This is a genomic window from Pseudomonas sp. 32A, assembly GCF_052682255.1.
This window is the reverse complement of sequence record NZ_JBQYLY010000001.1, coordinates 6,792,955-6,850,625: the sequence shown is the minus strand read 5'-3', so window position 1 is coordinate 6,850,625 and position 57,671 is coordinate 6,792,955. Positions and strand designations below refer to the sequence as shown.

The 57,671-nt window shown below is 62.0% G+C and carries 37 protein-coding genes, 3 pseudogenes and 2 riboswitches (2 of these 42 only partly in view); of the genes and pseudogenes, 17 read left to right on the top strand and 23 right to left on the bottom strand.

The genetic code is table 11. The annotated features are described in order from the left end of the window. From ACUN0G_RS31305 to ACUN0G_RS31295, 3 genes are all read right to left on the bottom strand, one after another. Window positions 1-974: the 5' portion of an ATP-binding cassette domain-containing protein gene (locus ACUN0G_RS31305; protein WP_445575619.1), read on the bottom strand. The gene continues 670 nt to the left of window position 1, outside the view; only the first 974 of its 1,644 coding nucleotides appear in the window; its start codon is at window positions 972-974; its stop codon lies off the left edge, out of view. Window positions 975-1,493: 519 nt separating this feature from the next. Further along, window positions 1,494-2,177: a GntR family transcriptional regulator gene (locus ACUN0G_RS31300; RefSeq protein ID WP_445575287.1), complete on the bottom strand. Its 684-nt coding sequence runs from the start codon at window positions 2,175-2,177 to the stop codon at window positions 1,494-1,496. 17 nt (window positions 2,178-2,194) lie between these two features. Continuing rightward, a complete protein-coding gene (locus ACUN0G_RS31295; RefSeq protein WP_003212959.1) occupies window positions 2,195-2,899 on the bottom strand; it encodes a FadR/GntR family transcriptional regulator in 705 nt (234 codons plus the stop codon). A 33-nt stretch (window positions 2,900-2,932) separates the two neighbouring features. On the opposite strand from ACUN0G_RS31295, the pseudogene ACUN0G_RS31290 reads away from it, so the two are divergent. Next, window positions 2,933-3,028, top strand: a pseudogene (locus ACUN0G_RS31290) (N-acetyltransferase); the annotation flags it as partial. A 16-nt stretch (window positions 3,029-3,044) separates the two neighbouring features. On the opposite strand, the pseudogene ACUN0G_RS31285 reads toward ACUN0G_RS31290, so the two are convergent. Next, window positions 3,045-4,353: pseudogene (locus tag ACUN0G_RS31285) on the bottom strand (C4-dicarboxylate transporter DctA). A gap of 232 nt (window positions 4,354-4,585) precedes the next feature. Here ACUN0G_RS31285 and ACUN0G_RS31280 point away from each other — a divergent pair. After that, window positions 4,586-5,215, top strand: a complete 630-nt coding sequence (locus ACUN0G_RS31280; protein ID WP_445575286.1) for a DNA-3-methyladenine glycosylase I — start codon at window positions 4,586-4,588, stop codon at window positions 5,213-5,215. A gap of 73 nt (window positions 5,216-5,288) precedes the next feature. Here ACUN0G_RS31280 and ACUN0G_RS31275 read toward each other — a convergent pair whose 3' ends face one another. From ACUN0G_RS31275 to ACUN0G_RS31235, 9 genes are all read right to left on the bottom strand, one after another. Then, window positions 5,289-5,690, bottom strand: a complete 402-nt coding sequence (locus ACUN0G_RS31275; protein WP_318301867.1) for a cupin domain-containing protein — start codon at window positions 5,688-5,690, stop codon at window positions 5,289-5,291. Between the two features lie 83 nt (window positions 5,691-5,773). Beyond that, complete coding sequence (pdxR, locus tag ACUN0G_RS31270; protein WP_102604666.1) at window positions 5,774-7,207, bottom strand: MocR-like pyridoxine biosynthesis transcription factor PdxR; 1,434 nt, start codon at window positions 7,205-7,207, stop codon at window positions 5,774-5,776. A gap of 59 nt (window positions 7,208-7,266) precedes the next feature. Beyond that, window positions 7,267-8,034: an SDR family oxidoreductase gene (locus tag ACUN0G_RS31265; protein ID WP_093209187.1), complete on the bottom strand. Its 768-nt coding sequence runs from the start codon at window positions 8,032-8,034 to the stop codon at window positions 7,267-7,269. A 19-nt stretch (window positions 8,035-8,053) separates the two neighbouring features. Continuing rightward, the gene (locus ACUN0G_RS31260) at window positions 8,054-9,121 is read right to left on the bottom strand and encodes a phosphotransferase family protein (RefSeq protein WP_258345233.1); all 1,068 of its coding nucleotides are present in this window, start codon (window positions 9,119-9,121) and stop codon (window positions 8,054-8,056) included. Between the two features lie 130 nt (window positions 9,122-9,251). Continuing rightward, on the bottom strand, window positions 9,252-11,108 hold the full coding sequence (locus ACUN0G_RS31255; RefSeq protein WP_445575285.1) for a pilus assembly protein TadG-related protein: 1,857 nt from the start codon (window positions 11,106-11,108) through the stop codon (window positions 9,252-9,254). Between the two features lie 89 nt (window positions 11,109-11,197). Then, complete coding sequence (locus ACUN0G_RS31250; protein WP_445575284.1) at window positions 11,198-12,148, bottom strand: 2-hydroxyacid dehydrogenase; 951 nt, start codon at window positions 12,146-12,148, stop codon at window positions 11,198-11,200. A gap of 131 nt (window positions 12,149-12,279) precedes the next feature. Next, entirely contained in the window at window positions 12,280-12,816 is a 537-nt protein-coding gene (locus ACUN0G_RS31245; protein ID WP_445575283.1) for a cysteine hydrolase family protein, read from the bottom strand. A gap of 216 nt (window positions 12,817-13,032) precedes the next feature. Further along, the gene (locus tag ACUN0G_RS31240) at window positions 13,033-13,629 is read right to left on the bottom strand and encodes a TetR/AcrR family transcriptional regulator (protein WP_445575282.1); all 597 of its coding nucleotides are present in this window, start codon (window positions 13,627-13,629) and stop codon (window positions 13,033-13,035) included. A gap of 52 nt (window positions 13,630-13,681) precedes the next feature. Next, the gene (locus ACUN0G_RS31235) at window positions 13,682-14,065 is read right to left on the bottom strand and encodes a tautomerase family protein (protein WP_063029436.1); all 384 of its coding nucleotides are present in this window, start codon (window positions 14,063-14,065) and stop codon (window positions 13,682-13,684) included. A 252-nt stretch (window positions 14,066-14,317) separates the two neighbouring features. On the opposite strand from ACUN0G_RS31235, the gene ACUN0G_RS31230 reads away from it, so the two are divergent. Next, window positions 14,318-15,595 (top strand): serine/threonine transporter, encoded by a 1,278-nt coding sequence (locus ACUN0G_RS31230; RefSeq protein ID WP_258345241.1) that lies wholly within the window; start codon window positions 14,318-14,320, stop codon window positions 15,593-15,595. Window positions 15,596-15,674: 79 nt separating this feature from the next. After that, window positions 15,675-17,321, top strand: a complete 1,647-nt coding sequence (locus ACUN0G_RS31225) for a SulP family inorganic anion transporter (RefSeq protein ID WP_445575281.1) — start codon at window positions 15,675-15,677, stop codon at window positions 17,319-17,321. Between the two features lie 46 nt (window positions 17,322-17,367). Here ACUN0G_RS31225 and ACUN0G_RS31220 read toward each other — a convergent pair whose 3' ends face one another. Then, entirely contained in the window at window positions 17,368-17,862 is a 495-nt protein-coding gene (locus ACUN0G_RS31220; protein ID WP_017479943.1) for a DUF934 domain-containing protein, read from the bottom strand. Further along, window positions 17,846-19,504, bottom strand: a complete 1,659-nt coding sequence (locus ACUN0G_RS31215; RefSeq protein WP_445575280.1) for a nitrite/sulfite reductase — start codon at window positions 19,502-19,504, stop codon at window positions 17,846-17,848. Before ACUN0G_RS31215 ends, ACUN0G_RS31220 begins: the two co-directional genes overlap by 17 nt. Window positions 19,505-19,954: 450 nt before the next feature. Between ACUN0G_RS31215 and ACUN0G_RS31210 the strand changes: the two genes are divergently transcribed. Next, a complete protein-coding gene (locus ACUN0G_RS31210) occupies window positions 19,955-21,034 on the top strand; it encodes an ABC transporter substrate-binding protein (RefSeq protein ID WP_445575279.1) in 1,080 nt (359 codons plus the stop codon). A 6-nt stretch (window positions 21,035-21,040) separates the two neighbouring features. Here ACUN0G_RS31210 and ACUN0G_RS31205 read toward each other — a convergent pair whose 3' ends face one another. Further along, complete coding sequence (locus tag ACUN0G_RS31205; protein WP_008432997.1) at window positions 21,041-21,256, bottom strand: DUF2970 domain-containing protein; 216 nt, start codon at window positions 21,254-21,256, stop codon at window positions 21,041-21,043. Between the two features lie 141 nt (window positions 21,257-21,397). Here ACUN0G_RS31205 and ACUN0G_RS31200 point away from each other — a divergent pair, with 141 nt between their 5' ends. Together ACUN0G_RS31200 and ACUN0G_RS31195 are read left to right on the top strand one after the other, a co-directional pair. Then, window positions 21,398-28,030, top strand: coding sequence for an NEL-type E3 ubiquitin ligase domain-containing protein (locus ACUN0G_RS31200; RefSeq protein ID WP_445575278.1), 6,633 nt, complete (start codon window positions 21,398-21,400; stop codon window positions 28,028-28,030). Window positions 28,031-28,195: 165 nt separating this feature from the next. Further along, entirely contained in the window at window positions 28,196-34,780 is a 6,585-nt protein-coding gene (locus ACUN0G_RS31195) for an NEL-type E3 ubiquitin ligase domain-containing protein (RefSeq protein WP_445575277.1), read from the top strand. Window positions 34,781-34,831: 51 nt separating this feature from the next. Here the strand turns inward: ACUN0G_RS31195 and metH are convergent, their stop codons facing one another. Continuing rightward, window positions 34,832-38,542 (bottom strand): methionine synthase, encoded by a 3,711-nt coding sequence (gene metH, locus ACUN0G_RS31190; protein ID WP_421553254.1) that lies wholly within the window; start codon window positions 38,540-38,542, stop codon window positions 34,832-34,834. Window positions 38,543-38,706: 164 nt separating this feature from the next. Between metH and ACUN0G_RS31185 the strand changes: the two genes are divergently transcribed. The 3 genes from ACUN0G_RS31185 to nfuA all read left to right on the top strand — a co-directional run bounded on the left by ACUN0G_RS31185 (window position 38,707) and on the right by nfuA (window position 42,746). After that, window positions 38,707-40,998 (top strand): fatty acid cis/trans isomerase, encoded by a 2,292-nt coding sequence (locus ACUN0G_RS31185; protein ID WP_445575276.1) that lies wholly within the window; start codon window positions 38,707-38,709, stop codon window positions 40,996-40,998. 81 nt (window positions 40,999-41,079) lie between these two features. Next, window positions 41,080-42,102, top strand: coding sequence for an acyltransferase family protein (locus ACUN0G_RS31180; RefSeq protein WP_445575275.1), 1,023 nt, complete (start codon window positions 41,080-41,082; stop codon window positions 42,100-42,102). A gap of 59 nt (window positions 42,103-42,161) precedes the next feature. Next, a complete protein-coding gene (gene nfuA / locus ACUN0G_RS31175; protein ID WP_003210817.1) occupies window positions 42,162-42,746 on the top strand; it encodes a Fe-S biogenesis protein NfuA in 585 nt (194 codons plus the stop codon). A gap of 948 nt (window positions 42,747-43,694) precedes the next feature. Here nfuA and cobM read toward each other — a convergent pair. From cobM to fabF, 5 genes are all read right to left on the bottom strand, one after another. Then, entirely contained in the window at window positions 43,695-44,441 is a 747-nt protein-coding gene (cobM, locus tag ACUN0G_RS31170; protein ID WP_445575274.1) for a precorrin-4 C(11)-methyltransferase, read from the bottom strand. A gap of 83 nt (window positions 44,442-44,524) precedes the next feature. Next, window positions 44,525-44,917, bottom strand: coding sequence for a cobalamin biosynthesis protein (locus ACUN0G_RS31165; RefSeq protein ID WP_445575273.1), 393 nt, complete (start codon window positions 44,915-44,917; stop codon window positions 44,525-44,527). Further along, the gene (locus ACUN0G_RS31160; RefSeq protein ID WP_258345261.1) at window positions 44,914-45,612 is read right to left on the bottom strand and encodes a CbtA family protein; all 699 of its coding nucleotides are present in this window, start codon (window positions 45,610-45,612) and stop codon (window positions 44,914-44,916) included. The genes ACUN0G_RS31165 and ACUN0G_RS31160 overlap by 4 nt, the downstream gene beginning before the upstream one ends. A gap of 11 nt (window positions 45,613-45,623) precedes the next feature. Then, on the bottom strand, window positions 45,624-45,812 hold the full coding sequence (locus ACUN0G_RS31155) for a CbtB domain-containing protein (RefSeq protein WP_003217883.1): 189 nt from the start codon (window positions 45,810-45,812) through the stop codon (window positions 45,624-45,626). 96 nt (window positions 45,813-45,908) lie between these two features. Beyond that, window positions 45,909-46,124: riboswitch (cobalamin riboswitch) on the bottom strand. A gap of 36 nt (window positions 46,125-46,160) precedes the next feature. Then, window positions 46,161-47,429 carry a beta-ketoacyl-ACP synthase II gene (gene fabF, locus ACUN0G_RS31150; protein WP_445575272.1) on the bottom strand — a complete coding sequence of 423 codons (1,269 nt, stop codon included), beginning with the start codon at window positions 47,427-47,429 and terminating at the stop codon, window positions 46,161-46,163. Window positions 47,430-47,542: 113 nt separating this feature from the next. Here fabF and ACUN0G_RS31145 point away from each other — a divergent pair, with 113 nt between their 5' ends. The 5 genes from ACUN0G_RS31145 (at window position 47,543) to ACUN0G_RS31125 (ending at window position 54,845) form a co-directional block, all read left to right on the top strand. After that, entirely contained in the window at window positions 47,543-48,061 is a 519-nt protein-coding gene (locus tag ACUN0G_RS31145; protein ID WP_167664784.1) for a winged helix-turn-helix transcriptional regulator, read from the top strand. Next, window positions 48,058-48,259: riboswitch (cobalamin riboswitch) on the top strand. (Overlaps the previous gene by 4 nt.) A 93-nt stretch (window positions 48,260-48,352) precedes the next feature. After that, window positions 48,353-49,414: a cobalamin biosynthesis protein CobW gene (cobW, locus tag ACUN0G_RS31140; protein WP_003217887.1), complete on the top strand. Its 1,062-nt coding sequence runs from the start codon at window positions 48,353-48,355 to the stop codon at window positions 49,412-49,414. Between the two features lie 3 nt (window positions 49,415-49,417). Continuing rightward, window positions 49,418-53,191, top strand: a complete 3,774-nt coding sequence (gene cobN, locus ACUN0G_RS31135; RefSeq protein ID WP_445575271.1) for a cobaltochelatase subunit CobN — start codon at window positions 49,418-49,420, stop codon at window positions 53,189-53,191. Continuing rightward, on the top strand, window positions 53,191-54,189 hold the full coding sequence (locus ACUN0G_RS31130) for an ATP-binding protein (protein WP_445575270.1): 999 nt from the start codon (window positions 53,191-53,193) through the stop codon (window positions 54,187-54,189). Before cobN ends, ACUN0G_RS31130 begins: the two co-directional genes overlap by 1 nt. Window positions 54,190-54,242: 53 nt before the next feature. After that, the gene (locus ACUN0G_RS31125) at window positions 54,243-54,845 is read left to right on the top strand and encodes a vWA domain-containing protein (protein WP_445575618.1); all 603 of its coding nucleotides are present in this window, start codon (window positions 54,243-54,245) and stop codon (window positions 54,843-54,845) included. A 40-nt stretch (window positions 54,846-54,885) separates the two neighbouring features. On the opposite strand, the gene ACUN0G_RS31120 is transcribed toward ACUN0G_RS31125, so the two are convergent. Further along, complete coding sequence (locus ACUN0G_RS31120) at window positions 54,886-55,929, bottom strand: DUF1853 family protein (protein ID WP_445575269.1); 1,044 nt, start codon at window positions 55,927-55,929, stop codon at window positions 54,886-54,888. A gap of 144 nt (window positions 55,930-56,073) precedes the next feature. Here ACUN0G_RS31120 and ACUN0G_RS31115 point away from each other — a divergent pair. Both ACUN0G_RS31115 and ACUN0G_RS31110 read left to right on the top strand, forming a co-directional pair. Then, window positions 56,074-56,966 (top strand): annotated as a pseudogene (locus ACUN0G_RS31115) (NAD(+) kinase). Then, a protein-coding gene (locus ACUN0G_RS31110) for a metallophosphoesterase (protein ID WP_318303149.1) crosses the window boundary here: on the top strand, window positions 56,963-57,671 show its 5' portion. It continues 266 nt past the right edge of the window; only the first 709 of its 975 coding nucleotides appear in the window; it begins with the start codon at window positions 56,963-56,965; its stop codon lies beyond the right edge, outside the window. The pseudogene ACUN0G_RS31115 and the gene ACUN0G_RS31110 overlap by 4 nt, the downstream one beginning before the upstream one ends.

Sequence of the window (57,671 nt, the reverse complement as noted above, 5' to 3'; positions counted from 1 at the left end):
AATCCTTTTACGTAAATATTGTCCACTTCTATTGATGGCGCGGATAACGCTGTACAGTCTATTTTATGTTGCTTGTAATCGAGTGAGCGGGTGAGCAAAAAAGCCGAATTTTCTGCAATGGTAACGGACGCTCTCTTAATGCTGCTGATGACTAGGCCAAAATAGCTGACGGGTAAAACAAACTGTAGCAAATAGGCATTGATCTGTACAAAGTCACCCACCGAAATCACATCCTTCGACAGATCTACGGCGGATAAAACGGTGATTATTGTAAGGCCCGCACCCATTACCGCTATCTGCGCCCCTCCGATGAATTGGTTTGTTATGGTATTTTTTACTTCGCTGGTATTGATTTCATTTAAGTTTCTTTCTATGTTAAGTTTTTCGGTGTTTTCATTTGAATGGGCGATTACTATTTCGCGGTTTTTTAGAAGGTCTAAAATTACTTCGTAAGCGGTTTGTGAAATTTTGTTTGCAGTAGTCTGTCTTTCTCCAATTAGTTTGAATGTAAAGTAAGAAATGGTGCCAAAGGCAAATACGACTAATGCTAGTGTGAGGGAGTAAATGACTGGTAAAAATTGTATGAGGATGCCTATTGACAGGAAAAATCTAACAATTAGTGGTAATACTTGCGAAAGTACACCGTCTAAAAAAATAGGTAAGGCAGAATTTATTCGAGAAAATTTGTTGGCAAAAACTCCGCTCGACATCGCTGGCTGGCTGGAATCCCATATGAAAATCGTATTTAAGCAGAAACGAATACTGGCCTCTTTTTTGACTTGCTCAATTAAAATGCTGCTAAAGACGGCTCTGAGCCTGAGCATAAGTTCAGAGGCTAACCAGACCAAACCATACGCTGCGCCTACCCATGCAAGATTATAACTGGGCAGGTTGTCGCTGTAAGAGTCAATCAATGTTTTTAGCAGTGCGGGCGCTGCCACCGAAAAGACCACGGTTAAAGTATCCATTACTATTGAAAGCGCAAAAAAAGCTTTAACTTGTGTCCGGCGACTGCCATTATGCTGAAACAGATTCTAATGCAAGTAAAAAAATCTTTTCCTATCATCCAGTTGCACCTATGGAAACGATAAAGGCGAGATCTTGAGGTAGTTCGGCTTTGTCGAGAAGTATCTGAGTAAATGCTATGAAGAATAATGTGGGAGCTAGATCTCCCAAACGCCAAGAGTCGTCTCCGTTATGCAAAATTAGAATCTTGAGTCCAAAAGTACAGACTCAGAATTCCTCAAATATCGTAGGAAAGTTCCCGAGCGAGAGGTGTCGTAGGGAAGCCAAACGCTGGCATGCGCAATCGGGGCTGTAACCAGCTTGATTGAGCGTTAAAACAAAAAGCCCGGTATCGAAAGATACCGGGCGTTTTTGTGTGCGCCATTTTCAGGGTTGGGTCTGCGTAGCAGCTGTCTAGCCTTGGCGAAGCTGCGTTTGCGGTGTATCAGACACACCGCCGACGCAGCCTCGCCAAGGCTCGACAGCTGCTACGTGATAAGGAGCTTGGCTTCCAGATGGTCCAGATGTTGAGTCATTAAGGCTACGGCTTTGCCGGTATCGCCTTGCGCCACCGCATCCACAATCGCCACGTGTTCCTGCCATGCGCAATACGTGCAAGCCTTGGCCTCAAACTGCGCAATCGCCAATGAGGTCAGCGGCACCAGGCTGTTGAGAAATTGTGCCAGCGGCGCGTTGCCCGCAATTGCCGCCAATTGCAGGTGAAATTCTCCGGAAAGGCGAATCGCCGGGCCACGTTCGTCACGCTCGATGCAGTCGCGCTCCCGTGCGATCAACTCCCGCAGTTGGCGGATATGCCCCGGTTTGGCCTGGGCGCAGGCCAACTGCACCACGGTGATTTCCGTCAGGCGCCGCGCCTCAAGAATCTGCTGGGTCTGTTGTGTGTCCGGCGCCGCCACCTGGGCGCGGTGGTTGGGCCGCAGGATGATCACTTGCTGGTGCGACAGCCGCGCCAGCACTCGGCGAATGACGCTGCGGCTGACGCCAAAACTTTGCCCGAGGCTCTCCTCGGTAAAACGGCTGGCGGGGGCGATGCGTTGCTCGAGAATGGCGTCGAACAACGCCGGGTAGATGTCGTCCACCGAGAGTTTCGGCTTGCCTACCAGGCGCAACGTCGTTAAGGGGAAAGGGGTGTGCAGGGCGTGAGCGGTCATGCGCGGTCTCCTGGAAGTCAGCTACCCAGATGGTCATCCGGGATGTTCAAGCGAATGCCCATGCGCAAGCCTTCCTGCAGGATATGCCGGCGCATTTCGGCGCTGGCCAGGGCGCTGTTTTTGTTGCGGATCGCGCGCACCACGGCGTCGTTTTCCTGCAAGCGTTCCGCCAGGTGTTCGGGGGAGTTGCGCAGCACCTGGGCGCTTTGCTTGAGGGCGTTGCTGGTCTGTTGCACCACGTTCTGGAAGATCGGGTTGGAGGTCAGGGCGAACAGTTCTTCGTGGAACGCGATGTAGGCGTTCATCCCGGCTTCGCTGTCGCCGGCGTCGAGGGCTTCGCGCATGTCCATCAGGGTCAGGCGTAGTTGCCCGACTTCCTTGCTGCTGATGGATTGCGCCACTAAACCTACGATAAACGGCTCGAGGGTGTAGCGCAGTTGCAGGATGTCTTCGAGGCTGGCGTCGGCCACGCCGCTGTCCTGGGCCTGGGATTCGCTGAGGGTGGTTTCCAGCACCACCACGCCCTTGCCGGGCATGGAACGTACCAGGCCGAGGGTTTCCAGTACGATCACCGCTTCGCGCAGACTTGGGCGGCTGATGCCCATTTGCTCGGCCAGTTCACGCTGGCCGGGCAGCATCTCGCCGCGCCGCCACTGACCCCTCGCCAGGGCGGCGCGCAGTTTTTCTACCACTGAATTGACGACGGTTGACGAGGTGATCACGTGTGGCTCCCTTTAAATTGGACTGTCTGCTTTGTGTGGCGAGGGAGCTTGCTCCCGCTGGGGCGCGAAGCGGCCCCAAAAAATGGGCCTGCTGCGCAGTCCAGCGGGAGCAAGCTCCCTCGCCACAGGGGATGAGTCAGTCTCATCAGAACTCTTGGTGGGCAGGCACTACCGGCTTCTTGGCCTGGAAGGCATACCCTTGTTGCCCGTCCAGCACCTTGTTGGCGCGCTGGATATCGATGTCTTTTTCCCAGCGGGCGATGGCCACGGTGGCGACGCAGTTGCCGATCAGGTTGGTCAGCGCCCGGCCAATGCCCATGAACCAGTCCACCGCCAACACCAGCACCAGGCCCACCACGGGAATGGCCGGGATTGCGGTCAGTGTCGCCGCCAGAATCCAGTGCCGAGCCCGGAATCCCGTGGGCGCCCTTGGAGGTGATCAGCGACACCAGCAGGATGGTCAGCAGGTCGGTCATCGACAGCGGCGTGCCGGTGGCGTTGGCGATAAACACGATGGCCAGGGTCAGGTAGATCGAGAAACCGTCGAGGTTGAACGAGTACCCCGTCGGAATCACCAGGCCCACGGTGGAGCTGCCAATACCGAGGTGCTCCAGTTTACGCATGATCTGGGGCAACACTGCATCGGAGGAGGCGGTGCCCATCACGATCAGCAGTTCTTCCCGCAGGTACTTGAGCAGCGGCAGCATCCGCAGGCCCGACAGGCGCATCACCAGGCCGAGAATCAGCGCGACGAACAGGAAGCAGGTGAGGTAGAACAGGCCCACCAGGCTGCCCAGGTGTTGCAGGGAGTCCAGGCCGTAAGTACTGGTGGTGAAGGCGATGGCGCCGAACACGCCGATGGGGGCGAGGCGCACGATCATGCCCATGATGCGGAAGATCACGTGGCTCAACTCGTTGATCAATCGCGAGATGCCGGAGGCGGCTTCGCCCACCAGGTTCAGCGCGCTGCCGAATAACACCGAGAACAGCAGCACTTGCAACACGTTGTTGTCCGCGAAGGCGCCGATCACCGAGTTGGGGATCAGGTCCATCAGGAACTGGCTGGTGCCCTTGATGTGCTGGCCTTTGTCGGCCAGCTCATTCAAGCCGGCAGACGACAGTTGTTCCAGGTGAATATTGGCGCCGGTGCCGATCCCGGTGCTGAAGGCCATGATCAGGCCGATCACCAGGGCCACGGTGGTCAGTGCTTCGAAGTAGATCACCGACTTGAGGCCGATGCGGCCTACTTTCTTCAAGTCGCCGGCGCCGGAAATACCGCTGACCACCACGCAGAATACGATCAGGCCAATCAGCATTTTGATCAGCTTGATAAAGCCGTCACCCAGAGGTTTGAGTTGCGAGGAGAATTCGGGGAGGGCGAGGCCGCAGATTATGCCGATCACCAGGCCAATCACGACTTGCAGGAAAATCGAACGCGAGCACCATCTGAGCATGGGGAGGATCTCTATTCGGTGCCCTGGTGGGTCCAGGGCTTAATTGTTGTGGTCTGACCGGTATGTCCAGTGCGGGGCCAGTCTACGCTCGGATTTTTTCAAGTCGCAAGTAAATATTACGTGGTTGGCCGGTCCCGGTCTGACCAGTGGGTATGTAAGGTCTGTGCTTGAGCGGTTGGCGGCGGGAATTTTTTTTCGCTTATCATCCGCAGCTTGGCCAAACAGGTGAGCTATGGATATTCCGGGACTGACGACAGATGAGAATGGCCTGACGCGCTGTACATGGCGCACGGCAGCAGCGGAATACCCCGATTACCACGACCATGAATGGGGCGTGCCGGTGGCCGATGACATTGCGCTGTACGAGAAGATTTGCCTGGAGGGATTTCAGGCGGGCATGGCGTGGATCACCATCCTGCGTAAGCGTGAGGCGTTTCGGCGGGCGTTCGAGGGCTTTGATTTTCGCCGGGTGGCGCAGTACACCGAGCAGGATATCGAGCGGCTGATGGCCGACCCGGGCATCGTGCGCAATCGCGCCAAGATCGTGTCCACCATCAATAACGCCCGGCGCGCGTGTGAGCTGGTGGATGAAACCGGTTCGCTGGCGGCGTGGCTGTGGTCGTTTGAACCGTCCGCCGATGAGCGCCCGGCGCAGGTCGACCTGGCGTACTGGACGGCCAACCCGACCTCGGCCGCTTCAACACGCTTGTCCAAAGCCCTGAAAAAACGCGGCTGGAGCTACGTGGGGCCGACCACCCTGTATGCGTTCATGCAGGCGATGGGCATGGTCAACGACCACCTTGAAGGCTGTGCCTGCCGACCTCGAATCGAACAGCTGCGCCACCACTTCAAACGACCCTGAGCCACTGACTGTGCGCGGTTAAAACGGTGGGAGCAGGCAAGCCAGCTCCCACAGGACAGGGCGGTGGCGCGGGTTAGCGTGGCAGCGGCGTGAGTACGTCGGCCTTGTCATCCATCACCATCACCACCAGCAGTTTCGCCGGTTGGGTCTGGCTGGCATTGCTCGATTCAAAGTGCCGCGAACCAGCGGGTTCGTAGAACGATTGGCCGACCTTGTAGGTGATCGCCTTCTCATCGTTGACCCGCGAGGTGATTGCACCTTCCAGCACGTAGGCCACGGCAGTGCCGGTGTGGCTGTGGGGCACGGTGGCCTGGCCCGGCGCATAGTCTACGGTGAGCATCACGGTTTTCTTGCCGGGGACGTTGGTCAGGGCGTGTTCCTGCAACACGTTGATCTTTTCCTGGTTGTACACCGGGTCGTGGGCAAAGGCGCTTAACGAGGCCAGCAGCAGGGTGGTGCCGAGCAGTACTTTCATGGTGAGGCTCCGAGTGAGTCGAGACCCGTTCACCCTAGGCCCCGATCCGGATTTGACCAATAGCCAATCCGGCGGAAATTCCATCAGCCAATCTGTCGCAGGATATCCCGTACCACGTCCAGCGCCGGGTCAATGTCCAGGGTTTCGATCGCGCCAAACCCGATCTTCAGCCCCTCGCGTACCGGTGTGTCGTGGAAAAATACGCTCAGCGGATAGAGCCCCACGTCAGCCTCCCGTGCCAATTGGGTGAGCTGCGGAATATTCACCGGCACCTTGCACAGTGCGGCCAGATGGAACCCGGCCACGGTGGGCACCACGTCGAACCACGGCGAGAGGTCCCCCGCCAGGCGCTGCAGAATCCGTTCCCTTCGCCCGGCATACACGCCATGGCAGCGCCTAATGTGCTTGAGCAGGTAGCCTTCGCTGATGAACTTGGCCAGGGCCCATTGCGGCAGGGTGGAGCTGTGCTGGTCGGTGAGTTGCTTGGCCTTGAGCACCGCGCCGAAAATCGCCGGCGGCAACACCGTGTAGCCCAGGCGCAACTCCGGCAGCAGGGTTTTCGAGAAGGTCCCGACGTAGGCGACCACACCGCGGGTGTCCATGCTTTGCAGGGAGTCGGTGGGGCGGCCCTCGTAGCGGAATTCGCTGTCGTAGTCATCCTCGATCACGATGGCGCCCAACGCCAGCGCACGTGCCAGCAATGCCTCACGGCGTGGCACGCTCATGGGCATGCCCAGGGGGAACTGATGGGACGGTGTCACGTAGATCAGCCGCGTGCCGTCGGGAATCAAGTCGACCCGCAGGCCGTGCTCGTCCACCGGCACGCCCACCACGGTCGCCCCCATGGCGTCGAACATCAGTCGCACCGGGGTGTAGCCGGGGTCTTCCATGGCGACGACGGTGCCCGGTTCCAGCACCACGCGGGCGATCAGGTCGAGCGCCTGCTGGGCGCCGTTGGTGACTACGATGTCGTCTTCACTGCACCTGACCCCACGGGAAAATGCGATATGCCCGGCGATTGCACTGCGCAGGGCCGGCAAGCCTTCCGGCCGGCTGTAGAAGCCGCTGTCCTGTGAGATACGGCGCAAGGCATCGAGGGTGCAGCGCCGCCATTCATCCTGGGGGAACTGGCTGCGGGCGGTGGCACCGCCGATAAAGTCCCGGCTCGGGCGGGTTTCACGGTTGGGGTGACCCATGGGCGCCGGAAGGGCCTGCCACTTGGCCAGGTTGGCGGCGCAGGCAAGGTCGGCGGCACTTTGCAGGTGTTCGCGGCGCGTGGCCCAGGCGTTGACGAACGTGCCACGGCCGATCCTGCCGACCAACAACCCTTCGTAGGTCAGCGCCGCGTAGGTGTCTGAGACTGTCTTGCGCGACACGCCCAGTTGCAGGGCCAGCAAGCGGCTGGGAGGCAATTGCGACCCGGCCACCAGTTGTCCCGACTCAATGGCCGTGCGCAGTTGCTGGTAAAGCTGTTCGGCCAGGTCCTTGCGGCCCTTGATAACGACGTGCAGTTCCATGTTTCATCCAGAGGCAAGCAATCACCCGCAAGATTACCGCAAGTCACCCGCCAGCCGAATCAGGACAGGAAACCGCCGTCCACATTCAACGAAACGCCGGTGGTGTAGCTCGACGCATCGCTGGCCAGGTACAGTACCGCGCCGGCCATTTCGCTCGGGTCGGCCACGCGCTTGAGGGGAATCTGCGCCAGGGCCATTTTCAGGATCGAATCGTTTTTCACCAGCGCCGAGGCGAACTTGGTGTCGGTCAGGCCCGGCAGCAGCGCGTTGCAACGAATGCCGAACGGCGCGCATTCCTTGGCGAAGACTTTGGTCATGTTGATCACGGCGGCCTTGGTCACCGAGTAGATGCCCTGGAACACACCCGGCGAAATCCCGTTGATCGAGGCCACGTTGATGATGCTGCCACCGCCGTTTTCGCGCATCAGCTTGCCGGCTTCCACGGACATGAAGAAGTAGCCGCGAATGTTCACGTCGACGGTTTTCTGGAACGCGCCCAGGTCGGTGTCCAGTACGTTGCAGAACTGCGGGTTGGTGGCGGCGTTGTTGACCAGGATATCCAGGCGGCCGAACTGTTCGCGGATCGCGGCAAACACGTTCGTGATCTGCTCCATTTCGCCGATATGGCAAGCAATGGCGGTGGCCTTGCCGCCGTCGGCGATGATCGCGTCGGCCACGTGCTGGCAGCCGTCGAGCTTGCGGCTCGACACGATCACGTGGGCGCCTTGCTGGGCCAGCAATTTGGCGATGGCCTCGCCGATACCGCGGCTGGCGCCGGAAACGAAAGCGATCTTGCCGTCGAGGTCGAACAGTTGGGTCTTGGACATGGTTTTTCCTTGAAGAGGGTCAGAGGGAAGACTGTTTGATGACGTTCAGGCTCATCTGCTCCAGCAGCTTGTTCATGTGAATGAACTGCGCAAAGCGTTTGTCCTGGGTCTGGCCATGGAAGAAGCGGTAGTAGATCTGTTGCACGATGCCGGCCAGGCGGAACAGGCCGTAGGTGTAGTAGAAGTCGAAATTGTCGATCTGGATCCCGGAGCGTTCGGCGTAGTAGTCGACGAACTGGCGGCGGGTGAGCATGCCGGGGGCGTTGCTTGGCTGGCGGCGCATCAGTTGCACTGGCGCCGGGTCGGCCGCTTCGATCCAGTAGGCGAGGGTGTTGCCCAGGTCCATCAGCGGGTCGCCGAGGGTGGTCAGCTCCCAGTCCAGCACGCCGATGATCTGCATCGGGTTATGCGGGTCGAGGATCACGTTGTCGAAGCGGTAGTCGTTGTGGACGATGCTCGAAGTGGGGTGGTCGGCGGGCATCTTGTCGTTGAGCCAGGCGCGCACGGCTTCCCAGCTTGGGGCGTCGGGGGTCAGGGCCTTTTCGTAGCGGTCGCTCCAGCCGCGAATCTGCCGCGCCACGTAACCTTCAGGCTTGCCCAGGTCGGCCAGGCCGCAGGCGCTGTAGTCGACCTGGTGCAGCTCGACGAACTTGTCGATAAAGCTTTTGCACAAGGCTTCGGTTTTCGCCGCGTCCAGGCCCAGTTCCGGCGGCAGGTCCGAGCGCAGGATGATCCCCTTGACCCGCTCCATCACGTAGAACTCGGCGCCGATCACCGACTCGTCGGTGCAGTGCACGTAGGCCTTGGGGCAGTACGGGAAACCGTCCTTGAGCTGGTTGAGAATCCGGTATTCGCGGCCCATGTCGTGGGCGGACTTGGCCTTGTGGCCAAAGGGCGGGCGGCGCAGCACGAATTCCTGGCCGGGGTATTCCAGCAGGTACGTCAGGTTCGAGGCACCACCGGGGAACTGGCTGATTTTGACGCTGCCGCTCAAGCCCGGGATATGGGCCTTGAGGTAGGGATCGATGAGGCTGGCATCAAGTTCTTCGCCGGGGCGAATCTGGGTCGATTGGTCGTTAAGCGCCATGCTTATCCCTTCTGCTTATTCTTAAGGCCTTGGACTATTGGCTAATCTAATGCGCGCGGCCGCTCAGCCACAAGGTTGGGGCGGCTTAATAGGTTAGCGTGTTGGCCGATGATCAGCGGGCTTGATGTGTTCAGATCACCAGAATTGCGCGCCCGCCGGGGCTGCAGGACAGGTTGGCGCCGATTTCGACTTTTGCCAGGTCTACGCCCAAACCGGCGAGAAGGTTGTTGACCAATGGGTCGAGGAGCGGGCTGAGCACGCCGGAAATGATGCTGGTGAGGAGATTGAGCACGCCCGTCACCAGGCCGACCACCACATTCAGCACCAACCCCAAAAGCCCGCCTTGTGTGGGTGGATGGTTGATCAACTGGATGCCACTGAGGGTGTTGCTCAAGCTGCCTACCACGTTACTTGAACTGAAACTGAAGTAGGCGGGGGGCTGCTTCACCTCCGGCGGCGACGCATAGGTGTGATTGCGGGTGGTCTTGGCCACGCTGCTGTCGACTCGCAGGCTGATGCCGCCGACGGCATAGGGTTGCCGAGGGTCGCAGGCGCCCTTGCTGCAGGTTTGTATGCCCAGGTCGAGCAATGGAAACTCGTCGACGCTCAGCGGGGCGGTGGAAGAAAACAGGTTTTTCGGGTCGATCTGGCCAACCATCAACCGCACGGCCGAAGTGGTGCCCACCACCGACAACGATTTGTCCGCCGGCCCATTGCAGCGAAAGCCGGTCACCTCGCTACTGCCGCTGGCGGCTTCCAGGGCCACGTCGAGTTGGGTGCCGATTTTCGCGTCCAGGGAACTGCCGAGCAACAACCCCAGCAGGCCTGTCACCCCGCCCACCACATCGTTCAGCACGCCGACCACGGGCAAGTTCACGGAGATCAGGGTCCTGACTTGCGCGGTCCTGACGTAGATCGGCTGGGTGGCGATCAGCTTCGGGTTGCCGATGGCGGATATCTGCGCCGGTTCAATCACCTTGGTCTTGACCGTGATGTTCAGCAATCCCAGCACATCCACCGGCAGCTCCACCGCCACGGCGTTGTACTTGTTCGACAGTTGCACAAACCCCTGGATCAGGTTGAACAGTTGCAGGTTGACGTCCAGAGCGCTCTTGTCGGTGCCATTCTGGATGGTCAGCAGGTCGCCCAGATGCAGAATCTTCGTGCCGGGAGCAATCAGCTTGATCGCTTCCAGGTTATTGATCACCACCTTGACCGCATCGCCCCCTATCTTGATGACATCAATTGCGGCCTGGATCAAATCGCCAACACTGGCGTCGGTCTTGAGCAGTTCGTCGTAGTTGCCGGCGCTGACATTCAGCCGGATGGCCAGGGCGTCCAGATAACTGAGCAGGCTGATGTTGGTGTTGATCAAGCCCTCCCAGCCCACCGCGTTGAGTTGCAACTTGCCCCCCAGCAGGCCGCCGATGAGCGCGTTGAGCGCTGCGGACTTGGTGCTGTCCACGGTCAACAGCGTGCTGCGGATGGTCAGCGTCGCCACCGGTGGTGCGGGGACGGCGGCCACGGCCACGGCCTGCAACCGGATGCTCGGCTCGAAAGGGCCAGGGGAGAACAGCATGAGCAGGCCATTGGCGATACTGGTGACAACGCGATGGGTGGCGATGACCTGGATCGCATCGGCCTTGGAGGGGTTGGGGCTGAAGGTGCGTATGAAGTCAGCCCCGGAGACCAGGGTGCCGCAGGCGGTGGCCAGGGTGCGGTTGTCGTCGATCGGGAAGTCATTGCGGGTCGCGCTTTGGATCGCGAATTGCGCGGCGTTGGTGTTCGGCGAGACGCAGGCGCCGCCGCGGGTCACCACTTCCAGTGCCGCAGTGTCGGCAACCCGTTGCAGCTTGCGCTTCTCCAGGTACAGCCGGCCGCTATCGACTACCAACAACATAAACAGCAGGGCGATGCCGAGGGTCATCGCGCCCATCAGTCCTATTGCGCCGCGTTGCCGGGCCGGGCCGAGTCCGTGGCAAACCATCCTGCGTTCCTTTGCCGGTCCAGTGCCGACGTCCTGAGCATCCCCGCAAGAGTGTAGTCAGGATTTGGATGGTTGCTGGCTATTGGCTACTATTTTTTAGGTGGCAATGTCACGGGTGTCAGTACAGGGCGGCCGGCGAAATATTCCAGCAGGTTGTCTGCTACGCGCTGTACGGTGTCATGGGCGGCCTCCGGCGACAGGCCGGCGACGTGGGACGTGAGTACGGTGTTGCTGAGGCGCTTGAGCGCATCGGGCACGTTGGGTTCATCGTCGAACACATCCAGTGCCGCGCCGCCGATGCGCCGTTGTTCCAGGGCGGCAATCAGGTCGGCGGTGACCACCACGCTGCCACGGCCGATGTTCACCAGGAAACCGTTGGGCCCCAGCGCGTCGAGGGCCTGGCGGTCGATCAAATGCCGCGTGCTGGCGCCGCCCGGCGTGGCCAGGATCAGGAAGTCCGAGGCGCGCGCCAGTTCCACGGCGGTGGCGCAGTAGGTGTAGTCCACGTCTTCGCGGGGCTGGCGGTTGTGATAACTCACCTCCATGCCGAAACCCAGGGCCGCGCGCTTGGCGATCTCCAGGCCTACGGCGCCCAAGCCAAGAATGCCCAGCTGTTTGCCGGCCAGGGAAGGGCGCATCACCTTGGGCCATTCGCTGCGCCGTACTGCCGCGTCCGCCCGGGGAATGTCCCGCACCAGCGACAGCAACAAGGCCATGGCATGGTCGGCAACCGACGGTGCATTCACCCCGGCGCCATTGGTGACCACGATTCCACGGTTGCTGGCGGCTTGCAGGTCCACGTGTTCATAGCCGGCGCCGACCACGCAGATGATCTCCAGCAGCGGCAGCGCGGCGATTTCCTCGGCGTACAGGCCCAGCGGGCCACGGGTCAGCACCGCCTGTATCTGCCCGCCATGGGTCTTGATGGCCTTGGCGCGTTCGGCCGGGGTCGGCGCGAGGATCACGTGAAAGCCATTGCCTTCGATGATCGGCAGGTAGTCGTTGATGGTTTCAACCAGGACCAGAACGGTGACGGGCATGCGAGGGCTCTTCCTGAAGGGTTTGATGGCTTCAGTATGCGACATTTTTTCCGAATGAATCCCGCGTTACGCGAAGAAAAATCCGACGCCCGCCGGGTATTGGTACTCCGGCGGGCGTTTTAAAGGGGAGGCTAAAAGCCGATATCTTCCGCCTTCACGCGCCGCACAAATGCCCCGGCCAAGGTCCCGTTGTGATGCTCGATAATTGCCTCGGCCGATAGCGCCGGAGTGTCCATACAAGTATGGGCATCCTCCGGCAGCAGCACCGAGAACCCCAGCTCCACGGCCACTCGGCACGTCGTGTCGATGCAGTACTGGGTTTTCATCCCGACGATCACCAGTTCATTCACCTGTGCCGCCGCCAGTTGCTGCGCCAGCTCGGTGCCGAGAAAACAGCTGGGCCGGGTTTTATTGAAAACCGTGTCGCGAGCTTCATCAACCTCCAGCGCTGGCCATAGTTGCCAAAACGGGCTGCCCACCTCGATGGGCGAACCCGCAGGGCCGGTGTGACGTGCAGCGAAAACCGGCACGCCAGCGTGTCGGGCGCGCTGAATCAGCTGGTTGATGTTGTCGAGTACGCGCTGGCGTTCGTAGGGTTTTTCCGGACCATCGTACAGACCGGTCTGCATGTCGATGATCAGCAGGGCGAGGCGCTTGTTGTCAGGCATGGTACTGCTCCTTGTGTTTGCCAGATGGCGGAGCAATAAAAAGGCCCCGTCCATTGCTGGCGGGGCCTTGGGTAAATCCGGGTGGCTTAGTTTGCGCGCCACTCACAGCTACCACACGACCCGCCGGAAGCGGTCGTGGTGGTGGTGCGGGTGAGGGCCAGCTGAATAAGGTTCATGGGCCGATCATGCTGGCGCTGGCGTTTGGCTGTCAACGCGTCAGCCGATGTTTTTTTCCGGGATCAGCAGATTCCTGGCCGCAGCGAGGAATTCATCAGACAGGCCGTTGCCTTTGGTCGCACGGGCCAGGGTGAGGGCGCCGACCATCATCGCGTACTGGGCAATAGCGGCCTGCCGATCACCTTCGGGTGTTCCGCTGGCCTGGGTAGCGGCCAGGATGCCCATGGACGCTTCAAAGCCCTGGATAAAGCTGCGTTGCAACGCGCTGTCGGCGGCTTCATGGCACATCTCCCCGGCAAACGCTGCAACCGGGCAACTGTCCCCGGGGTTGTCACGATTGGCGACCGACAGATACGGATCAATCAACGCCAGGCGCGCAGCCTCGGGATCAGGGCTTTGCTCGACCCTGGCCTGCCAGCGCTCGCTCGACTGTTCGAACGCCCGGTTGCAGGCTTCGGTGGCCAGTGCCTCGCGGGACTCGAAGTGCCCGTAAAAACCGCCATGGGTCAGCCCGGCAGCCGCCATCACATCCGACACGCTGATGCCATGGATGCCCCGCTCACGAAACAGCCGCGTGGCAGCCTCCACGATGATTTCGCGATTGAGTTCGGCTTGTTTGCGGGACACGCGTGGCATCGGGGGCTCTCTGGATCAGGTGGTGGCGGGAATAGGCGGCATCATAAAACGTTTAGCTGGCGTACTGCGCAATCCCGTTGCCGAACGACCAGTTTTCCTTCTTGACCTCCACCAGGCTGATAAACACGTCTTCCAGGCGCACCGCCAGTTCACGGTTCAAACTCTCGGCGATGGTCTTGTACAACAGCTTTTTCTGCTCGGTGCTGCGGCCTTCGTTCAGGGTGATCTGGATGATCACCAGGTTGTCGCTGCGCTGGATACCCAGGTACTCGGGGTCATAGATGAAGTGGTGTTCATCGTGCTCGGTGAGGATCTGGAAGTTGTCGTGTTCAGGCACGCCAATAGCCGTGTGCATGGCGTTGTAGATCAGCACGCCGACGCGTTTGGCGTAGGTGACGTCGGGGTTTTTCCGAAGGTCGATGCGCACGATAGGCATGGCGGGCAGTCCAGTGAGGGGCGTGCTTTGAAAATACATGACGTGATGAATTTATAAAATAGATTTCTTATGAAATGTAAAATTGATCCTGTCAGAAACGCCTTCAATCCTCTGCACTGCACAACCATTCCTCAGCTAAGTCTTTGCTTCTTCAAGCGAATCCCGGACAATCGCGCCCCTGTTTCGGTCGTGGCGCTGCCTGTCAGGTTTTTCTGACTCGTCTCGACTGAGTGAATGCGGAGATCCGAACGGATGAATGATCAGGCCAATAGCGTCGACGAACGCTACGCAACGACACCTGCAACCCTCACAAGCTGGAGCCGCCAGGACACCACCTGGATGCTCGGGCTGTTCGGTACGGCCATCGGCGCCGGCACCTTGTTCCTGCCGATCAACGCGGGCCTTGGCGGCTTCTGGCCGTTGGTGATCCTCGCGCTGTTGGCGTTCCCGATGACGTTTTTCGCGCACCGTGGCCTGACCCGCTTTGTACTCTCGGGCCGTGAAGGCTCGGACATTACCGACGTGGTCGAGGAGCACTTCGGCCTCAAGGCCGGTGCCGCGATCACCTTGCTGTACTTCTTCGCGATCTTCCCGATCCTGCTGATCTACAGCGTGGCGCTGACCAACACCGTCGGCAGCTTCATGGAACATCAACTGCACATCGCGCCGCCGCCGCGGGCGATCCTGTCGCTGGTGCTGATCCTCGGCCTGCTGGCCGTGGTGCGTTGCGGCGAGCAGGTGATCGTCAAGGCCATGAGCCTGATGGTGTATCCGTTTATCGTTGCCTTGCTGTTCCTGGCGGTGTACCTGGTGCCACACTGGAACGGTGGCATCCTCAGCACCGCGACTACCGTGCCGGCCCCGTCGGCGCTGCTGCACACCCTGTGGCTGGCGATTCCGGTGATGGTGTTCTCGTTCAACCACTCGCCGATCATCTCGGCCTTTGCGGTGGACCAGAAGCGCCAGTACGGCGAGCACGCGGAAGAACGCAGCTCGCAGATCCTGTCCCGGGCGCACATCCTGATGGTGGTGATGGTGCTGTTCTTTGTGTTCAGCTGCGTCCTGACCCTGTCGCCGGCCCAACTGGCCGAAGCCAAGGCGCAGAACCTGTCGATCCTGTCGTACCTGGCCAACCACTTCAGCAACCCGACCATCGAATTCGCCGCGCCGCTGATTGCGTTTGTGGCGATTGCCAAGTCGTTCCTGGGCCACTACATCGGCGCCAGTGAAGGCCTCAAGGGCCTGGTGCTCAAAAGCGGCCGTCGCCCGGCTGCCAAGACCCTGGACCGCATGACAGCCGCGTTCATGCTGGTGGTGTGCTGGATCGTCGCCACCCTCAACCCGAGCATCCTCGGCATGATCGAGACCCTGGGCGGGCCGATCATTGCGTCGATCCTGTTCCTGATGCCGATGTACGCGATCCGCAAGGTGCCGGCGATGGCCAAGTACCGTGGCCAGGCGTCCAACGTGTTTGTGACGGCGGTGGGCCTGGTGGCGATTACCGCGCTGATTTATTCGCTGGTGTCCTGACAGCACCGGGTTTCAGTGCAATGATCACGGCCAATTCGCAGACAGCGGATTGGCCGTTTTTTTGCCAGGGAATTAGGGATTGAACACCACGCCTGAGAGCGACACCACGCCGAACCGTGCACAAGACTTGCTGGCCGGCCTGTCCATCGCCGGCCTGTTGCTGCCCGAGGCCGTGGCCTATTCCAGTATCGCCGCGTTGCCGCCCCAGGCGGGGGTGATCGCCTTTTTCGCCGGGTTGTTGTGCTACGGCCTGTTCGGCACCAGCCGCTTTGCGATTGTCTCTGCCACGTCGTCCTCGGCGGCTGTGCTGGCGGCGGCTACCGCGACGCTGGCGGGGGGCGACCCGACTCTCAGGTTGAGCCTGGCCATGGGCCTGGTCATGGTGACCGGAGCGTTTTTCCTGTTGGCCGGGTTGCTCAAGTTGGGTGGGCTGACCTCGTTTATCGCCAAGCCGGTGTTGCGCGGCTTTGCCTTTGGCCTGGCGCTGACGATCATCCTCAAGCAGTTGGCCAGTGTGGTGGGCGTGCACCTGACTGATAACAACCTGATTCGCTTCCTGCCCCAACTCCTGGAGCAACTGCCGCGCTGGAACTGGGCCGCCGCTGCCGTAGCGGGTGTCGCGTTGCTGCTGCTCTGGCTATGCGCGCGAGTCCGGCGCCTGCCGGGCGGGTTGCTGGTGGTGATCCTCGGGATTGCCGCCGGCCAGTGGCTGGACTTGCAAGCCCATGGCGTGGCATTGATCGGCGTGATAGACCTGCGCCTGGAACTGGCGCACCTGCCCGTGTTGCCGTTTGCCGACTGGCTGCGCCTGGGAGAGCTGGCGTTTGCCATGGTGATGATTCTTTACGCCGAGTCCTACGGCTCCATCAGCTCATTCGCGCTTAAACATGGCGATCGCGTGTCATCCAACCGCGATTTGCTGGCGCTGGGTGCGGCCAACCTGTTGTCCGGGTTGTTTCAGGGCATGCCCACTGGCGCTGGTTATTCCGCGACGTCGGCCAATGAGGCGGCGGGCGCCAACTCTCGCCTGGCGGGAGTCGTGGCGGCGCTGGTGGTGTTGCTGATCGTCTTGACTGTGCTGCCGTGGGTAGCGCTGACGCCGGAGCCGGTGCTGGCGGCCATCGTCATTTATGCCTTGGGTCGTGGCTTGAGCCTGCAGCCCTTGGGCCGCTATTTCTCCTGGCGGCGCGACCGGTTGCTGGTGATTTGCGCGGTGGCGGCGGTGTTGGTGCTCGGCGTGCTGGACGGCCTGCTGGTGGCGGTCGGCATCAGCGTGGTGTTGATGCTGCGGCAGATGTCGTCGGCAGACGTAAAGGAGTTGGGGCGCATTGACGGCGGGCATGATTTTGTCGACTTGCTGCGTCACCCGAGCGCCGAACGGATCCCCGGTGTGCTGATCGTGCGGCCCAGTGAAGCACTGTTCTTCGCGAATGCCGAGCGAGTGTTGGGGGCGGTGTTGAGCCTGATGCGGCACGCTACGTTACCGGTGCACACGGTAGTGCTCAGCCTGGAAGAATCCCCCGACCTGGACGGCACCAGCATTGAGGCATTGCAGGCGTTTTTCGTACAAGTGCAAGGGGAGGGCAACTGCCTGGTGCTGGCCCGGGTGCGGCATGAGGCACAGGAGGTGTTACAGACGTTGCCTGAGGCGTGTGCGCCGCAGGTGCTGATCAGCGGGTTGAGTGTCGATGGCGCGGTGCAGCTCGCGTTGCAACCCACCGCTTGAATGCAAAAAGCCCCGACGGGTCGGGGCTTTTTTATTGAAGCAAGGCTTAACGGCGGCGGAACAACGGTAACGGTTCATCCGTCGCGGCCTGGTACGTCACCGAGAAATCCTTGAGGCTTTCCAGTGCTTCGTACGGGTCTTTGTCTGCGCGCAAGGCGAAGGCATCGAACCCGCAGCGGCGCAGGTAGAACAGCTGGTCGCGCAGCACATCGCCAATCGCCCGCAGCTCGCCTTTGTAGCCGTAACGGTCACGCAGCAAACGTGCGTTGGAGTAGTTGCGACCGTCGGTGAAGGCCGGGAAGTTCAGGGCGATGACCTGGAAGTGCTCCACGTCATCACCGATCTCTTCGGCTTCTTCATCGGCGTCCAGCCACACACCCAGGCCGCCGTCGCGGGCCTTGAGGGCGTGAGCGTGTTCGCGCCACAGGGCCAGCGGCACGATCAGGTCGTCGCAGTTGGAGATGCCATCGAAGCTAGCGTCCTTGGGCAGCAGGTGCCAGGTTTCGTCGACGACTTCGTTGTTCTTAATGATTCGCTGCATAGACGCGCTCCTTGAACAGGTCAATGCCGATGCGCTGGTAGGTGTCGATGAAACGCTCATCTTCGGTGCGCTGTTCAACGTACACGTCGATCAGCTTGCCGATCACGTCAGGCATGGCTTCCTGGGCGAAGGACGGGCCGAGGATCTTGCCCAGGCTCGCATCGCGGCTGGCGCTGCCACCCAGGGACACTTGGTAGAATTCTTCGCCTTTCTTGTCCACGCCCAGAATGCCGATGTGGCCGACGTGGTGGTGACCACAGGCGTTCATGCAACCCGAGATGTTCAAGTCCAGCTCGCCGATGTCGAACAGGTAATCCAGGTCGTCGAAACGGCGCTGGATCGATTCGGCAATCGGGATCGACTTGGCGTTGGCCAGGGAGCAGAAGTCGCCGCCCGGGCAGCAGATGATGTCGGTCAGCAAGCCGATGTTCGGCGTGGCAAAACCCTGCTCGCGCAACTCGCCCCACAGGGTGAACAGTTGGGACTGCTCGACGTCGGCGAGGATGATGTTCTGCTCGTGGGAGGTGCGCAGTTGGCCGAAGCTGTAGCGCTCGGCGAGGTCGGCGACGCCGTCCAGTTGCTTGTCGGTGATATCACCCGGTGCAACACCGGTAGGTTTCAGCGACAGGGTCACGGCCACATAGCCCGGCTTTTTGTGGGCCAGGGTGTTGCGGGCGCGCCAGCGGGCGAACCCCGGGTGCTGCTGGTCAAGCTCGGCCAACTCGGCGTCCTGATTGCTCAGGACCTTGTAGTCCGGGTCGACGAAGTGTTTGGCGACGCGGTGCACTTCGGCTTCGGTCAGGGTAGTCTGGCCGCCGCGCAAGTGTTCCATCTCGGCGTCGACCTTCTGGGCAAACACCTCAGGGGTCAGCGCTTTTACCAGGATCTTGATCCGGGCCTTGTACTTGTTGTCACGACGGCCGTAGCGGTTGTAGACCCGCAGGATCGCGTCGAGGTAGCTCAACAGGTCCTGCCACGGCAGGAATTCATTGATGAACGCACCCACCACCGGCGTACGGCCAAGGCCACCACCGACGAGCACACGGAAGCCCAACTCGCCAGCGGCGTTATGCACCGGCTCCAGGCCGATATCGTGCACTTCGATGGCGGCGCGGTCCGAGGTCGAGCCATTGATGGCGATCTTGAACTTGCGCGGCAGGTAGGCGAATTCCGGGTGGAAGGTGGTCCATTGACGGACGATCTCACACCATGGGCGCGGGTCGATCAGCTCGTCAGCGGCAACGCCGGCGAACTGGTCGGTGGTGACGTTGCGCAGGCAGTTACCGCTGGTCTGAATGGCGTGCATCTGCACGGTGGCCAATTCAGCCAGGATGTCCGGCACGTCTTCCAGGGCCGGCCAGTTGAACTGAACGTTCTGGCGAGTACTGATGTGGGCGTAGCCCTTGTCGAAGTCGCGGGCAATCTTGGCCATCATGCGCGTCTGACGGGAAGTCAGTTGGCCATAAGGCACGGCAACCCGCAGCATCGGCGCAAAGCGCTGAACATAAAGGCCATTTTGCAGGCGCAGAGGGCGGAACTCTTCTTCGCTCAGTTCGCCTGCCAGATAGCGTCGGGTCTGATCACGGAACTGCTTGACGCGGTCCTCGATGATGCGCTGATCGTATTCGTCGTATACGTACATATAGGTCCTGTTCTCGGCAAATCTGCGCGCACGGCCGCGCACTCCCAACGGAGCCGGCGCACGATACCAGTTTGCGTTTATGCGCAAAAGTGATGTTTGAGTATATGCAAATAACCAAATCGCCTAATGAGAACGGTTATCGTGATACCCACATTTGTCATGCGGGCAATCATGATCTTTACTGTGCTCGTGTCTTTGTGCAATCACCTATAAAACCGACAAGAGGCGATGCAATGAGCAATCCGACCAAAGCCCGCAAAAGTGACAGCAGTGTCGATGCCTGGGCCATTCTGTTCTTGATTATCCTGGTGGTTTCCACTGCCGTGTTCTGGGTCAGCCATCAATAAAGGGGGTTACCCGAGCTGAATTGTCCGACAATCGGCAATTAACCGAGATTGACCGGCCCGATGTCATTATCATGGGCGGTCATTCCGAAGGGCTCAGGCAACGATGTTGAAGGTTCTCTGCAAGTGCTTGCTGGTGCTGAGCATGCCGTTCTGGGCTGTTGCCCAAGCGACGTCGGTGGTGTTTCTCAACCCTGGCAATTCGACCGAGACCTTCTGGGTCAGCTACGCGCAATTCATGCAGGCCGCCGCCAGGGACCTCGGCCTGGATTTGCGTGTGCGCTATTCCGAGCGCAATCCCGAGACCACGCTGTTGCAGGCCCGTGAAGCCCTGCAGGGCAGCGAGCGTCCGGACTACCTGGTGCTGGTCAACGAACAGTACATCGCCCCGCAGATTTTGCGCCTGTCCCAAGGCAGCGGGGTCAAGCTGCTGATCGTCAACAACGCGCTGACCGCAGACCAGACTCAACTGCTGGATGCCGGCAAATACCCCAACTGGATCGGCAGCATGGTCGCCGACGATGAACAGGCGGGCTACTTGATGCTCACCCAGTTATTGCGCCTGCACGGGCCTGTAGCCCCAGGCCAAACCCTCGACCTGATCGCGTTCTCCGGGGTCAAGACCACACCCGCTGCCCAACTGCGCGAGCAAGGCTTGCAGCGCGCCCTGGCGGATCATCCAGAGGTGCACCTGCGCCAGTTGGTGTATGGCGAATGGAGCCGCGAGCGTGCTTTCGAGCAGGCCACGCAGCTGTTCAAACGCTACCCGCAGACCGCACTGGTGTGGTCGGCCAACGATGAAATGGCGCTGGGGGCAATGGATGCACTCAAAGGCAGTGGCCGCACGCCGGGCACGGACGTGTTGTTCAGCGCGGTCAACAGTTCGCCCGAAGCGTTGCAGGCACGCCTTGAGGGGCGCCTGAGTGCGCTGGTGGCCGGGCATTTCACCCTGGGCGGCTGGGCGATGGTGGTGCTGCATGACGATGCCCGGGGGCTGGGCATGGCGCAGTACGGCGGGCGTGAGCGCACGCTCGGGCTCTTTCGATTGATTGATCCGCCACAAGCCACGCGCCTTTTAGCGCTGCACGGGCGTGAGGACTACGGCGTCGATTTTCGCGCGCTGTCAGCCCAGGGCAAGCCCGCCACCTATCGCTACCCGTTCAGCCTGCAACTGCTGATGCCTTGACTGGGTTCAAACACCGGCCAGGTGCAACACCAGCTTGACGATGCCAAACAGGGTCAAGGCAAACACGGCGGTAAACACAATACCCAGGATGACAAAGTGGCTGGGCTTGCCATGGGTAAAGTCGCGGGCGCGATTCTTCCCGCTCTGCACTCCGAAAGCGGCTGCCATCACGCTGTGCAGCATCTGCCAGAAAGTCGGTGGCTTGTTGTTGGAGTCGTCCATAAGGGCCTCGCGGTAGGGATCAAACCCATGGATGAGGATAGTCAAGTTCCCGCAAAACACCGGCTGTAGCTATCTACCGCCCTGGCGGTTGGCCCGTTCGCTGTACTGGAACTCCTTAACAGAGTCATCAGGAACGAGCGCATGCCAACCTTACCCGCCCCGACAGAGCAGGGGCTACACACCGCATTGATCAAAAACAGCTTGCCCGGCTGGATTGCCCGCAGCGCGGCTGCGGACATCCGACGCTTGAAGCCGGGCCTGCTGCCCGGGCGCGTCGCCGAGGATGCACCACCTGCCTGGCTCAGCAACGCGCCTCAGGGGTTGCGTCAGGCATTTGCCGACAGCCAGTTGGCCAGTCGCCGGGCCCATGAACGGCTTGCCAAGACTCTCGACGGCCTCAAGGGCATCACCGAATTCGCCCAGCCGCTGCTGGAAGACGCCTGGCGCAAACAGTTCGGTGAGGTACCGGACGTCCACAAGCACCAGTTGCACTACTTGCGCTACCGCCAGGTGCCACAACAGCATTCGTTGTTGCAGGCGGCATTGCTCAACTTTGAAGGCAATGAAGATTTTGCCGATATCGCCCTTGAGCAAACCAGCGCGCTGGCCCCCGAAGGGGCGTTGTTCACCGAGTACTACGGCGAAATTCTGAACGACCATTCACGCCGGGCCCGCTATCGCTACCGCGAAAAGCTCGCCGTTACCCCGGACCAGTTTGCCGCACTCTGCCGCACGCTGGACCTGGGCCAGCAATACCAGGCGCATTTGCAACAAGTGTTCGAGGACGCGGGCACCAAGGCTGTGGTGCGCGAGCAGATGATCGACGCGAACAAGAAACTGCTGGCCGTCAGGCTGCACACGGCGCGGATGAAGAACGAAATCAGCGACAGTGCCTATGCCATGCTCAACGCCTTACTGGCCGGTACCGAACGGCCGCAGTTGGATGGCAAGCCCGTCGCCTGCAGCCAATTGGCGATTCTCGGCTGCAAGGTGGGTGAAGTCGTACTGATCGGGCCGGGCGTCGGCGCGATGGCAGATGCCCGGCAGCAGTTGGGCTGGGGCACTGTGCTGGTGCCCGGTGCCTCGCTCGGGGAGTTGCTGGTGCCGGCCGCGGCCGAGCAAAGGCTGGTGGCGTGGATCCCCGGGGCGCCGTTGTGCCCGCTCAAGGAATACCCGTCGATGAAGGCGTTCGAGGCGGACCTGGCGATCAACCTGCGCTCCCCGGGCTATCAACGGCTGTTTGCCAGCCTGGTGCCGCAAGACGAAGCCCCGGCTTTCCTGCAACGACTGAAGACCAGGCTCTTTACCTTCGAGTGGAATTCCCGAGGCTACATGGAGCAGATCTACGACCCGAACATCAACCTGGCGCGCCGCGAAAGCCTGATCAGTGGCGAGCTGTTCGGAGCGCTCTATGACAACCACCTGCAACGCCTGAAAGATAACGCCAGAACGCTCGCCGTACCCACCGCCGAGGCGGATCGCAAGGCTGCCCAGGAACGCCACGAACATTGGCTGAGTATTGGCTTGAACGTGTTGAACGTAGCGGCTTTTTTCGTGCCCGGCCTGGGGGAGGTGATGCTGGCGGTCACGGCTGTGCAGCTGGGCCTGGAGGTCTACCATGGCATCGAGGCGTGGAAGGAAGGCGACATGGATGCCGCCTGGGGACATCTGGAGTCGGTGGCGCTGAATGTGGCCTTCATGGCCGCCCTCGGCGGTTCGACGGCCCTGGCCAGCCGCGCGCCGCAGATCCAGGTGTCCCGCTGGGTGGATGGCCTGGTACCGGTCAAACTGCCCAGTGGTGAGGCTCGGCTGTGGAAACCGGACCTGGCGCCGTACCGCAGCGAAGTCGTGCTGGCCCCGGCCCTCAAGCCCAATGCCCGGGGCCAGTACGAGACAGGCGGCAAGATTTACGTGCGTATTGGCGAAAACCTGCATGAAAAGGTCTTCGACAGCCGAATCCGCAAGTGGCGGATCAAACACCCGGATAATCCCGAGGCTTACCAACCGATCCTTGAACACAACAACGCCGGTGCCTGGCGGCATGTGCATGAGCAGCCCTTCAAATGGGACCGCCTGACCCTGTTGCGACGACTGGGGCCTGCCACTGAAGAATTCTCTGATACGACACTGGGCATTATCGGGGATATCAGTGGGGTCCAGGATGACGTGTTGCGCAAGGCGTATATCGAAGGCAGGCCGCTGCCCGCCATGCTGGCCGATACCCTGGAGCAGTTCCGCAGCCAGCCCGTGGCGGACACGGCGCCGCTGGCTGGCGAAGAGGCGGTGCTGCAGCGGCGCTTCCCTGGATTGTCGAGGCGAGCCATCCGGGAAATCCTTGATACCGCCAGCGAACAGGAGCGCTTGCAACTGCGCAGTCAGCGTGGCGCCTCGGCGCGCCTGGACAATGCCGCTCGCCGCGCAGCCCAACAAGGCCGCCTGAGCCGTGCCCTGGCGGGGCTGCATCGCCAGGCCGACGCCGTTGCCGACACTGACCGCCTGGCCCTGCATTGCCTGCAACACTTGCCGGGCTGGCCCACCAACCTGCGCCTGGAAGTGCGCTTTCAGGCTGTCGACGGGCCGTTACTGAACAGCATCGGCCCGCAAGATGCGCCGCTGCGCAGGTACCTGGTCAAGCAAGGCGAAACCTTCCAGGCCTACGACGAGCGCGGTGTCGCGCTGAACAGCCGGGCCACCGGACGGCGCAATTTCTTCCAGTCCGTCGTGCATGCGATCCCCGCTGCGGCACGACCTGGCCTGGACATGCCCGTGGCGACACTGGACCGAGAACTGCAACAAGCGGTGGCCGGTTATGCCACCCGCCGCCGTAGCCAAATGTCCGATGTGCTCGGCCTGCGCGCACCGCGTTCGCGACCCGTGTTGACGGGGGAGGGGGGCGTCCTGGGTTACCCGTTGAGCGGTCGGGGCAAAGGCTTTGAAGTGGATGCATCGCTGACGGCGAGGGTGCAGGCGCTCTATCCGAACCTCAACGCCGGGCAGGCCAGCCAGTTTGTCCTGAGCCGATTGCAGGCCGGTGAAAGCACCCAGCAGGTCTTCACCCTGTTGGGAAACCGTCAACGTGAGTTTGACCTGCTGCAGGCAGAACTTGATCAGTGGACCGCCGCTGCTGCCGGGCAGGCGGGCAGGGCCAGCCAGCAACAACAAGTAGCGGCCGACATCATCAGTTGCTGGCGCCAGGGCATTTACCGCGAGCGACCGCCCCTGAGCATTCTGTCGTTGGGCAGCGTGACGGACTTCCCGGTGCTGAGCGCAGATTTTTCCCACGTGCAGGCACTGAGCGCACATGCCGAGCTTTTGTTGGGTGATCAGGGTGTGCGCCTGGCCGATCAGTTTTCCCGGGTGCGACGCCTTGAGGTGTTCCTTGACGCAACGCCGGGCACCGGACTGGTGGACGGGCTGAACCGCTTTGTCGATCTCAGCCAACTGACGTTGAATGGTCGGGACGTGGCCTATTCGGTCCCCTTCATGCAACGCCTGGGGGCAATGGAGCGCTTGCAGAACCTGTCCGTCGCGGGGCTTTCGCAAAACCTGGACGTCAGCCCCCTCACGCACCTGCGCTCGCTGCGCATAGAGGGCTCGGTGCAGGAGTGGCCACAGGGGGTGACGTCACTTGAGCACCTTGAGAGGCTCGACCTGTGGCGAACAAACATCCGTTCGGTGCCCCCGTCGATGCTCATCGGGCATGAACGCCTGTGGCGCGGCTTGAACCTGCGGTGGTCCGCGTTTGACCGCCAGGAATTCATGGCGGTGTATGAGCACGTGCGGGGCAATCCGGCTCATCTGCTCAATGAGCAAGCCCTGGTGCAGGGTTACTGTGAAGGCGTGATGGACCGCTTGAAAGATGTGCGCTGGGGGTTTGGCATAGACGTTGTGTCTCAGTTCCGGCGGCAGGGTCTGACCACTGAACAGATACTGGCCCGCACCCACCAGGTGCTCGACGAACAGCTCGCCCTGAGCCGGGACCTGGAGGAGTGGGCTGCCAGGGAGTTGCGGGTTGACCGCCGGCAGGTGGATGTCTTTTACCGCCAGCGCGCCGCCGAGCGGCTCATGGATTGTTGGCGTGAAGGCCTGGGGCCGAGGTTTGCGCCGTCGGGCATGTCGGCTCGCTCCAGCCTGCCGATCGCCACACTGAACCTGTCGGGGGGCGTGTTGGGCGACTTGCCCGGGTTGCCGGCGGCTGCGTTCGCTCATGTCAAACAGATCAACCTGAGCGGCACTCGGGTTTCCATTGAGGCGCTGAATGACTTTCTCGGCGCATTCAACACCATTGAAGACTTGAACCTCAGTGCCAGTAACCTGGCACAACTGCCCTTGGCCCTGGACAATTTCACTGCCCTGCGCCAGTTGGATCTTTCCCACAACCAGCTGAGCATCACCCCGACCCTCCATCAACGCTTGAGCCGCCTGAGATCCCTTGAAACCCTGGACCTGCAATACAACCGCGTCGTGAGCCTGGACCTGCGTGGCCTCAACGCCTTGCGCCACTTGAACCTCAGCCGCACCGGCATCACCGAATGGCCCGAGGGTGTCCTGGACTTGCCAGCCCTGGAGAGCCTGGACCTGAGCCACAGCGCCATCACCCGCGTGCCCGCCCGGGCGCTTACCGGTCACGACACGCTGATGTTCAAGAGCAACCTGCGGGGTTGCCGACTGACTGCGAGGGCCTGCGCCGACATCCTGGCCTTTGCGCAACGCACCCTGCGGGAAAATCCATTGGGCCTTGATGTGGAATTACTGCCGTTGGTGGGGCCGGAAATCTACCTGCACAAGCCGCTGGGCATTCCCCAGGAACAGCTGCGCATCGGCCGGACCGGCGGCGATCCGGAATATTTCCCGGTCAGGGTCACGGACGACCCCGGCCAGTTGCTGTTGCCCCTGCACGTCGAGAACGTCGACGCGCAAGCACGCCTCACTCCGGCGGCGCGCCTGCAACAACTGGATCCCGCATTGGGCAGCGCCGAGGCGGTGGCGCGCATCGATGAATGGCTGGCCGCCGGCCTGGGCGCCACCGGCATCGACACACGCCTGGTGCAGTTGCACGCCGAGCATCAACGCTTGAGCCGGGTGTTGAACAGTTGGATCGACATCGAAGGTTACCGCGAGGGTGGCGGCTGGGTCAGTGCCCTCGACCGTCGTCGTGCGGCCGGCCGGCTCCTTGAGAGCTGGCGCCACAACTTGCGTGCCCGGCCCGAGGTGCCGCCGGTGGACGGGCGCGAGGTACTGGACCTGTCCGGGTTGTATCTGGGCGACCTGCCCGCGTTGCCGGCTTCAATGAGCCACGTCAGCGTGCTCGACCTCACTGAGGTGAAGCTGACGGAGCAGGGATCCAACGGATTCCTGGGCAGTTTTCCCCACTTGCGCCGGCTTGTGCTCAACAAGAATGGCCTGGCGCACCTGCCCGAGGTGATCAACCAATACACGGCGCTGACTCATCTCGAAGCCACCTACAATGATTTGCGCGACGCTGCGCAGCTACAGGCACTGCTTGGCCCGCTAAGCGCGCTGGAATGGCTCGACCTTGGTGAAAACACCCTGGCCAGCCTGGATGTCAGCGGCCTGCGTGGGCTGACAAACCTGGACCTGCACAACAATGTCCTGGAGGAATGGCCGGCGGGGGTATTGGAACTGCCCCGACTGCGCACCCTCGACCTCAGCAATAACCAGATCGAGACCATCCCGGACGATGCCCTGTTGCCTCGGCACAACCTCCTGATGAGCAACACCAACCTGACGGACAACGGGCTGGAAGAAAACGTGTTCGAGCGCCTGAGCGAATTCCTGGAGGAAACGGGTTTCGGCTTGGGTTATACCCGGGAGCAAATTGATCGCGAGCTCAATGGCTTCCTCCTCAGTACCAGTCACGAGGAAGCGGAGCTGAGCGGTGGGCTGCATCCGGAGCTACTGACGCCCGCAGCACAGAAAGCCCAATGGTTTGTTGGCGTGGCGGCCGACTCCAGCAAACACGCGGTCTGGGAGTCGCTCAAGAGCGCTGACGACAGTGAGGATTTCTTCTACATCATTTCCCAGCTGAAAAACGCCCAGGACTTCATCACCGACCACACTGAGTTGACGAGCCGGGTATGGGAGGTGCTGGATTGCGCCGAGCAACATCCGGCGTTGCGTGAGCAATTGTTCGGCAAGGCTCGCGGCATGCGGATCAGCGCGACCTGCGGCGACGGCTGGATGCTACTGTTCAGCGACCTTGAAGTCAGTGTCTATGAGTTCAAGGCCCTGGAAACCGTGGAGCCCGGGAAAGAAGGCGCGGCGCTGTTCAAGCTGGCCAGAAGCATGATCCGCCTGGAACAGACTGAAGCCACCGCCAGCCGCGTGAGCCGCCTCAAGCCCAACGTTGACCCGGCGGAAATTCGCCTGGCCTATCGCATCGGCCTGGCCCAGCGCCTGGAGCTGCCGCGCCAGCCGGCCCGCATGCTGTACCGCAACCTTTCCCAAGTGAAACAGGCCGATATCGACCAGGCCTACGCCAGCATCATTGCCAGGGAGACGACCGAGGCGTTCACGGGCGATCTGGTCACGCGCCAGTACTGGGTCGACTACGTGCAGAAGCAATACGCGGCCGACTTTACGACGCTGGCCCAGACCCAGGCCCGCGAGGCTGAAGTCCTGGAGGATCGCTATCCGGAGTTTAATGCGCAGTACGAGGCAGAAGCCGTGGCATTGGCCAAGCAAAGGACTGATCAACGCCAGGCCCTGCTGATTCGCCTGTCCGTACAGGAGAGGGCAGCGCTGGGGCTATAACAGCCTGTGCCCCGGCGGCAGGTCCGGAAACGGGCCTGCCGCGTATCAAGGGTCGTAACCCGGGTTCGGCGCCAGCCAAGGTGCACAAAAACATTTATCTACCTGCGAAGGCGCTCGCCTGTTCGCTGTACTGGGCCTCCCAAAAGCGTTCTCAGGAAGCCGCACATGTCTACTGCACCCAATGTCCTCGCGGACGAAAGCTTGCACACCGCCCTGATCACGGCGCGCCTGCCCACGTGGGTCGCCCACATGGCCCCTGTCGATGTGCGCCGGCTCAAACATGGACTGTTGCCCGGCAGGGAACGGCCTGCCACCAAGGTCCCGCTGTCGCCCGCATTGATTAAGGCCCTCGATGACAGTCGCAAGGCCAGCCGCCAGTCCCGCGAAGCCCTGGCCAAGGGCCTTGGCGCGCTGCAAGGCATTGTCGAATTCGCCCAGCCCAAGCTGGAAGCGGCGTTGCGCGAGGCGATGGGCGAGGCCCCGGACGTCAACAAAAACCAGCTGCATTACCTGCGGTATCGCCAGGCCCCGCAGCAGCATTCGTTGTTGCAGGCGGCGTTGCTGAACTTCGAGGGCGATGAAGACTTCACCGATATCGCCCTTGAGCAGACCAGCGCCCTGGCGCCGGAAGGTGCGCTGCTGACCGAGTACCACGGCGAGGCGCGGGCGGATGGCTCGCGTGCGGCGCGTTATCGCTACAGTGAAACCCTGTCCATGACCCCACAAACCTTTTCCACCCTGTGCCGCACCCTGGACCTGGGGCAGCAATACCAGGCCCATCTGGCGCAGGTGTTCGATGCCCCTGCTACGCGGGCCGTGGTGCGGGAGCAGATGATTCGCGCGCAAAAAGACCTGCTGACGGTACGTCTGTATGCCGCATGGGCGCAGGGCGACCTCGGTCCGGCGGTGTTTCTCATGTTGCGCGAAGTGCTGGCAGGCACTTCGCGGCTGCTGCTTGAGGGGGAGGCCGTACGTTTCGGTCAACTGTCGATCCTGGGCTGCGAGCTGGGGGAGGTGCTGCTGATCGGGCCGGGTGTCGCACCGACCCGGTCCGTGGTCCCGCCCTTGTCTCCGGGGGCAGGCGTGAGCGGGCTGCGTCCCGTGGCGCCTGGTACGCGGGTGGTGGCTTGGATTCCGGGCGCGCCGCAGTGCCCGCTCAAGGAATACCCGTCGATGCAGGCGTTCGACAAGGAGCTGGCGGTGAACCTGCGCTCACCTGCCTATCAGCAGCTGTTTGCCAGCCTGGTACCTCAGCAACAGGCACCGCAGTTCCTTGAGCGCCTCAAGGAAAAACTCTACACCTTCACCTGGAACCCGCGAGGCTACAAGGAGCAGGTCTACGACGAGCAAATCGACTTGAACCGGCGGGAAAGGGTGATAGAGGGAGAGTTGTTCGGCGCGCTCTACGAGCGGCATGTACAGCGCCTGAAGGACAATGCCAGAACCCTGGCGGTGCCCACAGCCGAGGCTGATCGCAAAGCCGCACAGGCACGCCATGCCCACTGGTTGAGCATGGGCTTGAACACATTGAATGTGGCGGCATTCATGGTGCCCGGCCTGGGGGAGCTATTGTTGGCGGTCACGGCGATTCAGCTGGGCCTGGAGGTCTATCACGGCATCGAATCCTGGCAGGAGGGCGATATGGATGCGGCGTGGGAGCACCTGGAGTCGGTGGTGCTGAATGTCGGGTTCATGGCCACCCTGGGCGGAGCGGCAGCCCTCGCTGGCCGGGCGCCCCGGATCCAGGTGTCGAAATGGGTCGACGGGCTGGTGCCGGTGAAGTTGCCGAACGGCGAAAGGCGCCTGTGGAAACCTGACCTTGCGGCCTACCGCAGTCATACCGTTCTGGATGCATCACTCAAGCCTGATGCCCAGGGCCAGTACGCGCAGGACGGCAAGATGTACGTGCGCCTGGGTGAGAGCCTTTATGAAAAGGCTTTTGATGCGCGCATCCGGAAATGGCGGATCCAGCACCCGGACAATCCGGCCGCCTACCAGCCGATCCTTGAGCACAATCAGGCGGGGGCCTGGCGCCATACCCATGAACGCCCACTGGAATGGGACCGCCTGACCTTGCTGCGGCGCCTGGGTCATGAAACCCAGGGAATCAGCGATGCAACGTTGAGCGCCCTAGGTGACATCAGCGGCATCAGTGATGACCTGTTGCGCAAGGTCCACATAGATGGTTTGCCGATACCTGCCGTGCTGGCCGACACGTTGCAGCTGTTTCGCGGCGCGCCGCCACCGGCTGAGGTGCTATCCCCCGAGGGCGCGGTGTTGCAGCGCCGCTTTGCTGCTTTGTCCCGAGGCGCGATCAACGAAATTATCAGTACGGCCAGCGATAAGGAACGCCTGCAGATACTGGGCCGAACCGGTGTTGCGCCGCGCCTGGATAACCTGGCGCGGCGTGCGGTACAGCAACGTCGGCTGAGTGGTGCATTGGCCGGTTTGTACCTGCCGGCGCTCGCCAGCCTGGACAGCGACCGGCTGGCGTTGCATTGCTTGCAGCAACTGCCGGGCTGGTCTCCCACGCTGCGCCTGGAACTGCGCGCCGACAACCACAGCGGGCGCTTGCTGGCTGAAGTTGGCCCTGAAGACGCGGCAATGCGCCGTTACCTGATCAAGCAAGGCGAGACATTCCTGGCGCACGACCTGCAGGGGGCTCCCCTTAACAGTCCGGTCCCCGGCAGTCGTAATTTCTACCCATCAATCCTCCATGCCTTGCCCGTGACCATGCGCCAGTCACTGGGGTTGCCGCTGGCCAACGCGGATGTCGATTTGCAGCAAGCGCTGGCACGGTATGCCACGGCACACCGCCTCGAAATGGCTGCCGTGCTGAAGATACGCGCGCCCATGGCTCGCCCGGCGTTGCGTCTGGCGAGCGGGTCATTAGGTTATGCCCTGAGCGGCCGGGGGGCGGCCCAGGCACCCAATGCCGCCCTGGCGGCCAGGGTTCGCGATGTTTATCCCAACCTCAGCGATGAGGCGGCCCAGTTGTTTGTGCAAAGTCTGATGCAGGCCGGCCAGCGTCCCCCACAGATCTATGAGTTGATTGGCAACCGCGAGCGCGAACTGACCCGGTTGCGCATGACCCTGGATCATTGGGTGACGCAAAACAGTGCTCAGGCGGGGGCACAACATACGGCCGACACCCTGATCAATTGCTGGCGCGAAGGCGCGTACCGGGGCTTGAAACCCCATGCCTATCTGTCACTGGGCAAGGCCAGTACCTTGCCCGCGCTGAATGCTGATTTTTCCCATGTGCGCGGCTTGGGCGTAAGCGGCGAAACACTGGCGGGCGCCCAGGGCATCGGGCTTGCGCAGCAGTTTCCCAACGCCGAAGTCCTGAATGTGTTTACCGAGCCCGCCCATGTCGAAGCGATTGCGGCGGGCCTCGGGCTATTTGCCAAGCTTGAAGAGTTGTCGATCGACGGCTGGGGCTTGACCTACTCGCCGGTCTTTTTGCGAGGCCTTAACACGTTAAGCCAATTGCGCCGGTTGGCCCTGACGGGCGCGCTGGAGGCCTTGGATGTCAGCGGCTTGAAGCAGCTGCTTGCGTTGCGGGTGGCGGGTGCCCTGAAAGAGTGGCCGGTAGGCGTTCTGACGTTGGACAAACTGGAGACGCTCGACCTGTCGGGCACCGGGATAAATACCGTGCCGCCGGCAATGCTTGAGGGCCATGAGCGCCTGTGGCGTGGCCTTACCCTCAACTGGGCAGCGTTTGAGCGGCGTGCGTTTATGCCGGTGTATCAGCACGTGAAAGGCCACCCCGGGCATTTGGTGGATGAAGTGCTGATGGTGGACGCTTATTGTGAAGGCGCGTTGCGACGCCTGAAAGACAGCGACCCGGCGTTTGCGCCCAGTGCCTTGGCGTACCTGCGCCGCCATCGGTTGACCAGTGACGCCAAGTTGACCCGTGTGCATGCCTTGCTGGATGAACATGCAACGTTGCAACAGGCGCTGGAAGAGTGGCAGGGCAGGGAAGTGGAGGTCGAGCGGCGACCGGTGGACCCGCTCAATCGTCAACGTGCGGCAGACAAGCTCATGGCTCACTGGCGCGATGGCCTCGACCGACGTTTTGCCTCCCCCCGTGAGGTGGCCGGGCCATCTTCGCCAGTCGCCTCGGAGGGGGTCATGCTGGACCTGTCGGGCACGGTACTGGGCGATTTGCCGCTGATGCCGGCCGCAGCTTTTGCCCATGTGCAGCGCTTGAACCTCGCGGGTACCCGGGTTTCAGTGGCGGCATTGAACGATTTCCTCCCCCAGTTCACCCAAATCCACGGCCTGGACTTGAGTCGCAGCAACCTGATGGACCTGCCTGAGTCCCTGACGCAGTTGAGGTCTCTCAAGCAGTTGGACCTGGCGCACAACCAGTTGACGATCACCGAGGCGATACAGCGGCGCCTCAGTGCCCTGGTCACGCTGCGGGGGTTGAACCTGGACTACAACCGCGTGGGTACCCTGGATGTCAGCGGGCTTAACCAGCTACGCAGCCTTAACCTGAGCCACACCGCGACCACCGCCTGGCCGACAGGTTGGCTGACATTGCCCGAACTGCGTCAAGTGGATCTAAGTTATAGCGCAATTACCACGATCCCCCAGGCGGCACTGACTGGCCACGACCTGCTGATGCTCGGCAGCAGTGTGCGTGGCTGCCGCCTGACGTTGCCCGCCTGTGCCGACATACAGCGTTTTGCACTGCGTACCTACCAGGACAATCCGTTGGGCGTCGCACCGGCAATGCTGCCGGTTTTTGGCCCGAGCTTTTACCTGGACAAACCCTTGGGCATTCCCCGCGAGGGGCTGGCGGAGGGTCGAACGGGGGGCGACCCGGAATACTTTCCCCTGGAGGTCACGGACAGTCCCGATCTGCTCCTCGCGCTGGAGCTTGAGGTGCCCGACAGTCAAGTTCGGCTGACACCTGCGCAGCGTTTGCAACAAATGGATCCGGCGTTGTCCACGCGCGACGCGGTACGGCGCATTGACGAACTGCTTGCCAGTGGCCTGGGGGCACTGGAGGTCGAGGCATGCCTGGTTCGGTGGCGCACGGGCTACCGCAAGATGGTGCGGGTATTGAACGACTGGATCGATATTCGCGGTTATCGCCAGGGGGGCGGCTGGGTCAGCGCGGTGGACCGTCGTCGCGCGGCCGACAGGCTCATCGACAGCTGGCGTCATACTTTGCGGGCGCGCCCCGAGGCTGTGCCGGGCGACGGGCGCGAGGTACTCCAATTGGGCGACCTGTACCTGGGGGACCTGCCGGCGTTACCCGAGCCGTTGGCCCATGTGAGCGTGTTGAACCTCAACGCAGTCAAGCTCACTGAGCGCGGCTCCAATGCGTTCCTGCGGGCGTTTCCCAAGCTGCTTACCTTGACCCTCAACAATAACGGCCTGATGAGCCTGCCCGACGCCGTCGGCGAATGCTCGACACTTACCGAGCTGCACCTGAGCCATAACGAACTGCGCTATCGCAGCGAGCTGCAGGGCCAGCTCAATCGGTTGACCGCGCTGGAGCGCCTGGACCTGAGTGAGAACCTCCTGGACTCTCTCGATATCAGCGGCCTGCCCCAATTGCAGTCATTGGAGCTGCGTGGCAATAACCTTCTGGCGTGGCCGCAGGGTGTGCTCCAGGCTGCGCAGTTGCGCCACCTGGACCTGCGCAGCAACCGTATCGAAACCATCCCTGAAGACGCGTTACTGCCCCAGCACAGCGCTCTGATGTGGGGCACGGACCTGTCCGATAACCTGCTGTTTGAGGCAGATCTTGCACGCTTGCGCGCCTACCAGCAGCAGACCGACTGTGGCCTGGGATTTTCCGTCGAGGAACTGGAAGACGCACTGCAGGGGTACCACAGTACCGATAGCAGCTCCGGGTCGGACATCCACCCTGAACTCTTGTCCCCCGAACAACAGAAGGCCCAGTGGTTCTCGGGTATTGCCGCCGATTCGGCCCGCCACCGGGTATGGAGCGTGCTCAAGCAGGCCGAAAACAGCGAGGATTTTTTCTACATCATTTCCCAGTTGAAGAACGCCCAGGATTTCTCCCATGACAGCGACGACCTGACGCGCCGAGTGTGGGCCGTGCTTGAGGCGGCGGAGCAATACCCGCACTTGCGCGAACAACTATTTGGCCTGGCGCAGGCGATGCAGGTCAGGGCCACCTGCGGCGACGGCTGGATCCTCCTGTTCAGTGATCTTGAAGTCAGCGTGTATGAGTTCAAGGCCCTGCGGGCCCTGGCGCCCGGGCAGGAAGGCACCACGCTGTTCAACCTGGCCCGACGCATGATCCGTCTCGATGAAGCGGAGCGCATTGCTGGCGAAGCAGCCAGCCGCAACCCCAGCATCGATCCGGCGGAAATTCGCCTGGCCTACCGCATCGGCCTGGCCGAGCGCCTGGATCTGCCTCACCAACCGTCCACCATGCTGTACCGCAACCTGTCCCGGGTGACCCAGGCCAATATCGATCAGGCGTATACCGCCATTATGGCCAGAGAGAGCACCCCGGTGTTTATGCAAGAACTGGTCAAGCGCCCTTACTGGGTCAGCTACTTGCAGAAGCTGTATCCCGAAGAGTTTTCGGTGTTGGCCCAGGCGCATCAGGTCAAGGTCGATGCCCTGGAGGAGCTTCACCCGGAGCTCAGTGCCCAGTACCTGAGCGAAGTCGCAGCCTTGGACACCCAGAACCGCGCCGAGCAACAGGCACTGGTGCTCAGGCTTTCGGGGCGCGCGAGGAGGGACCTGGGGATCTGACCCGGGCGCCCAGCCGGAGCCGGCTGGACGCCCGGGTCAGCGCGCCACGACTTAGTTGTCGTAACCCAGGTTCGGCGCCAGCCAGCGTTCGGTCACGCTCAGGTCCTGGTCCTTGCGGGCGGTGTAGCTGGCGACCTGGTCCTTGTCGATCTTGCCCACCGCAAAGTACTGCGCCTGCGGGTGAGCGAAGTACCAGCCGCTGACGGCCGCTGCCGGGAACATCGCGTAGTGCTCGGTCAGGAACACGCCGCTGCGGCCCGCGTGCATCTCGCGGGCTTCAGGGTCCAGCAGCTGGAACAACTGGGCTTTCTCGGTGTGATCCGGGCACGCCGGGTAACCCGGGGCAGGGCGGATGCCGCTGTACAGCTCCTTGATCAGCGCGTCGTTATCCAGCACTTCATCCTTGGCGTAGCCCCAGTGTTCCTTACGTACTTGCTGGTGCAGCCATTCGGCGCAGGCTTCGGCCAGGCGGTCGGCCAACGCTTTGACCATGATCGAGTTGTAGTCGTCGCCGGCGTCCTGGTAAGCCTTCGCCACCTCTTCAGCACCGATGCCGGCGGTGGTGATAAAGCCACCGATGTAGTCCGTCACGCCGCTGTCCTTGGGCGCGACGAAGTCGGCCAGGGAGAAGTTCGGCTTGCCGTCGGTCTTGATGATCTGCTGGCGCAGGTGGTGCAGCCTGGCAATCGGCTGGCCATCGTCGCCGTAGACTTCCAGGTCATCGTCCTGCACCTGGTTGGTCGGCCAGAAACCGAACACCGCGCGGGCGCTGATGAGTTTTTCGTCGATCAGCTTCTTGAGCATTTCCTGGGCGTCGGCGTACAGCGCCGTCGCCGCTTCACCCACCACTTCATCGGTGAGGATGCGCGGGAATTTGCCGGCCAGGTCCCAGGAGATGAAGAACGGTGTCCAGTCGATGTACTCGGCCAGGACGTTGAGGTCGATATTGTCCAACACGCGGGCACCGGTAAACGTCGGCTTGACCGGCGTGTAGCTGCTCCAGTCGAATTGCGGCTTCTTGGCGATGGCGGCCGGGTAGCTCAGGCGCTCGGTGCGCGCGCTGCGGTTGGACGTACGCTCGCGCACATCGATGTATTCCAGGCGGGTTTTCTCAACGAACGCCGGCTTCAATTCCTTGGACAGCAACTGCGTCGCCACGCCCACGGCGCGGGAGGCGTCGGTGACGTAGATCACCGCGTCGTTGCTGTATTTGGGCTCGATCTTCACCGCCGTGTGGGCCTTGGAAGTGGTGGCGCCACCGATCATCAGCGGCAGGTGGAAATCCTGGCGCTGCATCTCGCGGGCGACGTGCACCATCTCGTCCAGGGACGGAGTGATCAGCCCGGACAGGCCGATGATGTCGCACTTCTGTTCCTTGGCCACCTGCAGGATTTTCTCGGCCGGGACCATCACACCCAGGTCGACGATGTCATAGCCGTTGCAACCCAGCACCACGCCGACAATGTTCTTGCCGATGTCGTGCACGTCGCCCTTCACCGTGGCCATCAGGATCTTGCCCTTGGCTTCCGGCTTGTCGCCTTTTTCCAGCTCGATGAACGGAATCAAGTGGGCCACGGCCTGCTTCATTACCCGGGCGGACTTCACCACCTGGGGCAGGAACATTTTGCCGGCGCCGAACAGGTCGCCGACGATGTTCATGCCGGACATCAGCGGGCCTTCGATCACCTCGATCGGGCGCGCGAACGACTGCCGGGATTCCTCGGTGTCTTCGACGATGTGGGTGGTGATGCCCTTGACCAGCGCGTGTTCCAGGCGCTTGTTGACTTCCCAGCCGCGCCATTCTTCGGTCTCGGCTTCCTTGACGCTGCCGTCGCCTTTGTACTTGTCGGCAATGGCGAGGAGGGCGTCGGTGCCTTCCGGGGTGCGGTTGAGTACTACGTCTTCCACCGCGTCGCGCAGCTCGGCCGGGATCTGGTCGTAGATCTCCAACTGGCCGGCGTTGACGATACCCATGGTCAGGCCGTTGCGGATCGCGTACAGCAGGAACACCGAGTGGATCGCCTCACGCACCGGGTTGTTGCCACGGAACGAGAACGACACGTTGGACACGCCGCCGGAAGTCAGCGCATACGGCAGCTCGTCGCGGATGTAGGCACAGGCATTGATGAAGTCGACGGCGTAGTTGTTGTGCTCTTCGATACCGGTGGCCACCGCGAAGATGTTCGGGTCGAAGATGATGTCTTCCGGCGGGAAGCCGACTTCATTCACCAGGATGTCGTAGGAGCGTTTGCAGATTTCTTTCTTGCGCGCTTCGGTGTCGGCCTGGCCGGCTTCGTCGAACGCCATTACCACCACCGCCGCGCCGTAGCGCTTGCACAGCTTGGCGTGGTGAATGAACTGCTCCACGCCTTCCTTCATGCTGATGGAGTTGACGATGCCCTTGCCCTGGATGCACTTCAGGCCGGCCTCGATCACTTCCCACTTGGAGGAGTCGATCATGATCGGTACACGGGAGATGTCCGGCTCGCCGGCAATCAGGTTGAGGAAGGTCACCATGGCCTTCTTCGAATCCAGCATGCCTTCGTCCATGTTGATGTCGATCACCTGGGCGCCGGCTTCCACCTGCTGCAGGGCGACTTCCAGGGCTTCGGTGTAGTTGTCTTCACGGATCAAGCGGGCGAAGCGGGCGGAACCGGTGATGTTGGTGCGCTCGCCGACGTTGACGAACAACGAGCTGCGATCAATGGTGAACGGTTCCAGGCCCGACAGGCGGCAGGCCTTCGGAATGTCCGGGATCGGGCGCGGTGCGTAACCGGCCACGGCCTTGGCGATGGCTTCGATGTGGCCCGGCGTGGTGCCGCAGCAACCGCCGACGATGTTCAGGAAGCCGCTCTGGGCGAACTCTTCGATGACCTTGGCGGTTTCCGACGGCAGTTCGTCGTACTCGCCGAATTCGTTGGGCAGGCCGGCGTTCGGGTGCGCGGAAACGTGGGTGTTGGCCTTGTTCGACAGCTCTTCCAGGTACGGACGCAGCTCGCTCGCCCCCAGTGCGCAGTTCAGGCCCACCGACAGCGGCTTGGCGTGGCTGACCGAGTTCCAGAAGGCTTCGGTGGTCTGGCCCGACAGGGTGCGGCCGGAGGCGTCGGTGATGGTGCCGGAGATCATGATCGGCAGTTCGACGTTCAATGCTTCGAACACGCCCTGTACGGCGAAGATCGCGGCCTTGGCGTTGAGGGTGTCGAAAATGGTTTCGATCAGGATCAGGTCGGCGCCGCCCTCGATCAAACCTTTGGTGGCTTCGGTGTAGTTTTCCACCAGCTCATCGAAGGTCACGTTGCGGTAGCCGGGGTTGTTTACGTCGGGCGACAGCGAGCAGGTACGGCTGGTCGGGCCGAGCACGCCGGCGACGAAGCGCGGCTTGGCCGGGTTTTCCAGGGTCTTGGCGTCGGCGATCTTGCGCGCCAGGCGCGCGCCTTCTACGTTTAATTCGTAGGCGAGGTCTTCCATGCCGTAGTCGGCCATGGAAATGCGCGTGGCGTTGAAGGTGTTGGTTTCCAGGATGTCGGCGCCGGCATCCAGGTAGGCTTTTTCGATGCCGCCGATCACGTCGGGACGGGTGATCACCAGCAGGTCGTTATTGCCCTTGACGTCGCTCGGCCAGTCGGCGAAGCGTTTGCCACGGTAGTCCTGCTCTTCCAGCTTATAGCTCTGGATCATCGTGCCCATGCCGCCGTCGAGGATCAGGATGCGTTCCTTGAGGGCTTGGTGGAGGGCTTGCAGACGAGCGCTACGATCGGGCATGGGACTACTCTGGTCAGGTATTACGGAGGGCGAAGATCATAACAAACCTGTGCGCTTTTAGAGCATGTGCCGGGTTTGCATGAATATCGCTCATGTTGTCGGGGGTGTTACATCGGTAGAATCGCCAGGTTTTTCACCGCACGCATTGAATCGGGACCGGGAACATGTCACTTCGCCTCATCGTCAGCGCCACCTTTGCGCTGTTCGCTTTCACCGCACAGGCAGAAGGTCCCGCCCCGGCGATCTCTTATACCCGTGATATCCAGCCGATTTTCACCGAGAAGTGCGTGGCCTGCCACGCCTGCTATGACTCGGCCTGCCAGCTCAACCTGGGCAGTGCCGAAGGCGCCGCACGGGGCGCGACCAAGGTGCCGGTATATGACGGCGAACGCAGCCAGGCCAGCCAACCCACCCGTCTGTTTTATGACGCCTCCGGCAAGGCCGCGTGGCAGCAGAAGGGGTTCTACTCGGTACTCGATGCCCAGGGCAGCCAGGCCGCACTGATGGCGCGCATGCTGGAGCTGGGGCATACCGCGCCGCTCGCGCCCAACGCCAAGCTGCCCGCCGACATCGTGCTGGGCCTGAACCGCGAAAACACCTGCCCGATGCCGGGGGAGTTCAACGCCTACGCAGGTAACCACCCGAAGGAAGGCATGCCGCTGGCGGTCACCGGCCTGACCGACCAGCAGTACCAGACCTTGCAACGCTGGCTGGCCTCCGGCGCACCGATCGACGAACAAGGCCTGGCCCCGAGTGCCAAGGAAGCCTTGCAAGTGCAGCAATGGGAAAACCTGTTCAACCAGCCCGGCGCCCGGGAAAGCCTGGTGGCGCGCTGGTTGTTCGAGCACCTGTTCCTCGCCCACATCTACTTTGAAGGCGGCGAGCCGGGGCATTTCTTTCAGTGGGTACGCTCGCGCACCCCGAGCGGGCAGCCGATCGACCTGATCAACACCCGCCGCCCCAACGACGATCCGGGTACCCAGGTGTATTACCGCCTGTGGCCGGTGCAGGGGGTGATCGTGCACAAGACCCACATCACCTATCCGTTCAGCGCCGAGAAAATGGCCCGGATCAAGTCGCTGTTCTACACCGATGACTGGCAGGTGAACGCCTTGCCGGGGTACGGGCCGGGCCGGCGGGCGAACCCGTTCGAGACCTTCGAGGCGATTCCGGCCAAGGCGCGCTACCAGTTCATGCTGGATAACGCCGAATACTTCGTGCGCACCTTCATTCGCGGGCCGGTATGCCGGGGCCAGATCGCCACGGACGTGATCCGCGACAACTTCTGGACCCTGTTCCAGGACCCCGACCACGACCTGTACATCACCGATGCCCGCTACCGCGGCCAGGCCACGCCGTTGCTGGCGATGCCGGGGCAGATTGATGATGTGGGCAGCGTGCTCAGCCTGTGGCTCAAATACCGCGACAAGCGTAACGAGTACGAAGCGTTGCGCCGGGACAGCTATGCCGACCTGCCGCCGCCGAGCTGGTCTAGCCTGTGGGCGGGCAACGATAACGCCTTGCTGAGCATCTTCCGCCACTTCGACAGCGCCTCGGTGACCAAGGGCCTGATTGGCGAAGTGCCGCAAACCCTGTGGCTGTTCGACTATCCGCTGCTGGAGCGCACCTACTACCAGTTGGCGGTGAATTTCGATGTGTTCGGCAACGTTTCCCATCAAGCCCAGACGCGCCTGTATTTCGACCTGATCCGCAACGGCGCCGAGCAGAACTTCCTGCGCTTGATGCCGGCGGATTCGCGAGATGGTTTCCTCGACGATTGGTACCAGAACAGCGGCAAGGTCAAGCTGTGGCTGGACTATGAAGCCATTGACGATGACAAGCCCACGGGCCTCAAGCTCGATGAAAAGGACCCCAAGCGCGACTTCGCCAACCAGTTGCTGGCCCGTTACGGCGACCTGAACGCCAGCCCGGACCCGATCAATCGTTGCATCAGCGCCTATTGCTCGCGTCCTGGCATTGACCCTGCGTTGCAGGACGCCGAACAGGCCCTGAGCCGCCTGACCAATCGCCCGGCGGCGGGGCTCAAAGTGATCGACCTGTTGCCGGAAGCGACCATGCTGCGCATCGAAACCCGCAGCGGCAAACGTGAGATGTACAGCCTGTTGCGCAACCGCGCCCATAGCAACGTGGCCTTTATGCTCGGTGAGGCTTATCGCTATCAGCCGGGCCTGGACACCGTGACCATCTATCCCGGCGTGCTGAGCAGCTATCCGAACTTCATGTTCAACATCCCGGCGGAGCAGGTGCCGGCGTTTGTCGCCGCCTTGGAGAATGCCAAGGACGCCAAGCGCTTCGAGAAGATTGTCGACCGTTGGGGCATTCGCCGCAGCCATCCGCAGTTCTGGCAGTACTTCCACGACCTGTCGCAGTACCTCCACGAAACCACGCCGTTGGAAGAAGGCGTGCTGGACATGAACCGCTACGAGAATCTTTGATCGACCTTTGACCGTCGACGGCTGTCCCAAGCCATAGGCACCTGAATAACCGGTGTCGAGGGTTGGGAGAGCGGGTCGACGATGTTGATTTCAGTACAGGCACTGCGCGCCCTGGCGGCCTGGACCGTGGTGGGTCATCACTTCATGCAGATTTTCTTTGGTTTCCAGGCTGATTCGGCGCTGGGGCATCTGTTTGTCGAGAAGGGCGCGGCGGGCGTGGATGTGTTTTTCGTCATCAGCGGTCTGGTGATCTTCCTTTCCACCGAGAACAAACAGCTGCCGCCCTGGCGATTTCTGGTGTATCGCCTGCTGCGGATCGTCCCGGCGTACTGGTTCTACACGGTGTTGATGGCACTGCTGGTGGTATTTGCGCGACCGGTGTTGCCGGACCAGAGTGTCGATGCGGCCCATGTGTTGATGTCCTTGCTGTTTATACCTTCCGAAAATCCCGGTGGTTATGGGATGTACCCGACCTTGAATGTCGGCTGGACCCTGAACTACGAGATGCTCTTCTACGTGCTATTTGCCTGGGCGTTGCTGTTTCGCCGGCAGTGGCGGGTGCTGGTGGTGGGCGCATTGTTGTTCGCGGTGTGCCAGGCGTGGACGTCGTTTGGCTGGATCAGCGATTTCTATCGTTCGGACATCGTGTACGAGTTCTTGCTGGGAATTGGCATCGGCATGCTGTATCGCAAGAGCTGGATTCGCCCCGGGCTGTGGCTTCCATTACTCGGGATTGCGGGGGCATTGCTGGCGATCTATCACTGGCCGGCATCGCCGCGGGCCCTGACCTGGGGCTTGCCGAGCGCGGTGCTGGTGGTGGCCTGTATCTCGATGGAACGCTATTTCGAGCGCAGCCGACTGCTCAAGGTGATGGGGGACTGTTCCTATTCGGTCTATCTGATGCACGTGCTGGTGCTGTCGGCCGGTGGTTTTATCGCCCAGCGTTATGGGGTCAATGCCTACGTGATGCTCGGCGTGTGCGTGGTGTTGATCGCCCTTGGGTCGTTGGCCAGCTATCACTGGTTGGAAAAGGGCAGTTATCGTCGGCTCAAAGGCTGGTTCGATGGCGACGGACGGTTGGTTCTTTTCCGACAAAAATACTAGGACTTTGTACCTCGGTAATAATTTGGCGTAAACTGCCGGCAAGCCTGCGAGGAGTTTCCATGACCGCTATTACCATTACCGACGCCGCCCACGATTACCTGGCTGATCTGCTGTCGAAGCAGAACACCCCAGGCATCGGCATCCGCGTCTTTATCACCCAGCCCGGCACCCAGTACGCAGAGACGTGCATTGCCTACTGCAAGCCGGGAGAAGAAAAACCTGAAGATACGGCGCTGGGGCTGAAAAGCTTCACGGCGTATATCGATGCGTTCAGTGAAGCGTTCCTTGACGATGCGGTGGTTGATTACGCCACTGATCGTATGGGTGGCCAGCTGACCATCAAGGCGCCGAACGCCAAGGTGCCGAATGTTAATGCGGATAGCCCGATTAACGAGCGCATCAACTATTACCTGCAGACCGAGATCAATCCCGGGCTGGCCAGCCACGGTGGTCAGGTGAGCCTGATTGATGTGGTGGATGATGGTATTGCTGTGTTGAAGTTTGGTGGCGGTTGCCAGGGCTGTGGCCAGGCGGACGTGACCTTACGTGAGGGGATTGAGCGTACGCTGCTTGAGCGGGTTCCGGAGCTCAAGGGTGTGCGGGATGTGACTGACCATACGCAGAAAGAAAACGCCTACTACTAAGGGTGTACGCTGCGGATGTGGAAAAACGGCGCCTCGTGAGCGCCGTTTTTTCTTTTTAATCAGCGGATTGCGTGGTGTTTGTGAGGTTTTAGGTTAGGTGCATTGTGTACATATCCGTTGCTGCGGTAACGGCGGCTTATGGTTCCGCTCTTACAGCGGGTCACTTTTGGCAAACGCCCCAAAAGTAACCAAAAGGTCTTTGCCCCACCACTCGGTGCCTCGCCTAGGCTCGGCATGCCCGCACTCCGGCCCGGTTCCGCGGGCCGCCGCGACGGGCCATCCATGGCCCGGCGCGGCTAAATCGGCTTCCCTGCCGATTTACCCGCTCCACCGTGCCTACTTGCGGCCATCGTGGTTGACGGGGCCCGCAGATCAAAATCAAAAGCAGATCAAAAGCAGAGCACAGCGGCCTCCCGGCCGGCTTGAGTGTTAAAAACAAGAGCAAAGACCAGAGCGAAAACAGAGCTGCTTTTCTGTGGGAGCGGGCTTGCTCGCGAAAAACCTGAGAGCGCCGCGTTCATCCAGAATGCCCGCGTCATCGTTAACGACCTTCGCGAGCAACCCCGCTCCCACATTTTTGACCGTGCCCGCTTTAGATTTTGATTTTGCTCTTCAACACTCAAGCCGGCCGGGAGGCCGCTGTGCTCTGCTTTTGATCTGCTTTTGATCTTGATCTTAGGCGCCCCGTTAAACCACGCTGGCCGAACGCAGGCTTTGGAGCGTGGGTAACCTGGCAGGACGCCAGGTTAGCCGTCCTGGGCCAGGGATGGCCCATGACGGCGGCCCACGGTCCAAAGCCGGAGTGAGGGCACACCGAGCCTAGGCGAGGTGCCGAGTGGTGGGGCAAGAGCGTTTTGCTTACTTTTGCGCTCTTCAAAAGTGAGCCGCTGTAAGAGCGGAACCAATAGTCGCCGTTACCTAAATAACGGATATGTACCCCGTCCCCCCTCAGGGCCGATACAAATGCGCATGCCCCGCACGATACAACGACGACTCACCAAAATTATCACTGGCCAAAACCCGACCCACCACAATCAACGCCGTACGCCGAAACCCCTTGGCCGCCACCTTCCCGGCAATATCCGCCAGCGTACCAATGGCCCAATCCTGATCCGGCCAGGTCGCCCGATGCACCACCGCAATCGGACAATCCTCCCCATAGTGAGGCACCAACTCAGCCACGATCTTCTCCAGATGATTCACCCCCAGGTGAATCGCCATGGTCGTCCCATGCTGCGCCAAACTACTGAACGCCTCACCCTCAGGCATCGCCGTCTTATCCGCATACCGCGTCAAAATCACACTCTGCGCAATGTTCGGCAACGTCAGCTCAGCCTCCAACAACGCCGCACACGCCGCCACCGCCGTAACCCCGGGAATGATCTGAAACCCAATCCCCAGCTCCCGCAACAGCCGAATCTGCTCCCCAATCGCGCCGTACAAACTCGGATCCCCGGAATGCACCCGCGCCACATCCTGGCCTTTCTCATGGGCCGTCTTGATCAGCCCAATGATCTGCTCCAGATGCAGCTCCGCACTGTTAACCACCAACTCCGCCTGATGCCCCTCAAGCACCGCCGCCGGCACCAGCGAACCGGCATAGATGATCACCGGGCAACTGCGAATCAGCCGCTGCCCCTTGACGGTGATCAGTTCCGGGTCGCCTGGACCTGCGCCGATGAAAAAGACAGTCATGGATTCATTCCTGTGAAAAAAAGCACGCGAGCAGCCCTCCAGATGAAGATTGCTCATGATCAACGCTGACGATTATCGGGAATTCAGCCGGCGCAAGCCAATGCAAAGGTGGCCTGGGCGGTTTTTTTGCGGGTGATCAGCAGGGTAGCAGGGCCTTGGGACAGGTCTTCTGCCAGTGCCAGGGCGGCACTTTCCGCGATGCCGTAGCAACCGGTATAAGCAAAAACCGTCTCCGACTTATGGCTCAATCGATCTTCATAGGGCGCCAATTGCGCCGCACTGAAAACCACCAAAGGCAGCTCCAGAATCTCTGCCAACTCAAGTAGCCCCGGCTCATCCTGCTTGCGATCAAGGCTGGCCATCGCAGTGATGCGCTGGCGCTCAATGCCACCCTCGGCGAGGGCGGCGTTGAACAGTTCAAGCAGGATGTCGACAGAGCAACCCCGCTGACAACCCAGGCCAACCGCCAGGATCATGCCGAATACTGACCATCACGGTTACGGCGAAACAACCAGGCACTGATCAACCCCAGCGCCAGCCAGAAGGCAACGTTGGTCAACTGCGAAGCAATCTTGAACTGAGCTTCCAGGGCTTCCGGCGCCAGCATCGAGTGGACTTCCGGCTGTGGTGCGCCAATTACATGGGGCACCGCCAGGATTGCCACGCCGAGGATTTTCAGCAGCCAGTTACGACCGAACACAATCAGCGCGATACCGGCAGCGGTGGAGGCGGCAGTGCCGATCCACCAGATTTGCCGTTGCGCCAGGTCTGCCGCCGCCGTGCCCGGCAGTTCAGGCGGCAAGCCCAGGGTCGGCGCCAACACAAAGGTGGCGTAACCGGCCAGGCCCCACAGCAGGCCTTGGGCCGTGCGGGTCGGTGCACGCAAGGTGTACAGGCCGGCAAGCATCAGGGCAAAACCCACGGCAACCACCAGGTTACCGCCCGTGGTCGACAGCACACGCTGCCAGCCATCTTCCGGCTCCCAGGCTTCGGCGTCGTGGCTGTGGGCCGCAGCGCCGGCATGCTCATGCACTTCGGTGGCCACGGGGGCTTTTTCGAAGGTTTCCGCCTGCAGAATCAGTGGGGCAACCCAGAAGCTTTGCAGCAAGGTCAGCAGCAAGGCGGCCAGAAGACCGGTGAAACCTGCGGTTTGGGCAATACGCTTGATCATGTCGGCAGGTCTCAGTGGCACGGGAACGCGGCGCTGTGGCGGGTATCGTGGGCGGCGTTGTGCACCGCTTCGATGTGCGAGAAACCGGCGAAATACACCAGGCACGCGCCGAGGATCGACGCGCCGATGGCAGCGGTCAGGCGTTGGCTCAGGGTGGCGGTGGTGCTGGCGGTAGAGGCGGTGCTGCTGATGATCGACATGGCGCGTCCCTTCAGGGTTCAGGGTGCACGAGCGCATGAAAACCCCGCGAGCCAGGCACGCAGGGTTCTGAACAGCGCCCGCCCACCGCGGGTTTGTTATCTGATTTTTTTCGGGCCGGTCTCCGGGCTTGCGAGGGGCCTGGGCCTTGAAAGCATCACCTTCCCATGCCCTGGAGGCACAGTGGTTTTGACGCTTCACTCGCTTACCGTTGCGGGGGCAGCACCGGACTCGTCACGCCCTTGAGTAAAGGAACATGACTCACCGGTTTCCCGTTTCACCCTGTGAAGGGCACCCGAAACAAGATGTGTAGGAGAGCATGGGCGGGCGATGGGCGTCAAATCGCCGCGTTAACCCCAGCGTTTGAACAACACACTGGCATTCACGCCACCAAAGCCAAATCCATTGGAAATCGCGTATTCAATCGGCAACGGCCGGGCTTGGCCCCGGACCATATCCAACCCTTCGGCAGCGGGGTCCGGGTTGTCCAGGTTGAGGGTGGCCGGGGCAATCTGATCGCGCAGGGCGAGCACAGTGAAGATCGCCTCGATCCCGCCCGCTGCGCCCAACAGATGGCCGGTCGCCGACTTGGTGGCGCTGATCGCGACGCTGGCATTTGCACCGAACAGCGTATTGATCGCCGCCAGCTCGCCGTTGTCACCTACGGGGGTCGACGTGGCATGGGCGTTCAAGTGCTGGATCTGTGCGGCGCTGATCCCTGCTTGCGCAATCGCGAGCTCCATTGCCCGGCGTGCACCTGAGCCATCTTCCGGCCCCGAGGTCATGTGATAGGCGTCGGCACTGGTGCCATAGCCCACCAGTTCCGCGATGGGCGTGGCGCCGCGAGCCAGTGCATGCTCCAGTTCCTCGATCACCAATATCCCGGCACCTTCGCCCATCACAAAACCATCGCGGCCTTGATCGAACGGGCGCGAAGCCAGTGCCGGCGTGTCGTTGTAATCGCTGGACAGCGCTCGCGCCGCAGCAAAACCGCCGAGGCTGACCCGGTGGATGCAGGCTTCGGCGCCGCCACACACGGCGATGTCGATTTCCCCTGCACGGATCATGCGCGCGGCATCACCAATCGCCTGTACGCCGGCGGCGCAAGCAGTGACGGGGGAGCCCAGCGGACCTTTCAGTTGATGCTGGATCGACACATGCCCGGCTGCCATGTTGCCGAGGAATGACGGAATCGTGAACGGCGACAGGCGGCGTGGTCCTTTGCTGTCAGCCGTTCGGACGGCCTCGGCAATCGCGGGAAAACCACCCACGCCGGAAGCGATAATGGTCGCAGTACGTTCCTGCTGCGAGGGCGTTTGCGGACTCCAGCCCGCCTGGGCCAGGGCCTCTTGCGCGGCGGCCAGGGCAAACACGATGAACCGGTCCATCTTGCGTTGTTCCTTGGCCGGGATGACAGTGTCCGGGTCAAAGCCGGCTTCAGGGTCTTGGGTGCGGTCGAGCACTTGGCCGCCGATGCTGATTGCCAGGTCGCCGATCAATGCCTCGGGTAGCCTGCGAATCCCGGATTCACCGGCCAGCAGGCGTTTCCAGGTCTGTTCCACGCCGGTTGCCAGCGGGGTCACTGCACCCATGCCGGTCACAACAATTCGCTTACTCATGATCGCTTAGCTCCGCAAATTTCAGGTTGGTAGCATTGCATGGACGAAGCTATCATTATGAAAGTAACATCCGATAGCTTAAATTTCCGTAGCCGCCCCACAGAGGAACTGCAATGCAACGTAAGTCGCTGGTGAATGCCGAATGCCCGGTAGCCCGTGGAGTGGAGCGGGTAGGCGAGTGGTGGAGCATCCTGATCATGCGCGACGCGCTGCAGGGCCTGCGCCGTTTCGATGAGTTTTCCCAGAGCCTGGGCATCGCTCCGAACATGCTGACTCGCCGGCTCAACAGCCTAGTGGACGCGGGGCTGTTGGAGCGCCGGCAATACAGCGAGCGGCCGCCACGTTTCGAATACGTGCCGACGCCGGTCGGCGAGGATTTCCGGGTGGTGATCATGGCGTTCGTCGGTTGGGGCAACCGCCATTTCGCCAACGAAGGTGAAAGCCTGCAATTGGTCGACCGGGAAACCCGGCGCCCGGTGGAAGTGGCGGTGGTGGATGCCGACGGCGCGCGCGTGTCCGTCGAGCAATGCAGCGTTCAAGCCGGGCCTGCCGCCAGCGAGGGCATGCTGGAGCGCCTGGCGCTGCTTCGCGCCAAACGCTCGGACATTGACCCGTCCCTGCGCACTGCGTAGCCTTGCACCTTCGAGGTTCTTCGGCCCAGGCCGAAGCTAAGAAGGGAACGCGGTCAATGCCGCGGCTGCCCCCGCAACTGTAAAGGGTTTATCTGACTGCCACGCCACTGCCTGAACAAGGCGGGAAGGCGCAGCCAGCGCCGGCCTCACCGCCGGCAAGCCCCAAGCCAGGAGACCTGCCTCGCAACCGATTTTCTACTTCAACCGGGCGGGGTGATCCGGTGGCGAATTCTGCTTCTGCGCACCCGCGCAGGGCCACTCGTCCCGTATGCCCGCCCCAAAGGGCATCCGATGAAAACACTGGCCAAACTCCCCGTCACCATCGTTACCGGCTTCCTCGGCTCGGGCAAGACCACCCTGCTGCGCCACATGCTGGACAACGCCCAGGGGCGCCGCATCGCGGTGATCGTCAACGAGTTCGGCGAGCTGGGCATTGACGGTGAAATCCTCAAGCAATGCTCCATCGGCTGTACCGAAGAAGAAGCCAACGGCCGCGTCTACGAATTGGCCAATGGCTGCCTGTGCTGCACGGTCCAGGAAGAGTTCTTCCCGGTGATGCGCGAACTGGTGGCCCGTCGCGGCGACCTCGACCATATCCTCATCGAAACCTCGGGCCTGGCCCTGCCAAAACCCTTGGTCCAGGCGTTCCAGTGGCCGGAAATCCGCAGCGCCTGCACCGTTGACGCCGTGATCACCGTGGTTGACAGCCCAGCCGTAGCCGCCGGCACGTTCGCCGCCTTCCCGGACCAGGTCGACGCTCAGCGCAAGCTCGACCCGAACCTGGACCACGAATCCCCACTGCACGAGCTGTTCGCCGACCAACTGGCCAGCGCCGACCTGGTGATCCTCAACAAGTCCGACCTGATCAGCCCTGAAGACCTGGCCCGTGTGCGCCTGGAAGTGGCTGAAGAACTGCCGCCGGCGGTCAAAATCATCGAAGCCAGCAGCGGTCGCCTGCCGCTGGACGTGTTGATCGGCCTGGGCGCCGGCTCCGAAGAACACATCGACGGTCGCCACAGCCATCACGATCATCACCACGAAGGTGAGGACGACCACGATCACGACGCCTTCGATTCCATCTCCATCGAACTGCCCCAAGCCGACGAAAGCCTGCTGCTGGACGCTTTGACGCAACTGGTGGTCAAGCACGGCATCCTGCGGGTCAAGGGTTTCGCAGCGATCCCGAACAAACCGATGCGCCTGCTGATCCAGGGCGTAGGCACGCGTTTCGACAAGCACTTTGACCGCGCCTGGCGCGCCGATGAGCCCCGCGCCACGCACCTGGTGCTGATCGGCCAGGAACTGGACGCCGCCTTGCTTGAAGCGCAACTGCGCGCCGCCCTCAGCGTTTAACCCATGCACCTGCTCAGGACTCAGCCCGGCGGTTTCGTTTCGGATGACAACATCGCCGACCTTGGACAGACTCCCGCCGAGCTGGTGATCCTGTGCAGCGGTGATTCCAGCCTGGCGCTGCTGGCCGAAGCGGCCCAGCAACTGCCCGAGAGTTACCCGAGCCTGCGCCTGGCCAATCCGATGCAGGTGCAGAACCATGCCTCGGTCGACCTGTATGTGGACGAGGTATTGCGCCACGCCAAGGTCATCCTGATTTCGCTGCACGGCGGCATCGGTTATTGGCGCTACGGTATCGAGCGCCTGGTGGAGTTGGCCGAGCGCGGCGTGCAGCTGATCCTGGTGCCGGGTGATGATCGCCCGGACCCGGAACTCAGCGGCCTCAGCACCGTGGGGGCCGAGGAGCGTGATCGGCTCTGGCATTTCCTGCGCCAGGGCGGCTTGGGGAATGCGCTGGATTTCTATCGTTGCCTGGCGGCCAGCTACCTTGGCCGCGATTACGCTTGGGACGAGCCGCAAACCCTGCCGCGTACGGCGATTTATCACCCGCACAAAGCCAATGCCCGTCTCAATGATTGGCAGGCCGACTGGCATGCTGATTTTCCGGTGGCGGCGGTGCTGTTCTACCGCTCGCATTTGCAGGCGGCCAACACCGGCTTTATCGATGTGTTTTGCCAACGCTTGCAGGCGGCGGGTCTTAACCCGTTGCCGATGGCGGTGGCCAGTTTGAAAGAACCCGGCTGCCTGACGGTGGTCGAGGACTTGCTGGACGAGGTGCACGCCTCGGTGATTCTGAACACCACCGGCTTTGCCCAATCCAGCCCCGAAGCCCCGCACCTGCGGCCGTTTCGCCGCAATATCCCGGTGATCCAGGCGATTTGCGCCCAGGACAACGAGCCCGGCTGGCAGGCCAGCGAGCAAGGCCTCGGCCCACGTGACCTGGCGATGCACATCGCGTTGCCGGAACTGGACGGGCGCATCATCAGCCGGCCCATCAGCTTCAAAGACCTGGCCTGGCGCAGCGAGCGCAGCCAGTCGGATGTGGTCTGCTATCGCGCGCAGCCGGAGCGCATGGACTTTGTCGCCGAACTGGCGCGGCGTTGGGTGGAACTGGCGCGGGTGCCGAATGGCGAAAAGCGCATCGCGCTGATCCTCGCCAACTACCCGACCCGGGATGGGCGTATCGGCAATGGTGTGGGGCTCGACACGCCAGCCGCTGCGCTGAACATCTTGCGCGCATTAAAGACCGAAGGTTATCCGCTGCCGGACGTCCTGCCGGAAAGCGGCACGGCGCTGATCCAGGAACTGTTGGGCGGTGTCAGCAACGACCTGGACAGCCTCGACCTGCGTCCGTGTCACCAAAGCCTGGCGCTCGACGACTACGAAGCGATGTTCAACCGCTTGCCCGAGTCTAACCGCCAAGCGGTTTTGGCACGCTGGGGCACACCTCATACCGATCCGATGTTCCGCGACGGCCGCATGATGATTGCCGGCCTGCGTTTCGGCCTGACCTTCGTCGGCATCCAGCCGGCCCGGGGTTACCAGGTCGACGCCAGTGCCGTTTATCACGACCCGGACCTGGTGCCGCCCCACGGTTACCTGGCGTTCTACTTGTGGTTGCGCCAGACCTACGGCGCCCACGGCGTGATCCACGTCGGCAAGCACGGCAACCTGGAGTGGCTGCCGGGCAAGGGCGTCGGGCTTTCCGAAAACTGCTGGCCGGACGCATTGCTGGGGCCGTTGCCGAATATCTACCCGTTTATCGTCAACGACCCGGGCGAGGGCGCCCAGGCCAAGCGCCGTACCCAGGCGGTGATCATCGATCACCTGATGCCGCCGCTGACCCGCGCCGAAACCTACGGGCCGTTGCGCGACCTGGAGCTGCTGGCCGACGAGTATTACGAAGCACAACTCCTCGACCCTCGACGGGCCCGCGAGCTGCAAAAGGACATCCTCAAGCTGGTGCGGGAAACCCGTATCGACCAGGAACTGGCCCTGGACGAAAGCCTCAACAGCGATGCCGACGCGGCGATCTGGCTGCCGCGCCTGGACACTTACCTGTGTGACTTGAAGGAGTCGCAGATTCGCGATGGCCTGCACATTTTCGGCGAGTCGCCCGAGGGCCGTTTGCGCATCGACACCTTACTGGCCTTGCTGCGCATTCCGCGTGGCGATGGTCGCGGGCCGCAATCGAGCCTGCTGCGGGTATTGGCCAAGGCTTTCGAGCTGGGCTTCGACCCGCTGGACTGTGCCCTGGCCGAGCCGTGGACCGGGCGCCGTCCATTGGTGTTGCAGAAGATCGACACACAATTGTGGCGCACCGCCGGCGACACCCGTGAACGCCTGGAGCTGTATGCCGCGCGCCTGATCGAGCAGGCCCTGGAAGGTGCGGTGGAGCAGCTTGAAGAGCCCGGTTGGGAAGACGTCAAGTCGGTGATCGAGAGCCTGCGCATCGTCGTCGCACCGCGCCTGGATGCCTGCGGCCCGGCGGAAATGCGCGGGTTGCTGGACGCATTGAGCGGGCGCTTCGTCCCGGCCGGGCCCAGCGGTGCGCCGAGCCGGGGCCGCTTGGACGTATTGCCCACCGGGCGCAATTTCTTCTCGGTGGATGTGCGCAACCTGCCAACCACCACTGCCTGGCGCATCGGCTTCCAGTCGGCGAACCTGATTCTTGAGCGTCACCTGCAGGATCATGGCGACCACTTGCGCCAGCTCGGCCTGTCGGTGTGGGGCACTGCCACCATGCGCACCGGCGGCGACGACATTGCCCAGGCCATGGCGCTGATGGGCGTGCGCCCGGTATGGGCCACGGGCAGCCAGCGGGTGGATGACTTTGAAATCCTGCCCATCAGCCTGCTGGACCGGCCACGTGTGGATGTGACCTTGCGCGTGTCGGGCTTCTTCCGCGATGCGTTCGCCAACCTGATCCGCCTGTTCGACGCGGCGGTGCAAGCCGTGGCGGCGCTGGACGAACCCGACGACCTGAACCCCCTGGCCGCCAAGGTGCGCAGTGAGCGCGAAGCGTTGCGCCTGTCGGGCCTGGACGAGGAAGCGGCGGCGAAGCAGGCCGGTTGGCGGATCTTCGGCGCCAAGCCCGGGGCCTACGGCGCCGGCGTGCAGGGCGCGATTGACGGGCGCGTGTGGCAGAGCCGCGAAGACCTGGCGGAGGTTTACCTGAACTGGGGCGGCTACGCCTATGGCGGCTCCGATGAAGGCACCGCCGCCCGCGAACAGTTTGCTCAGCGTTTGAGCCAGGTGCAGGCGGTGTTGCAGAACCAGGACAACCGCGAGCATGACCTGCTCGACTCCAATGATTACTACCAATTCCAGGGCGGCATGCTTGCAGCCGTGGAAACCCTGAGCGGTGACAAGGCCGCCAGCTATCATGGTGACCACAGTCAGCCGGACCTGCCGAAGATCCGCACGCTGAAGGAAGAGCTGAACCGGGTGATCCGTGCCCGGGCGGCCAATCCGAAGTGGATTGAAGGGGTGAAGCGCCACGGTTACAAAGGCGCGTTCGAGATGGCCGCCACCGTGGACAATCTGTTCGCGTTCGACGCCACCACGGCGTTGATCGACGATCATCAATACGCGTTGCTGGCGGATGCCTACTTGCTGGACCCGGACACCCGCGCCTTTGTGCAGCAGCACAACCCGGATGCCCTGCGGGACATGACCGAACGCATGCTCGAAGCCCAGCAACGCGGCATGTGGCAGGAACCCGGCGCGTACCGCGAGGCGTTGGAAAACCTGTTGTTGGATATAGAAGAAGGCAGTTGATGACCGACCTCCCGCATTTCCCGCTGTCCGCCGTTGTCGGTGCCGACGACTTGAAACTGGCCCTGTGCCTGACCGCCATCGACCCGAAAATCGGCGGTGTGCTGATCGAAGGCCCGCGCGGCATGGCCAAGTCCACCCTGGCCCGTGGCCTGGCGGACCTGCTCGCCAGCGGCCAGTTCGTTACGCTGCCGTTGGGCGCTACCGAAGAGCGTCTGGTGGGCACCCTCGACCTGGACGCGGCGCTCGCCGAAGGCCGCGCCCAGTTTTCCCCCGGCGTACTGGCCAAGGCTGACGGCGGCGTGCTCTATGTCGATGAAGTCAATTTGCTGCCCGATCATCTGGTGGACCTGCTGCTGGACGTGGCCGCCAGCGGCACCAACCTGATCGAGCGCGACGGCATTTCCCACCGGCATTCGGCGCGCTTCGTGCTGATCGGCACCATGAACCCGGAAGAGGGCGAGTTGCGCCCGCAACTGCTCGACCGGTTTGGCTTCAACGTGGCGCTCAGCGGGCACACCCAGCCGGTGGAGCGTGGGCAGATTATCCGTCGCCGCCTGGATTTCGACAGCGACCCTCAGGGCTTCTGCGGGCACTGGGCCGATCAGCAGGCCGCGTTGCGTGAGCGCTGCACTCAGGCGCGGGCTCTACTGGATAGCATTCCGCTGGATGACCAGGCGCTGGCGCAGATCACCGAACGTTGTTTTGCTGCGGGCGTCGATGGCCTGCGCGCCGACCTGGTCTGGCTGCGCGGCGCCCGTGCCCATGCGGCCTGGCGGGGTGCGACGGTCATCGGCGAGGAAGATATCGAAGCCGTTGCGGAATTTGCCCTGCGTCACCGGCGCCAGGAGCAATCACCGCCTGCTACGCCGCCTGCAGGCGGTCAATCAGCCAAGCCCAATGATTCAACAGAAGGCCAGGGCCAATGGGGCGACATGCCCGCGCCTGCGCTGACCACGGGGGCTCGCCGGGACGTGCCCACCTGGCCAAAAAAGCCCTAGGCATCCGCCCCAGGCCTCCAGCGGGGGCGGATGCGCGGCCCAAGGCGGGTCGACTGGACAAGGGCCGGCGAGGCCAGGCGCGCAGCGCGGCCGAAGGTTCGATCAACTGGCCGGGTACCTTGCTCGGCGGGCGGCCGCAGCGTCGTGAAGATCTGTTGTATCAACTGCGCAGCCGCACGCCCCATGAACTGTGGCTGGTGATTGTCGATGCTTCGGCGTCCACCCGGCGGCATCAGGCGCTGAGCGATGCCAAGGGATTACTGGCCCAACTGTTCGACGATGCCTATCGACAGCGGGCGCGGATGGCGTTGCTCACCGCGAGCGGACAGTCGCCAAAGTGGCAGGTGCAGGGATTAAAGGCGGCAAAAGGGCTGGGTCATTGGCTTGATGGCCTCGGTGCAGGCGGTGGCACGCCATTGTTGGCAGCGCTGAACGAAGCGGGGCACTGGCTGGCGGCTCGTCGCAAACGTTACCCGGTGGAGCAGCAGCGGTTGCTGGTGATCACCGATGGGCGACTGAAGGATGTGGCAGGGCTGCCGCAGCTGGACTGCCCGGGCGTACTGGTGGACATCGAGCGCGGCCCGATCCGCTTGGGTCGCGCGAAAGCGCTGGCTACCGGGCTGCAGGTGGATTATCGGCACATCGATCACCTGTAAGCCCCCCGTCCGTAAATCCGTCCGTAGCAGCTGTCGAGCGTCAGCGAGGCTGCGTCGGGCGCGACTCGGTAATGGAGGATGACTCGGCAATTGCGGTGCTGCCGACGCAGCCTCGCTGGCGCTCGACAGCGGCCACGGGGGTGCCGGGTACGTTCGGCCACAGATCTGCCACCAGGAACAGCCGTTCGGCTTCTTCCCATTCTCCTTCGCTGTTTTCCACCAGGCGCACGAGCAATTGCGCGGGCGCCATGGGGTCCAGTTCGGTGAGCCAGTCTCGCATCCGGGCCTCATCCCAAGCTCCATCCGCCGGGTAGTGCGCCGGTGCCAGCCACGCATGGCGGGGTAGCGGCTGCCAGCGACCGGCGGGACTTTGCTCGATAAACCTCGACCAATCGCGCTGATGCAACCAGCGGCCATTCAGGTGCTGCGGATGCGTGCCCACCGGCGCCTGCGCCATGCCGGGCCATGGGTAGAGCAAGTACCCGCCCAGCCATAGATGGGCATCAAATCTCTGGATATCCAACGCTGCCAGTATTTCGCGGCTTTCCGGCCGGGCGGAAATCGGCAATTGATGCTGCGCCAGATGGGCCAGTTTGCGGTCGAGCCGGTCATGACAGCCCGGGCCCAGCCATTGCGCGGTGTCCCGGCCGTCGCCGTCCTGGGGCCCGAGATAAAGTTTGATCGCCAGTTCCAGGTGGTGCACGCCATCACGGTCGCGCAGCAGCATGTCCAGCTCGCCCAGGGTATGCCCGGCCTGGCGGATCGGCAGGTTGGCCGCCAGCAATTCCACGCCCGGCGCATGCTGCACGGCGAATTGCCACAGCCGTTCGTAATACAGCCCCAACCGACGGGTACGTGCCTGGCTCAGCCAATGCAGCAAGGCGCTGCTGTCCTGGTCCAGTTGGCGCAGCCAGTGTTCCAGCAAATGCGGGGCCTGCACCCAGTCGCTGCCGGTCAACGGGTGGCGTTGTGGCCAGGGCGTCTGCTCAAGCATCGGCGGGGCGAGCATCACCCACGCGAGGTCGCGCACCTCGGGGTGACGCAGTTGGCGGGGCAGGTGCTGTAAATCAGGGAACAGAGTCATGGTCCGAGCATAGCCTTTTACAGCCGGGAAGGGGGCTGAGAACCGTTGTCGTCTGGGGTTTGCGGCGACAAAGGATTTTGTGTAACGCCGGCTTTCGCCCATAATCGTTCTTTTTTGCCAGAACCCGAACCCCGCAGGAGCCCCATGGAGCAATTTCGCAATATCGGCATTATCGGTCGCCTGGGCAGTACCCAGGTGCTGGACACCGTCCGCCGGCTGAAAAAGTTTCTGCTCGAGCGCCACCTGCATGTGATCCTCGAAGACACCATCGCTGAAATCCTCCCCGGCCACGGCCTGCAAACCTCGTCGCGCAAGATGCTCGGTGAAGTCTGCGACATGGTGATCGTGGTAGGCGGTGACGGCAGCCTGTTGGGCGCCGCGCGTGCGCTGGCGCGGCATAACGTGCCGGTGCTGGGGATCAACCGCGGGAGCCTGGGGTTTCTCACCGATATTCGCCCCGACGAGCTGGAAGTCGAAGTGGCCAAGGTGCTGGACGGCCATTACCTGGTGGAAAACCGCTTCCTGCTGCAAGCCGAAGTGCGCCGCCATGGCGAAGCCATCGGCCAGGGCGACGCCCTCAATGACGTGGTGCTGCACCCCGGCAAGTCGACGCGGATGATCGAGTTCGAGTTGTACATTGACGGGCAGTTCGTGTGCAGCCAGAAGGCCGACGGCCTGATCGTCGCCACGCCTACCGGGTCCACGGCCTATGCGCTGTCGGCCGGCGGGCCGATCATGCATCCCAAGCTGGATGCCATTGTGATCGTGCCGATGTACCCCCATATGTTGTCCAGCAGACCTATCGTGGTCGACGGCAACAGTGAGCTGAAAATCGTGGTGTCCAAAGACATGCAGATCTACCCGCAAGTCTCCTGCGACGGGCAGAACCATTTCACCTGCGCCCCCGGTGACACCATCACCGTGAGCAAAAAGGCACAGAAGTTGCGGTTGATCCACCCGCTGGACCACAACTACTACGAAGTGTGCCGTATACCAAGCTGGGCTGGGGCAGCCGCTTGGGGGGTGGAGGCGACTGATGCTTGATCCCGCGCGTAGCTACGACCTGATTGGTGACGTGCACGGCTGTGCTCATACCCTTGAGCACTTGCTCGACCGGTTGGGTTACCACAAGCAGGGCGGTACCTGGCGGCATCCGTCGCGAATGGCCGTGTTCCTCGGCGATATCATCGACCGTGGCCCGCGCATTCGCGAGGCGCTGCATATCGTCCACGACATGACCGAGGCCGGCCAGGCGCTGTGCATCATGGGTAACCATGAGTTCAACGCGCTGGGCTGGAGTACGCCGGCGCCCCCGGGTAGCGGCAAGCAGTTCGTGCGCGAGCACACGCCACGCCACGCGCGGTTGATCCAGGAGACGCTGACGCAGTTCGAGCAGCACCCGGCGGACTGGCACGACTTCCTCGGCTGGTTCTACGACATGCCGCTGTTTGTCGATGCCGGACGTTTCCGCGTGGTGCACGCCTGCTGGGACAACGGCTTTATCGAACCCCTGCGCGCGCATTTCCCGGACGGCTGCATCGACCAGCACTTCCTGCAAGCCGCCGCCGTGCCCGGCAGTTTCGCCAGCAACGCCTTCGACCGCCTGCTGCGCGGCACCGACATGCGCCTGCCGGACGGCCTGACCTTGACCGGCGGTGACGGCCTGACGCGCTCGTTCTTCCGTACCAAGTTCTGGGAAGACGACCCGAAAACCTACGGCGACATCGTGTTCCAGCCTGATG

What these genes read in the sequence shown, in the direction of transcription:
- ACUN0G_RS31300 (WP_445575287.1), bottom strand. Translation starts at nt 2,177, where the DNA reads ATGACCGCTCACGCCCTGCACACCCCTTTCCCCTTAACGACGTTGCGC.
- ACUN0G_RS31280 (WP_445575286.1), top strand. Translation starts at nt 4,586, where the DNA reads ATGGATATTCCGGGACTGACGACAGATGAGAATGGCCTGACGCGCTGT.
- ACUN0G_RS31275 (WP_318301867.1), bottom strand. Translation starts at nt 5,690, where the DNA reads ATGAAAGTACTGCTCGGCACCACCCTGCTGCTGGCCTCGTTAAGCGCC.
- pdxR (WP_102604666.1), bottom strand. Translation starts at nt 7,207, where the DNA reads ATGGAACTGCACGTCGTTATCAAGGGCCGCAAGGACCTGGCCGAACAG.
- ACUN0G_RS31265 (WP_093209187.1), bottom strand. Translation starts at nt 8,034, where the DNA reads ATGTCCAAGACCCAACTGTTCGACCTCGACGGCAAGATCGCTTTCGTT.
- ACUN0G_RS31260 (WP_258345233.1), bottom strand. Translation starts at nt 9,121, where the DNA reads ATGGCGCTTAACGACCAATCGACCCAGATTCGCCCCGGCGAAGAACTT.
- ACUN0G_RS31255 (WP_445575285.1), bottom strand. Translation starts at nt 11,108, where the DNA reads ATGGTTTGCCACGGACTCGGCCCGGCCCGGCAACGCGGCGCAATAGGA.
- ACUN0G_RS31250 (WP_445575284.1), bottom strand. Translation starts at nt 12,148, where the DNA reads ATGCCCGTCACCGTTCTGGTCCTGGTTGAAACCATCAACGACTACCTG.
- ACUN0G_RS31245 (WP_445575283.1), bottom strand. Translation starts at nt 12,816, where the DNA reads ATGCCTGACAACAAGCGCCTCGCCCTGCTGATCATCGACATGCAGACC.
- ACUN0G_RS31240 (WP_445575282.1), bottom strand. Translation starts at nt 13,629, where the DNA reads ATGCCACGCGTGTCCCGCAAACAAGCCGAACTCAATCGCGAAATCATC.
- ACUN0G_RS31235 (WP_063029436.1), bottom strand. Translation starts at nt 14,065, where the DNA reads ATGCCTATCGTGCGCATCGACCTTCGGAAAAACCCCGACGTCACCTAC.
- ACUN0G_RS31230 (WP_258345241.1), top strand. Translation starts at nt 14,318, where the DNA reads ATGAATGATCAGGCCAATAGCGTCGACGAACGCTACGCAACGACACCT.
- ACUN0G_RS31220 (WP_017479943.1), bottom strand. Translation starts at nt 17,862, where the DNA reads ATGCAGCGAATCATTAAGAACAACGAAGTCGTCGACGAAACCTGGCAC.
- ACUN0G_RS31215 (WP_445575280.1), bottom strand. Translation starts at nt 19,504, where the DNA reads ATGTACGTATACGACGAATACGATCAGCGCATCATCGAGGACCGCGTC.
- ACUN0G_RS31210 (WP_445575279.1), top strand. Translation starts at nt 19,955, where the DNA reads ATGTTGAAGGTTCTCTGCAAGTGCTTGCTGGTGCTGAGCATGCCGTTC.
- ACUN0G_RS31205 (WP_008432997.1), bottom strand. Translation starts at nt 21,256, where the DNA reads ATGGACGACTCCAACAACAAGCCACCGACTTTCTGGCAGATGCTGCAC.
- ACUN0G_RS31200 (WP_445575278.1), top strand. Translation starts at nt 21,398, where the DNA reads ATGCCAACCTTACCCGCCCCGACAGAGCAGGGGCTACACACCGCATTG.
- ACUN0G_RS31195 (WP_445575277.1), top strand. Translation starts at nt 28,196, where the DNA reads ATGTCTACTGCACCCAATGTCCTCGCGGACGAAAGCTTGCACACCGCC.
- metH (WP_421553254.1), bottom strand. Translation starts at nt 38,542, where the DNA reads ATGCCCGATCGTAGCGCTCGTCTGCAAGCCCTCCACCAAGCCCTCAAG.
- ACUN0G_RS31185 (WP_445575276.1), top strand. Translation starts at nt 38,707, where the DNA reads ATGTCACTTCGCCTCATCGTCAGCGCCACCTTTGCGCTGTTCGCTTTC.
- ACUN0G_RS31180 (WP_445575275.1), top strand. Translation starts at nt 41,080, where the DNA reads ATGTTGATTTCAGTACAGGCACTGCGCGCCCTGGCGGCCTGGACCGTG.
- nfuA (WP_003210817.1), top strand. Translation starts at nt 42,162, where the DNA reads ATGACCGCTATTACCATTACCGACGCCGCCCACGATTACCTGGCTGAT.
- cobM (WP_445575274.1), bottom strand. Translation starts at nt 44,441, where the DNA reads ATGACTGTCTTTTTCATCGGCGCAGGTCCAGGCGACCCGGAACTGATC.
- ACUN0G_RS31165 (WP_445575273.1), bottom strand. Translation starts at nt 44,917, where the DNA reads ATGATCCTGGCGGTTGGCCTGGGTTGTCAGCGGGGTTGCTCTGTCGAC.
- ACUN0G_RS31160 (WP_258345261.1), bottom strand. Translation starts at nt 45,612, where the DNA reads ATGATCAAGCGTATTGCCCAAACCGCAGGTTTCACCGGTCTTCTGGCC.
- ACUN0G_RS31155 (WP_003217883.1), bottom strand. Translation starts at nt 45,812, where the DNA reads ATGTCGATCATCAGCAGCACCGCCTCTACCGCCAGCACCACCGCCACC.
- fabF (WP_445575272.1), bottom strand. Translation starts at nt 47,429, where the DNA reads ATGAGTAAGCGAATTGTTGTGACCGGCATGGGTGCAGTGACCCCGCTG.
- ACUN0G_RS31145 (WP_167664784.1), top strand. Translation starts at nt 47,543, where the DNA reads ATGCAACGTAAGTCGCTGGTGAATGCCGAATGCCCGGTAGCCCGTGGA.
- cobW (WP_003217887.1), top strand. Translation starts at nt 48,353, where the DNA reads ATGAAAACACTGGCCAAACTCCCCGTCACCATCGTTACCGGCTTCCTC.
- cobN (WP_445575271.1), top strand. Translation starts at nt 49,418, where the DNA reads ATGCACCTGCTCAGGACTCAGCCCGGCGGTTTCGTTTCGGATGACAAC.
- ACUN0G_RS31130 (WP_445575270.1), top strand. Translation starts at nt 53,191, where the DNA reads ATGACCGACCTCCCGCATTTCCCGCTGTCCGCCGTTGTCGGTGCCGAC.
- ACUN0G_RS31120 (WP_445575269.1), bottom strand. Translation starts at nt 55,929, where the DNA reads ATGACTCTGTTCCCTGATTTACAGCACCTGCCCCGCCAACTGCGTCAC.